The organism is Streptomyces griseochromogenes (assembly GCF_001542625.1).
In the GTDB taxonomy this organism is placed as follows: domain Bacteria; phylum Actinomycetota; class Actinomycetes; order Streptomycetales; family Streptomycetaceae; genus Streptomyces; species Streptomyces griseochromogenes.
On record NZ_CP016279.1, the window covers coordinates 2,104,616 to 2,162,286 of the forward strand.

A 57,671-nucleotide genomic window follows, 5' to 3' on the forward strand; every position below is an offset into this window, starting at 1 on the left:
CGCTCCCAAGCCGCTGAGTGCATTGGTGCCCGGCCTCGTCGTCGGCGCCGTGGTCCTCGCGGTGTTCGGCGCAGTCGGCATGTTCAGCCCGACGGCACCCAAGGGCTGGGACGAGCCGGAAGAGCACGTCATCGTCGCCAGCAAGTCCACGACTCGGTATGTCGTACTGAAGACGGGCAAGCAGACCCAACTGCACCCGGTTCTCAACATGGCCTCGGCCAAGCTCCTCCTGGACCCCAGCAAGGCCAGCGTCATCACCGTGGACGAGAAGGTTCTCGACAGCGGCAAGCCCCCGCACGGCGCGACCATCGGTATCCCCTACGCTCCCGACCGCCTGCCCTCCTCGGACGAGGCCTCGGCCGCCAAGCGCTGGGCGGTCTGCGAACGCCCCGGCGACGGTGGCCGGGCCATCCAGAAGGCGGCCTTCGTCCTCGCGAAGAAGGAATGGTCCAAGACGGAAGGGTCCGCCGAGCTCACCGGCGGCGACCTGATGTACGTCGTCGGCCCGGACGGCAAGACCCAGTACGTCGTGGACGCCCAGGGCACGGCGTACGAGATCCAGAAGTCGGCCGGCGCGGACAACCGGGAGCTGCTCAGAGCCCTCGACACCCAGGGCCGCGCCCCGCAGCGCGTCTCGCAGGAGTGGCTCGACACCCTGCACAAGGGCTCCCCGATCGCGATCCCGCCCATCCAGGGCACGCCGGGCCAGAAGGCGAACGCCTCCAGCCTGCTGGGCGAGTACGACAAGGTCGGCGAGGTCGTGAAGGCGTACGACGGCCAGACGATGCGCTACTACGTCGTGCTCCAGGGCAAGGTGGCCGGCATCTCCGAGTTCACGGCCACACTGCTCCTCAACAGCGGCGCCCTCGGCGGCACCGGCCAGGCCGGCGAGGCGCAGCAGGTCAGCCCCGCCTCGGTCGCCGACAGCACGCCGTTCTCGGAGCAGAAGAACTGGCCGACGGGCAAGCCGCGGATGGTGAACGACGGCTCGCACACCACCAGCGGCCGCAACACGGTCTGCAACGTCCTGAACTCCGTCGCCAACGACGGCAGCACCACCCTGTCGACCTGGGTGGGCACGGACTTCCCCGCCCAGCTGCCCACCGGCTCCTCCAGCGCATACGCCACGCCGGGCTCCGGCCAGCTCTACCGCCAGTTCCAGGGCACGGAGACCTCGGTCGGCGGCGTCTTCCTGGTCACCGACACGGGCCTGCGCTACGCCCTCCAGTCCAACAGCGACAGCGCCACCGACGACAAGGGCATCGGCACCTCCGCCCACCAGCGCAAGGATGAGCTGAGCGAGGCCAAGATCGCCCAGATCCGGCTCGGCTACGAGAAGGTGACCCCCGCTCCCATCCCCATGGCGTGGTCGACGTTCCTGCCGACGGGCCCGCGCTTGTCCGAGGCGGCGGCACGGCAGCCGCAGGGTTCGTGACGGCGGGGCGGCGGAGGAGAGCGGACTCATGCTGAAGGCAAGGATGTCGGGGACCGGGAGTCCTACGGCGACGGCCGGAGCGACGGTGCCCCGCGCGGTGCCGGCTGGTATGACGGTGGCCCGTACGGTGGCGGTTCGTACGGTGGTGACGGCCGCCGCGGTGGCGCTCACCACGACGACCACCGTGATCGCCCTCCCGGCCACCTCGGCCCGGGCGGACGACGGTCAGTGCACGTTCCCGTCGAAGAAATACTCCGGCCGACCGTGGGCGCTGCAACGCGTCAACCTGGACGAGCTGTGGGCGGTTTCGACGGGCAAGAACGTCAGGGTGGCCGTCATCGACACCGGGGTCGACGTCAAGAACCCACAGCTCAGCAAGGCCGTGGAAGTGTCCAAGGGTGAAAACCTGCTGCCGCCCAAGAACTCCAAGGGAGAGAAGATAGACCGCGGCAACGCCTCCGGCACCACGGACACCGTCGGCCACGGCACCCGCGTGGCGGGCATCATCGCGGCCCGCAAGGCGTCGGGCACGGGCTTCGTGGGCCTGGCCCCGGACGCGACGATCATCCCGATCAAGCAGAACGACGCGGACGGTGACGGCACGACGGCCACGCTGGCCAAGGCGATCACGGACGCGGTCAAAAAGGGCGCGGACGTCATCAACATCTCCCAGGACACGGCCAACGCAGTCGCGGGCGGCCAGACGCTGCTGAACGCCGTGAACTACGCCCTGCACAACAAGGTCGTCGTCGTGGCCTCGGCCGGCAACGACGGCCTGGGCGGCAACGTCAAGGTGACGTACCCGGCGTCGTACCCGGGCGTCCTGGCGGTGGCGGCATCCGACCGCAACAACGAACGGGCTCCCTTTTCACAGTCGGGAGATTTCGTGGGAGTCGCCGCTCCCGGTGTCGACATGATCTCCACCGTTCCCGGCGGCGGTCACTGCTCGGACAACGGCACGAGCTTCTCGGCGCCGTACGTGGCGGGTGTCGCAGCTCTGCTCAAGTCCAAGTACCCGAAATGGTCGGCCCAGCAGGTCGTCGCCCAGATCGAACAGACCGCGGAACGCTCCATCCCGGGGCACGACCGGCTGGTGGGCTGGGGCGTCGTGGACCCGGAGAAGGCGCTCACGGACGTCGACCCGGAGCACCCCGTGGCATCCCCCTCGCCCGAGGACGGCGTGGTCAGGGGCGAGGCGCCGTCCGTGACGCCCCTGCACATCGGCGAGACGGCCCAGGAGCGGGACACCCGTATGTCCACCTACGTGGTGGTCGGAAGCCTCGTCATGGTGGCGGGCCTGAGCGGCACGGCCGTCGCGGTCCGCGATGCGCGACGCCGCCGCGGGGGGCGGGCGAAGACCGGCTGAGCCGGTATCGGCTTCTTCGCGGCCATACAAGGCTTCGGCGTCTCCGATGGCATGTCATGGAACGACCACGAACCGACCGGTGCGGTACAGCAGGCCCGGGACGACCTGGAGGGCTACCGCCTCACGGCCGACGACTCCGGCACGTCCCACTACTTCGACGACTACGCGTCGCTGCTGGCCGAAGACCACGCCGCGCCAGGTCCAGCCGGCTTTGAGGACGGTGTCGCGCAACGGCCCGCGCAACTCCGCGCTGTCGAAGCGGAAAGTCTCCGTCGCCTCCGGCCGACCGCTCTCCCCCCCGTCCGATGGCCCACTCGCGACTGACGGTCCGGCTCGGCCCCCGCGTGTACTCCGATGTCACAACACACTCGCGATGTAGCCGTCGTTTGTAGGTCTGTGACACAGCCGTTGGGAGCCGGGTGAGGTTCTAGTGCCGGAGTCGTACTCGCCGTCGATGTCCTCGACGAAGTGGTCGAACTCGCCTGCCCGTACGCCGAGTACGAAGGCGTTCCACTTGTGGCGGGTGGTCGTGACCATGATGTCCGCCGAGCGGAGGCGGAACGGGGCATCGCCCTCGTCGCTCCGGTTGGCGGGGGCCGGTTCCTGCTTGAGGGCGGTGAGGAGGGAACGGAAGGCGGCCGGGGTGGTGGTGAGGACCGCTCCGGTGGGGTCGGTGGATTCGGTGAGGTGGATGGTGCCGGGGGTGGCGGCGATGTATATGCAGGCGTTGCCCTCGCTGCAATAAGAGGACTTCTGCCAGCTCGGGTTCATCGGTGGTCCCTCACAGCTCTCGCATCAGGTCATGGATGTGGTCGCGGGTCTTGTCCGGGCTGAGTGCGACGGCGTCGACCCGGTCGAAGAGCGTTCGGTACTTGTGTAGTTGGGCGTCGGCGTCGAGGAATGTCACGCCGTGGGACTGATCGAGCTGGACGGTGTCCAACTGCGGCACCGGGCCGTAGGCGTAGAAGATGGACTGACCGGAGCCCGGGTAGGCGCCGACACCGAACGTGATGGTGCGCAGGGTGATGTGGTCGCGTTCGCTCATGTCGAGGAGATGCTGCAGCTGCTGGCGGGCAACTCTGGAGCCGCCGACCTTCATGCGCAGTGCGGCCTCGTGGATGATCGCCTCGTACGGGGTCGGGTTGTCCCCTCGGAAGAGGATTGCCTGCCGCTTGATGCGAAAGGACAGCCGGTGCTCGATGTCGGGCGGCGGGAGTTCGGTGACTGCCTGACGGAAGATTTCGAGCGCGTACTCGCGGGTCTGGAGCAGGCCGGGGATACGGGCTGTGGTGGAGTCGCGCAGTGAGCGGGCGTGGTGCTCCAGCTCGGACAGATCGAGCAGTGCGCTCGGCAGGATCTCGCGGTACTCCTCCCACCAGCCGCGTTTCCGGTCGCCGGTCATGGCGGCGAGGGCCTCGACCAGGGCTGGGTCCGAGCAGCCGTAGTGACCGGCCAGCGCGCGGACCCGTTCGGGGCTCACTCCGGCACGGCCTGCCTCGATGTTGCTGACCAGCGTCTGTTTGGAGCCCAGCAGTTGACCGGCCTCGGTGGCCGTCAGACCGGCGTTCTCACGTAGTTTGCGCAGCTCGGTGCCCAAGCGGAGTTGGCGACCCGTCGGGTTGGATCTCACGGGCTTGTCCTCCTCGTTGCCCCGCCTGTCACTCACACGGGTGGATCGAAATGCATTTTCGCGAGACCGTGTAATGCATTACTCGATCGCCGCTACCTTACAACTGGGTCCCCGCCCAGAAGTGCCCCGCTCGACGGAGCGGCGACGGTCACTGGGCAATCGAACATCCGCACCCCAACCTCCTGGTCAGAACGGAGACTTTGATGTCCACCGTATCCAAGCCCTGGACCTACACCCTCCATCTCCCGCACGATCCACGCGCACCGGGGATCGCCCGCGCGACCCTCCGTACCGTCCTCGCCGCGCATGACCTCTCCCTGCTCACCCCGACCGCCGAACTCGTGGCCGCCGAGCTGCTCGCCAACGCGCATCTGCACACCGCAGGGCCCTACGCGCTCCGGCTCCTCGGCAGGGGGTCGGGACGGGTGACGGTGGCCGTATGGGACGCGGACCCGCGCGTGCCACCCGGGTTCGCGGCCGACGGCGTCGCACCCGTCGCCGTAACGGAGTCGGAGGGCGACGCGGAAAGCGGGCGTGGCCTGCAGCTCGTGCGGGCCTGTGCCGATGCGTGGGGTGTCTCCGTGCTGCGGGAGCTGGGGGCGTCCAGGGGCGGGAAGCTGCTGTGGGCGGACTGTCAGAGTAGTGACTTCTCGTAATCACGCCTGGTTGGCTTCCCGCCTTCGGCGAGCGTCTTCTCGTCGAGGCCATCCGCAGGATCGGCCTTGGCCGGGTGATATCCGCGGGCCGAGGCAGCCGTGTTCGCGCCGGTCACCTCCGACCCCACCGCCTCTCACCTGATCGACGCCCGGGCCGGCTTCGGTGACAAGGCGCTGTCGGTCATCCGCACCGCAAGATTCGAAGTCCACTGCCATGCCTGGATGTTGGCGGTCATGGACGCCCTGCACGCGCACCGAGAAGCGACGGTCGACCTCGACGGAGTCCTCGTGATCGCGCGCTCCGACAAGGCACCAGAATCCTGGGACTCACCAGCCGTATCTGTCCTGTGTGGAAGTTCTGCAAAGATCCGAACGATGCTGCCCGGGTGGGCGTGACCACGTCCGAATCGGTCGGTGCCGCAAGTGTGCATGGCTGGCTGGCCACCTTCTCCCGGCCATGCGCATGCAAATCGGGCAAATCATAGGGCCCGGCCCGGTGTCGTGACCGAGTCAATACATATGCCGGTTGGACCGGTTGGGCGGGTTGACTACAGTGGACAGGTGCGTTGAGACGCGGCTTGCGTTGCGGTCGTACGGCGGGTGGACGGTCCGCCGCGATCCGGTCGTGGGTCGATGGTGTACGGGGAAACGGGGAGGAATATGAGCGGGGGCGAGTCGGCGGCGAACCTCAAGGTCAGTGCTAACGCTCTGAGGCAGTTCGTCAAGACGGTGGATGGCGTTCTGCAGGATCTTGAGAAGTCGGCCGGCAATCCGACTCGAGTCGGAGACCAGGCGATCCGGCACACGTCGCTCCGCAGCGGGTCTGCAGGATTCCATGAGGCTGATGCCCTGTACGGGACGTTCAACGAGGTCCACCAGGCCCTCACGAACCTGTCCAAGACCCTGCATCTGCAGATCGAGGCGATCGGCATCGCCGTCACGGGGGCGCACGGCACCTTCAGCGACCTCGAGGAAGAGCAGCGGCGCAGGTTCTACGAGATCCAGAAGGAGATCCAACACCTCAATCCGCACAGCGACAAGAACACCGACGGTGGCGAGAAGGGAGCGCTCTGAGTATGACCGACAAGCACAAGGCGGACATGGAGCGGGTCTCCGCGGAGAACAATTTCACCGACGTCGCCCGGGGCCTCGGCGATCAGCCCAGCACTGGCGGTCTCTTCTTCAATCCTGTTGAAATCCTTCGTTCCTTTGCCAAGGCCACCCCGTACGGGCAGGCCATGGTCAAGCGTACGGAATTCGACGACTATGACCTCAACGCAATGATCGACCTGGTTGAGCAGACGAACCCGGAGGACCTGGAGTCATCCGGTCGGGCCCTCTGGGACGCGCGCGATGCCATCAAGGCGGCAGCTGACACGCTCAAGGGCAAGTTCGACACGGTTCCCTGGGTCGGCAAGGCAGGTGACGACTTCCGCACGTGGGGCGGCAATCTCGTTACACATGCACATGGGCTCGCCGACTTCGCGGGCGGGGCCGGTGACTCGATCGCTACTGCCGCTGAGGGGCTGGCGTCTGTTCGCAACGCAATGAAGATTCCCCGCGATACGAGAGCGGTTCCGGCGCGGCCCGAGAAATTCACGGCGGCCGAAAAGGTGTCGGACAAAGAGGGCTATGCCACTGCCGTAAAGGTGGAGAAGCACCGTCAAGAGGCGGTCAACCAGATGAACCGGTTGGCGTCGTACTACGCGGTGTCGACCCAGTCGCTGCAGGAATTGCACAAGAGCGCGCCTGACTTCGGCAACCTCCCGAACGTCGGGGTGCCCCATCCAAAGTCTGACGTTTCCGCTCCGCAGGAATCCGCTTCGCACGGTCATCAAAGCACCGGTACGAGCGCTGTCGTGGGGCATCATGCGACGGTGGAGCCGGTGCATCACGCTGTTCTGCCTGACGCAAGCGGCGTGCCGGCACCTGTACACCACGCCACGGCCACGGTTCCGGTCAGGCATCCAGAGGCGCCGGTCGGTACGCACATCGACAGCACCGGCACGCTGCCGCCACCCACGACCACCACACCCGGTCCCAGCCACACTCCGCCGGTCACCGGTACACCTCCCACAGGTGGCAGCCAGCCCAATGTGTTTGACGGCGGTGGCTTCAGGCTGCCCATGCCGAACCCCACCTCAGGCCGGAACGTGAGCGGCGCCGGCGGATTCCGTAACCCGCCGACGGCTCAGGGGCGCGCGGGTACGTCCGAGCTGACCAATCCGGGCTCCGGACGCTCCACAGGGCGAGGGCCCATGGACCAGATGGGGCGTGCCACATCGACTGGCCAGTCCGCTGTCAAGGGCACCGGTTCCGGACCGAGGACGACCTCTCCCATGGGCCGAGGAGTCACGGGCGGTACGCCGCGCCCCGCAGGCACGCCAGCATCGCACGCGACGAACGGGCCGACCACCGGCGCCGGCCGCACCAACGGCGTCGTCGGGGGACGGCCCTCCACGACGAATCCGTCGTCGAAGAACGGGTCGCGGATTCCGCGCGGCACGGTCGTCGGCGGTGAGGAAGAGGCCAACTCCCGTCCCACGACTGGCCGTCTCGGCCAGCGCGGTGTCTTCGGAACGCCCGAGTCCGAGTCCACGCCGCGGCCCGGCTCGGGTACGACTGGTTCCCGCGCCCGTGCGGGAACGTCCGAGGCCGTCACCGGACGGCCGAGCGAACGCACATCCGCGGCGGGAGCCGAGCGCAACGGCATGACCCGTGGTGGTGCCGGTCTCACACGCGGAGCAGGCCAGAACGGACGGCACGGCGGGGGGCGGAAGACGGACGGGACATCGCGGCCCGACTACCTGGTCGAAGACGAAGAGACACACCTGCCGAACAGCCCCCGGCGCGACGTGCCGCCGGTCATCAACTGAACGCGAGCGAGGATATTCAACGCCATGAAGTCAGGGATCAGCCGACGAGCCGAGCAGGCTGAGCTCCGCAGGGTGCACCGCGGAAGACGAGTGCGCGCGGTGGGTGCAGTTGTCGGCGCCCTGACCGTTGTGACCGTGGGCTTGGCCCCAGGTGCCGCTGCGTCCGACGAACAGTCGAAGCAGTGGTACCTGAGCCCCATGCAAGCCGAACAGATGTGGAAGGTAAGCACGGGGAAGGGAGTCAAGATCGCGCTCATCGACAGCGGGGTGAACGCGAACACACCGTCGCTCAAGGGGCAGGTTCTGACCGATGAGGTCCCCAAGGCGGTGGCTTATCACGCGACGGTCGACTACGCGGGCCATGGCACGAGCATGGCCGAGTTGATAGCAGGTACTGGGGCAGGCGGTGGGCTGAAGGGGCTGGCACCAGGAGCCAAGATCGTTCCCTACCGCACCAACCTCGAGGGGATCAAGGGGGCAAAGGAAGAGGCCAAGACGCCGGAGCCGGCGCAGGCACTGAGGGCCGCTGCCGATACTGACGCAAAGATCATCAGTTTCTCGTTCGGCGGCATGGGAAGTGACGAGGACGAGGCTGCGGTCAAATATGCGCTTTCGAAGGGCAAGCTACTGATCGCAGCAGTGGGTAATGACGGGAAGAACAGCCAGGCCGACTATCCCGCCTCCTACCCCTACGTCATCGGTGTTGCGTCGGTCGACAAGACCCTAACCGCGTCCAGCTTTTCCTCGGGCGGAGGCTATGCCGACCTGGCAGCTCCTGGCGAGGGTTATCCAGGCTATTGCGACGGCGGTACCGTCCGCTATTGCGACAACCGCCAAGGCACAAGCCCGGCCACCGCACTCACCTCAGCCGCTGCCGCTTTGATCTGGTCGGCACACCCCGACTGGACTCTGTATCAGGTTGAGCGGGCCCTTCTTGACACCGCTGGACGTACCTGGCCGAAGGACAAACCCAGCAAGTATCTCGGCTTCGGAGTCATCCGTCCCCGCGTGGTCCTGGCGGACAAGAATTACGACCCCGGTCCCGCCAATGTCGATCCGCTCCAGAAACAGGACGGTCACGAGTGGGCAAGCGTGGCCCCTGTGGCCCCCAAAGCCGCTCCTTCCTCCTCTGCATCAGCCACGTCACAACCCCAGCAAAAGGGTTCCACCGGCGCGACCTCGGCGGCAGGATCGAGTGCTGGGTCGTCAAATGGTGGTAGCAGCAACACCACTTGGATCGCACTGGGCGCCGCCGGTGCGGTCGTCGTGATCGGCGGCGGCGCATGGGCTCTCGCGCGGGCACGACGCGCCAGGTGACTTCCTCAGCCGTCGACAGCCATAGCAGCCCGATGCAGTTCGGACAGAGCAGGCACTGCGTGTTCCCCGCTCGGAGCAACAGCCAACAGCGGTGAGCCGAAACCATCAGATCAACAACGGACACACGAAAGGCAGGGACGATCATGGTCAGCGGAAAGCAGAAGCTCGAAGATGCCGCAGTAGTCACCCTCGAGAAGCAGATGGTGGAGAAGTACGAGAACATCCAGAAGAACGTGCACGCCCTCCAGGGCGTCATCGACGGCCTTGAGGGCCAGTGGCACGGCATCGGCCGCGCCGCGTTCGACAAGAAGCAGTACGAGATCAACCAGTCGCTGCGGAACATCGGCAACATTCTCGGTGACGTCATCGAGGCGATGACCACGACGCGCAAGATCAAGGACAGCAAGGAAGACGAAGTCCGCGCGGCGGTCAACAAGATCGACCTCCAGGACGGCGCTCCGACCGTTCCGACGTCCTCCCTCAGCTCCTACTAAGTCGAGCGAGACGGAAAACATCCGCCGGGAAGCCGGCGCACTCATCACGTACGCACCAGCGAGACGAGGTAACAGGCATGGCCAACAACGCTGATGGGCTGTCCGTCCATTATGACGGGCTCGACATTGCCGCAACCAGCATCGGTAACCAGGCGAAGCAGCTCGAGTCGGACCTGGCGGAGCTCCGCGGCCTGGTCGTGAAGAGCCAGCAGTACTGGGAGGGCCAGGCCCAGGGCACCTTCCACGAGAAGCTGCAGCGCTGGGACAAGGAAGCGAACGACATCCACGAGGCCCTGCGGGGTATCGGTCACGTCGTCGGCCAGTCCGGCGGTACGTACATGGAAGGCGACAAGAAGGCGGCCACCTACTTCCAGTAGGACGAGGCTCGCAGAATCAACTCCAGGGTGGGCGCGCGCGGGAGGCGCCCACCCTGCTGTTGTGCCGAGCCATGGAAGTGAGCCGGTAGCACGCCGGAGGGACGAAGAGGGAGCATGCGCGTGTCAGATGCCGAACCGGGTACCCGGGGGACGAAGCAGATCGGCCCGTACACGGTTGTGACCCGGCTCGACGCCGGTGTCCCGGTGCACACGCCGGTCTCCGAGCACCGCTTCATCGCCCGCAGCGCCGACGGCGACCGCACGGTGTTGCTCAGCAGGCCCTTGGCAGGCGTCGACCCACAGCGCTTCATGGCAGAGGCCGAGGCCTCTCGCTATCTTCTCGGGAACTGGGTCCTGCCCGCCGTCGAACTCTCCGCCCCCGGCGAACAGCCCTGGCATGCGCGTCCGTATCTGCCCGCCCTTCCGCTGCCCGTCGCCCTCGCCGTCCATGGCGGTCCGCTGCCCGAGCCGACGGTCAGGGCGCTGGCCGTCGCGCTGGCCGAGAACCTCGCCGTCATTCACGGGCAGAGCCTGACCCATGCCGGGCTCTGCCCGTCCGCCGTGCTGATCGCCGCGGACGGTCCCCGGCTCACCTGCTTCGGGGCCGTACGAGCCGCTGCGCCGGACGGTGTCGCGCGGCAGGAGGCGCCCGGGCTCGATCGCGGCAGCTTGCCGCCCGAGCAGGCGGCGGGCGGACAGCCGCGCCCGATGGGCGACGTATACGCACTCGGTGCGACCCTGGCCTATGCCGCCACGGGTTACGGCATGCCGGAACGGGAAGAGCTGCCGACCGGTCTTCGCTCGCTGATCACCCGTTGCCTGTCCCGCGATCCGGCTCATCGTCCCCAACTTGTCGAGATCGTCGATGAGTTGGCGGGAAGCCCGCAGTCGGACGCCCCCGCAGGCTTCGCCGCACCCACACGTGCGGACGCGCTGCTCGGACCAGGGTGGCTGCCGGCCCGGCTCGTCGCCGCCGTCGTCCATCAGTCGTCGTCCGTGCTCGCCGCGGAGGTGCGGTTCCCGGTGCAGGCGCAGGCACCGGTCCATGCGTCCTGGACGTCCGGCGGAGCGCCGTCCGGGTCCCCGGAATCCCATCGCGCTCACTGACCAACTGATCACAAGAATCGCCATGTCGACTCCTCTCACCCACGACGATCCCGTCGCACTCGGCCCGTACCGGCTCATCGCCCGGCTCGGCAGCGGAGGCATGGGCACCGTCTACGTCGCACGGTCCGCCGGTGGACGTACCGTTGCCCTGAAAACCATGCATGCCGCCATCGCCACCGATCCGGCGGCCCGCACCCGCTTCCGCCTCGAGGTGGACGCCGCCCGGGTCATCGGCGACCGGTTCGGGGCGCGGGTGATGGATGCGGATCCGCTGGCGGAGACGCCCTGGCTGGCCACGGAGTACGTACTCGGGCCCCCGCTCGACGAAGCCGTCGAGGCCGGAGGAACGCTGCCCGAACAGTCCGTGCGCGCCCTGGGCGCGGCCCTGTGCTCGGCGCTCGGCCAGCTGCACCGGTCGGACGTGGTGCACCGCGACCTCAAGCCGTCCAACATCCTCCTCACGGCCTACGGGCCCAAGGTCATCGACTTCGGCATCGCGCGGGCCATCGGCGACGAGCGGCTGACCCGGGCCGGTGCTGCCGTCGGTACGCCGGCCTTCATGTCCCCGGAGCAGGCAACCGGACAGGAGCACGACGCCGCCGGCGACGTGTTCGCGCTGGCCGGCGTGCTGGTGTATGCGGCCACCGGGCGCGCACCGTTCGGCAACGGGCAGGCGGCGGACCTTCTGTACCGGGTGCGGTATGCGGACGCGGACCTCACTGGTGTACCTGTTGCCCTCGCTCCGGTACTGGCCCGGTGCCTGGCCAAGGATCCGGGGCAACGGCCGACCACGGCGCTGCTCGCCGCCCAACTTCACGACGGCACCGGTGAGTTCGCCGATCATCTGCCGCACGAGCTGCTCGCGGAGATCGGGCGCCGGGCGGTCGATGTATGGCGACTCGCGCCACAGCGGCTGCCCGCGCCCGCGGCCGGGCCGGAGGCTGAGGCGGCCACCACGGCGGCCGCCAGGCGCCCGTCGCGCCGCAGGTTCCTCGCCGTCGGTGGCGCACTCGCCGTCGGTGCGGCGGTGGGCGGAGGCGCGTGGTGGCGGCAGGGGCACGCCGATGCGCGTGGCGGAGGGGGTACGACCGCGAAGGGCGGCGCACGCAAGACGCGTAACCTCGAGCCGCTGTGGACCTTTACGTTCGCCGTGGTCAAGCCTGACTTGGGCGGGGTCGTCCCTCAGGGGCTTGGCGGAATGATCGTCATACCCACGGGTGGTGGCTCCGAAGCCGTCCGTGCGGCGGACGGAGCCCGCGCGTGGGACGGCCTCTCGGAAGAGAGCAGTTGGCAGACGCTCGTGACGGGTGGCCGGCTCTACCGGCTCTGGATCGGGGAGGAGACCAGCGACGGGATCGGGTCCGCAGTCAGGCTCCAGACCGTCGATCCGAAGAACGGAAAAACGATCAAGACCCTGGTCCGGTTCGCGGGCACCAATGACGAGCTTCCCACACATCAACTCCTCTGCATCACGGACCGCGTCGCGTACGTCGTCGTAGGCAAGGGGAAGTACGAGGGAACCGGCACCTTCTCGGCCGGGGAGACCGCCACTCTGAGTGCCGCCGACATCGAGACCGGCAAGCTCCTGTGGTCGAAACCACTCCCTGCACGATTCGAGTTGAGTTCGAGGCTGCACTTCCTCGCCGCGAAGGCCGTGGGCAGCCGCCTGGTGACACTCCAGCAGACGGAGGACGGGAGCGTCCACATCGTTGTGCGGGCCGCCTCGAGCGGAGCCGTCCTGTGGGAGCGGCCGTACGGCATCGACGACCCGGACATCCTGAAGTGCGGGATCGCCGCGGACAGCGATCACCTGTATCTCGGCGGCAGCCGACTCTGGGCGCTGCGGCTGAGCGACGGGACAGTGACGTGGAAGACCTCGACGGAGCACGCGTACGGACCGCCGGTGCTCAGGGCGGGTATCTTGTACGCCGTGGGTGACGGCGCCGGTCTGACGGCGGTCGACGCACGCAGCGGGAAGGTGCTCTGGACCGAGCGAGGCGGGGAAGTGGGCGAGGCGTCCACCAGTGGGCCGCCCGTCCTCGGCACCCGCTACGCGTACTACAAGAACGGGAGCCTGCTGCGCGCGGTCAGCCTGTCGGACCACACGACCTCGCTGACGTACCAGACGAGTGGAAAACAGTTCTACGCGGACTCGGACGCGAAGCTGGTCCTCGGCGTGGACGGCGCGGAGATGGCTGCCTATCCCCTCCAGTGACGTGATCTCGAAGCGGCGGAACACCGGCCATGCAGCACGGCGCACGGCGACGGCCGGCCGCCTGGCTGTTCCCAGCTACCGCCCCGGGCAGAAGGACCCCCCATGAAACCCCTCGGTACCGGCGACCCGCTCCGTCTGGGTCCCTATCGTGTTCTCGGCGTTCTCGGCGAAGGCGGCATGGGCAAGGTCTACGTCGGCCAGGACGGCGCCGGCAGTCTGGCCGCCGTCAAGGTGCTCAGGCCTGAGCTCACCCACGACACCAACCTCGCCCAGCGGTTCGTGCGCGAGGCGCAGGCCGCGCAGGCGGTGCTGAGCAAGGGCATCGCGAACGTGCTCGGCGCGTGGACGGAGGGCGGACGGCCGTGGATCGCCACCGAGTTCCTCGCGGGGCTCACCCTGGACCAGGCTGTCGACGCCTACGGACCTCTCGACGAGCGGGCTCTGCGTGCCCTTGCCACCGCGCTTGCCCGGACCCTGGCCGACATCCATGCTGCCGGATTCATCCACCGCGACCTGAAGCCGCCCAACATCGTGCTCACCTCGGCCGGGCCGCGCATCATCGACTTCGGCATCGCCCGGCCCGAGCACGGGCTGACCCTGACCACGACCGGGCAGGTGCCCGTCACTCCGGGGTACGGCGCCCCCGAGCAGGTCCTCGGACAGCGTGTGGCACCGTCGGCGGACGTGTTCTCGCTCGGTGCGGTACTGGTCTACGCGGCCACCGGCAGGCGGGCCTACGAGGGCTCGCACGTCGCGGCCGTGCAGTACGCGGTGGTGCACGAGGAGCCCCGACTCGACGGCATTGATCCGGAGATACGGGCTCTGATCACGCCCTGTCTCGCCAAGGATGCCGCCGCACGTCCCGCCCCGTCCCAGATCGTCCAGGCCATGGCTGTGCCCAAGGGGGCCGACCGGGTGTGGCGGCGCGGACCGGTCGCCGACGCCATCAAAGAGCGGGAGGCCGGGGCCCGCCGGCTGACCGCGCCGGTCACGATCGAGACGGCTCCGCCCGTCACTCGCAGGCGTCTGCTCACCGGGCTCGCCGCCGGAGGCGTGGTCCTGGCGGGCGGGGGTGGCACCGCCGCCTGGTGGTTGACAACACACGGTGGATCGACGAGGACGCAGAGCGGGCCCTTCGACATTCCTCCGGCCGTGCGTGCTCCTGTGCAAAAGCTGGACCCCCACGGCATCGAGGACCCGATCAACCATGACGTCCAGCCGACGCCACTCTGGGAAGTGCGCGGGGAGGCGGACGCCTACTCCCAGACGCTGCTACCGATCGGGGACGTCATTGTCTTCGGAGTCGCGACCGGCGGCATCGCGGGATACGACATCACCAACGGTAAGCGCCGCTGGAGTGCCCCTCACCTCAGAACGAAGAGCGGCTATCTGCCTCTCTCCGACCGGCTGGTCGTCGGCGCCGACGACAAGGGCGTCCTCCGGGCCTTCGTACCTTCCACGGGCGAACCCAAGTGGACGTGCCCGGCAGCGGATACGGCGGCGCTGCTCGCGGCCGACGACGATGCGGTGTACCTCGTGACGAAGGACCACAGGCTGCGCAGCGTGAGCCGCTCCGACGCCAGGATCCGCTGGACGGCTGTCGTCCCCACGAAGTTCCGCGGCAATCTGCTCGCCCCTGCTGTCGTCGCCCAGGGCAGGCTGGTCATATCGGCCGTGGACGGCACCGTGCTCGTCGTGCACACCAGCGATGGCAGCACGGCATGGACCCGCCTCGACCAGGACGAGGACCTCACGGTCAGCCCGGCCGTCTACGACGACATGGTGTACATCAACGGCAAGTCCATGGACGCTCGTCGGCTCAGCGACGGAACGAGGATCTGGAACACCAAGCTCGACGACTATGAGACCGATGGGTACAAGTGGGGCCCTGCCGCGGTCTACGCGGACGCGGTCTACACGAACGCGGGTGACAGCACCAGGTGCCTGGGCAAGGACAGCGGCAAGGTGCGGTGGGAGGCGTCCCAGAACGCGAATTACGGGAGCCCTGTGGTTCGGCAGGGGCAGGGCGTCTGGACGTTCGGCAGCACCAGCAACGGGTATGGGCCCCAGCTGTTGATCAATGCTGTGCGGGCTACGGACGGAAAGGCCTCACGGAGCTACATGGTCACCGCTCCCGACTACGCCCGCCTGGCCGCCGCCGGAAACCGTGTCTTCGTCATGCACGACAGCTCCGTCATCGCCCTTTCGACGTTCTGAGCACGCTTGAAGCGTTTGATCCGGTGCACTGCTTGGACGCGGACACCGCATCGGTGAACTTGGTGATGGCCTTCTCCATGGCTGCCGCGTCGACGGCGCCCTGTTCCTTCCAGATCATGGTGAAGATCTCGTGGCCTTCCTTGATCCGGCGTCAAGGGTGTCGATGCTGCTCATCTGCCACTGGATGTATGCGTCGTCGCCCGCGTGGATCTTCTTGGTGGCCTACATGTGGTGGGAGATCTGAGCGCACGCGTCCATGGGGGAGTTGCGTCGTCAGGTCGCCGGCGGCCGAGTCCACGCTGGTGTCGGACAGATGCCGCGGACCGGCATGGTCCGCGGCATCCAGGTGGGGGGAGGAGCCGTTCGGGAGCGGCTCCGGAGAGCTAGGACTCCATGAGTCCGACCTGCACCATCGGCTTCCCCCTCTTCCGTGACACGAAGGTGCCCCGTCCCGCCGGCATCGGCCGCGGGCGGACGCCGCCCAGCAGGTCGCCCTCGGCCGGGTCGCCCGAGAGGACCACACCCTGGGCGCCGAGCTCCTTGATGCGCTGCATGAAGGACTCGTAACCGGCGCGGCTGGCGCCCGCCGTGGACCGGGCGATGATGAAGCGGACGCCGACGTCGCGGGCGAACGGGAGCATTTCCGTCAGACCCGCCAGCGGGTTGCCGCTCGACGTGGACACGAGGTCGTAGTCGTCGATGATGACGTACAGGGTGGGGCCCCGCCACCAGCTGCGGCTGCGCAGCTGCTCCGCGGTGACGTCGGCCGTCGGTGTGCGGCGCTGCATCAGGTCGGCCAGTGCGTCCATGTGGTGCTGCATCTGGTTCGACATCGGGATGTACTCCGCCAGGTGGGAGTCCGGGGTCACCCCGAGCAGTGAGCGGCGGTTGTCGACGACGAACAGCTTGCAGGTGTTGCCGTCGTAGCGCTCGGTGAGGTGCTTGATCAGCAGCTTCAGAAGGTTCGACTTGCCGGACTCGCTCTCGCCGAACACCAGGAAGAACGGGTCCTGTTCGAAGTCGACGAAGACCGGCTCGAGGTTGTCTTCGTCGAGTGCGAAGGAGATGCCGCGCTGCGGGAAGCGGTCGCCCGGGGGCAGCTGCGCCGCCGGGAACTCGCGGGGCAGCAGGCGTACCTCCGGTGCCCCGGGCTCCTGCCAGTGGCGGGTGACCTCGGCCGAGAGGGCGGTCGTCGCTTCCGCCAGGTCCGTGTCGGAGGTGAGGCCGTCGATGCGGGGGACCGCAGCCATGAAGTGCTGCTTCTGCGGGGTCTGGCCGCGCCCCGGCACGCCGGTGGGGACGTTGGCCGCGACCTTGCGGTCGATCTCGGAGTCCATGGGGTCACCCAGCCGCAGCTCGAGGCGGTTCATCAGGTGGTCCTTGAGGTTCGCCCGGACCTCCATCGAGCGCGACGCGCTGATGATCACGTGGATGCCGTAGCCGAGACCGCGCGCGGCGATGTCCAGGACCAACGGCTCCAGGGCCTCGTAGTCCGTCTTGAAGTTGCCCCAGCCGTCGATGACCAGGAAGACGTCGCCCCAGGGCTGGTCGGTCACCGAGATGTCGCCGCGCGCACGGCGGGAGCGGAACTCCGCGATGGAGGAGATGCCCGCGGAGCGGAAGTACTCCTCGCGACGAGTCATGACGCCGTACACCTCGGCCGCCGTGCGCCGGACCTTCTCGGGGTCCAGACGGGAGGCCACGCCGCCCACGTGCGGCAGTCCGGCCACTGCGGCCATACCGCCACCGCCGAAGTCCAGGCCGTAGAACTGGACTTCACGCGGGGTGTGGGTGAGCGCGAACGAGGCGATGATCGAACGCAGCAGCGTCGACTTGCCGGACTGCGGACCGCCGATGATCTGCATGTGGCCGGCCGCGCCGCCGAAGTCGAGCCACAGCGGGTCGCGCCGCTGCTCGTAGGGCTTGTCGATCAGACCCACCGGGATGACCAGCCGGCCCGCGCCCTCGTAACCGGGCTGGGTCATGCCGCGGCCGGGCACGGCGGCGAGCCCCGGCAGCAAGGCGTCGAGCGACGGCGGGCTGTCCAGCGGAGGCAGCCACACCTGGTGGGCGGCCGGCCCCTGCGCCTCCAGGCGTCGCACCACCACGTCGAGCACGGTGTCGGCGAGCGCCTCGTCCTGCTGCTCCTCGGGCGCCTCCTTGCGCTGCGGCGGGACCGGCGCGTACTGCACCGGGACCTCGGCCGCCGTGAAGAGGACGGGCCTGCGGTCGACCGGCAGCGGGCCGCCGAGCGCCGCGGCCTGCTGCGAGCTCGTGCGGTACACCCCGGAGACGTACGCCGCCTTGAAGCGCACCATTTCGTCGGTACCGAACTTCAGGAAGCCGGAACCCGGGATGTTCGGCAGCTCGTAGGCGTCCGGGACGCCGAGTGCGGCGCGCGACTCGGCCGCGGAGAACGTCCGCAGACCGATGCGGTACGACAGATACGTCTCGAGGCCCCTCAGACGGCCCTCTTCCAGGCGCTGCGAGGCCAGCAACAGGTGCACGCCGAGCGAACGGCCGATGCGGCCGATCTGCACGAACATCTCGATGAAGTCCGGCTTGGCGGTCAGCAGTTCGCTGAACTCGTCGATCACCAGGACCAGGGACGGGATCGGCTGGAGGGGCGCGCCTGCCGCGCGGGCTTTCTCGTAGTCGTGGATGTTCGCGTAGTTGCCCGCGTCGCGGAGCATCTCCTGGCGGCGGTTGAGCTCACCGCGGATCGAGTCGCCCATGCGGTCGACAAGGGTCAGGTCGTCCGCGAGGTTGGTGATCACAGCTGCCACGTGCGGCAGCTGGGCCATGCCCGCGAACGTGGCACCACCCTTGAAGTCCGCGAGGACGAAGTTCAGCGTCTCGGAGGAGTGGGTCACGGCGAGGCCGAGAACCAGGGTGCGCAGCAGCTCCGACTTACCGGAACCGGTCGCACCGACGCACAGGCCGTGCGGGCCCATGCCCTCCTGCGCCGCCTCCTTGAGGTCGAGCATGACGGGCCGGCCGTCTTCGCCCAGACCGATCGGCACGCGCAGCCGCTCCGACTGAGAGCGCGGCCGCCAGGTCCGCTTCGGGTCGACAGAGGCGGCATCGCCCAGGTTGAGCAGGTCCGTGAACTCGAGGTTGGCGAGCAGCGGTTCGTCGTCGTCCCCGCCCGACGCCATGCGCAGCGGTGCCATTTGACGGGCGAGCGCCTCCGCGGCCTCGTACGACAGAACGTCCGGCGTTCCCTCGTAGACCATGCCGTGTGCCGACTCCAGGCGCAGCTCCTTGGGCTGCACGACGACGGAGAGGTCGCCGCGGCCGATGGTGAGGTCGCCGGGCACGACCTCCAGGACCGACACACCCTGCAGGCCCTCGGGGGTGGCCAGCAACGATGAAGGCGGCAGGGAGATGCCGTCGAGCACGACCAACAGGTGCGGCTGCTCGGCCACCGGCTGTCCGCCGGGATGGAAGCGCGGGCGGCCCTGAAGTCGAGAGGCGAGCCGGTCCTCCAGCTCCACCGGGTCGGTGGTGATCAGGCGCATGCTGCCGGCGCCGTCGACGAGGCCCGGAGCCTGCACGTGCGGCAGCCACTTGGCCCACTCCCACTCGGGCACCGACTCGCGTCCGGTGACGACGGCGATGACCAGGTCCTCGGGGGAGTGCAGCGAGGCGAGGGAGGCGGCGACGGCACGGGCGGTGCCGCGCACGGTCCCCGGCTCGCCGCTGATCGTCACGTGATAGAAGGCGCGCAGCGAGACCGCCATCGGCAGGTCGTCAAGGGCGTTGTGCGTGGCCAGGAAGCGCTGCATGGCGCCCGCGGTCAGCGGCTCCAGCTCGTCGACCGGGGCGGTCTCCGGCGGGATCAGAGGAGTGGCCAGAGCCTGCGCGCCGAGGCCCACGCGCACCTGTCCGAAGTCCTCGTCGGAGGCACGCCGTTCCCATACCCGGCTGCCCTCGGCGACCAGTGCCCACAGCTGCTCGGGTGAAGGGTGCAGGTAGTACTGGGCATCGCGCTGGGCCTTCGCGGTGTCCACGGCGCCACGCCGGGTCTGTGACAGGTAGCGGAGGTAGTCACGGCGAAGGTCGGCCATCTGCCCCTGGCTGCCGCGGCGGTAGCGGACGAGCATCGAGATGCCCATGGCGATCGTCGAGGCCACCATCACCATGCCCATGATCTTCATGAAGGGCTGGGCCTGGGGGTTGAAGAAGAACACCACGGACCCGCCCATGCCGAGCATGGGCAGGAGCTGCATCAGAGCGCCTTCCTGCTGACCGCGCGGAAGTTCCGGCGGAGCCTGCAGCACGACCTCGTCCGTGGGCACTTCCTTCGGCAGCGCCCGCGGTGGGCGCTTGACGACGATGTGGCTCACTACGCACCAATTCCCTTGCCGGACCGAGATTTTTCGTCCGCCGCCCCGTGTCAGGCGGACGCCGATCGCGAAGCGCGATCCTACTGACAACCGCTGACAACGGTGGGCGGTAGGGTGCCCGTGAGACGCGTGAGCAGTTGCGAATCGCTCCAGGAAAACCTGGGCAATTCGCAACGGTTCGAAGGTGTGCCTCCCCTCAAACCCCGGATGTGACCGCTCGGTCGACCGGCGGAGCGGGTGGCACGGCGCGACCTACACAGGATCTTTACGGGCGGAAGGGTGCTCGGCGGCACCACAGGCCGCCCCACCACCGACGAGGGGGAACAGCAGGTGAGCATGACGGCCTCTGCGCCAGTCGGCGCGACCGGCGGACCGGGCACCGGAGCCCCTTCCGGGGCGGGCATGGGATTCGGCTTCTGCCGGGTCACCATCGTGGCGCCCGACAGCCGTATCGACGTGGCGTTGCCCGACGACGTACCGGTCGCCGACCTGTACCCGGAGATCCTGCGCCTGTCCCAGCAGAGCCCCGCCGAGGGCGCTCCGGTCGGCTACCACCTCGTACGGCGTGACGGCACCGTCCTCGACGGCGCCCGGTCCTTCACCGCGCAACGCATTCTCGACGGCGAATTGCTCACCCTGCGTCCGTTCGCCGAGTCGCTGCCCCCGGCCGTGGTCGACGACGTCTCCGAGGCGGTGGCCTCCGCCGTCACCCGCGACCGGACCCTGTGGAGTGGCGACCTCACCCGTGCCGCCGGTCTCGTCGCGGGTGGCATCTTGCCCGCGCTGCTCGCATTCGTGGCCTGGAGCTCTCAGATCCGCCACGACATGCACAGCCTGCAGGGCGTCATCGCGGGCGTCACGGGCATCCTGCTCATCACCCTCGCGTGCGTACGCGCGCGCGTGTACGACGACCGGGCCTCCGCGGTCGCGCTGGGACTCGGTGCCCTGCCGAACGCCGCCGTGGCCGGTTCCGGACTGCTGTCGCTCTCCGCCGGCCAGGGCATCGGGCGGCTTCAGTTCCTGCTCGCCTGTACGGCGGTCCTCATCGCCTCCGTCGTGCTGACACTGGTGTCGCCAGGCGGCGACGGCCCCTTCGTGGCCTTCGTCTTCGCCTCCGCCATCGGTCTGGTCACCAGCTTCATCGCGATGCTCACCGAACTGAAGCCCATCGAGACAGCCGCCGTCTGCGCCCCGCTCTCCGTGGTGGCGCTGGCCTTCCTGCCGGGGCTGTCCATGCGCTTCGCGCGACTTCCCATCGGGTTCGAGCCGCCCAACCCCTCTCGCGGCGGCTATGACACCGGCGAGCGCGCCCCGCAGGAGCCTGTGGACGTCGAACGTGTCGCCGCCCAGGCCCGGCGCGGCCACGAACTCCTCGTCGGCCTGGTCGGGGGCTGCGCGCTGGTCGCCGTGGGCGCGTCGATCGTCCTCGGCTTCTCCAGCAACACGTGGGCCCAGCTCCTGGCCCTCGCGACCGGCCTGGCGATGCTGATGCGGGCGCACCTGTTCCGTTACACCGCACAGGTCGGCGCGACGCTGGCCGCCGGCCTCGCCGCGATCGTATTCCTCGGTCTCGGGCTCGCGCTGAACCCACCTCGGGGGTATCTGATCGACGCCTTCCAGGGTGACACCACATCCCTCGACATCCGCAGCGTGTGGCTCGCCGCGGCCGTCGGGGCGGCCACCGCTCTCGTCACCGCGATCGCACTGATCACTCCGCGGCGCGGTGTCACGCCCTTCTGGGGACGCTTCCTGGAGATCGCCGAGAGCTTCGTACTGCTCACGCTGATCCCGTTGGCCCTGGCCGTGTTCGACGTGTACGCGCAGGCGCGGGCGATGACCAGCTAGCCGAGGGCTCCTGCGCACCCGTGAAGGTCCCTCGTCACGGAAAAGGGCGGTACGCATGCGTACCGCCCTTCTCGTGTTCCGCTCACTCCGCCGCGAGCCCCCCGTTGTGCGGCATCGGCTTCAGATCGAACTCCCCGTCCCGTGCGCCCAGCACGAACGCCCGCCACTCCGCCTCCGTATACCGCAGCACGGTCGCGTGGTCGAGGGAGGACCGCATCGCGACCGCCCCTTCGGGCAGGTACGCGATCTCGACCCGCTCCTCGTGCTCCTCGGTGCCCGGCGCGCAGTGCCACTCGACACCCGAGATGTCCAGCGCGTACAGCTCGTCGCGCTCGCGCTCCTTGCGCGCCTTGATCTCCGCTTCCGTCTCCGCCATCCCGAAGCGACCCCTTCCCGGCATACGTACGATCGGCACGTTCACCCTAGTGGCCGCCTCCCGCGGACCAGGTCCGTTCCGGAACGCGGGAGAGAGCGCCCGTCACGGCCTGCTACCCTGGTCGACGGCCGTTTGTGTACGCACCCCCGGAGCCCTCGGCTCTGGTGGCCGCGCTCAGCGGATCCCAGCCTCCCGAGTTACGGAAGCTCCCCCGAGATGCAGACCGGGGGCACTCGGCGGCAACCACAGACTATGAGGAGTACGCGTGTCGCTCGACGCCGCTACGAAGAAGCAGATCATCACCGAGTTCGGTCAGAAGGAGGGCGACACCGGCTCCCCCGAGGTCCAGGTCGCCATGCTCTCGCGCCGGATCTCCGACCTGACGGAGCACCTCAAGACCCACAAGCACGACCACCACTCCCGCCGTGGTCTGCTGATCCTGGTCGGTCAGCGTCGTCGCCTGCTGCAGTACCTGGCGAAGAAGGACATCCAGCGCTTCCGTACGCTGGTCGACCGCCTGGGCATCCGCCGCGGTGCGGCGGGCGCCAAGTAGGACGCCATGAAGGGGGCGGTTCCCGGAACGACTCGGGAGCCGCTCCCTTTGCCGTATGCGGGCTGTCGCCCTGCGTACGCAAGCCTTCGTCGTCCATGCGGAAACGTGCGGAGTGTCACTCACGCTTTGTAGTGTGGTAGCACAACGCATCACGGACGACACAGCACGACAAAGAAAGCGAGAAGCGCACCTCGCCGCCGCCGGTCCTCGGTAGTGGCCCCCGGGGGGAAGCGAGCCCCGGGTGCTTCGATCGAAGACCGGCCCGCACAGGACGGCGCGCTTCTCCGTGACCGTCCCCCTGCCACACGGGCAGCCAAGGGACGAAGACGAGGAGAAAACGCTAGTGGAGAACGAGACCCACTACGCCGAGGCCGTCATCGACAACGGCGCCTTCGGCACCCGTACCATCCGTTTCGAGACGGGCCGCCTGGCCAAGCAGGCCGCCGGTTCCGCCGTGGCGTACCTGGACGACGACACCATGGTGCTGTCGGCCACCACCGCCTCCAAGAACCCCAAGGACCAGCTCGACTTCTTCCCGCTGACGGTGGACGTCGAGGAGCGGATGTACGCCGCCGGCAAGATCCCCGGCAGCTTCTTCCGCCGTGAGGGCCGTCCCTCCGAGGACGCGATCCTCACCTGTCGTCTCATCGACCGCCCGCTGCGCCCGTCCTTCAAGAAGGGCCTGCGCAACGAGATCCAGGTCGTCGCGACGATCATGGCCCTCAACCCCGACCACCTGTACGACGTCGTCGCGATCAACGCCGCGTCCGCGTCCACGCAGCTGGCCGGCCTGCCCTTCTCCGGCCCGATCGGCGGCGTCCGCGTCGCGCTGATCCGCGGCCAGTGGGTCGCCTTCCCGACGCACACCGAGCTCGAGGACGCCGTCTTCGACATGGTGGTCGCCGGCCGCGTCCTGGAGGACGGCGACGTCGCGATCATGATGGTCGAGGCGGAGGCCACCGAGGGCACCATCAAGCTGGTCGAGGGCGGCGCCGAGGCGCCGACCGAAGAGGTCGTCGCCGCCGGTCTGGAAGCCGCGAAGCCCTTCATCAAGGTCCTCTGCCGGGCCCAGGCCGACCTGGCGTCCAAGGCCGCCAAGCCGACCGGCGAGTTCCCGATCTTCCTCGACTACCAGGACGACGTCCTGGAGGCCCTCACGGCCGCCGTCCGCCCCGAGCTGGCCCAGGCGCTCACCATCGCCGGCAAGCAGGAGCGCGAGGCCGAGCTGGACCGGGTCAAGGGTCTGGCCGCCGAGAAGCTCCTGCCGGAGTTCGAGGGCCGCGAGAAGGAGATCTCCGCCGCGTACCGCTCGCTCACCAAGCAGCTGGTCCGCGAGCGCGTGATCAAGGAGAAGAAGCGCATCGACGGCCGCGGTGTCACCGACATCCGCACGCTGGCCGCCGAGGTCGAGGCCATCCCGCGGGTGCACGGTTCCGCGGTGTTCGAGCGTGGCGAGACCCAGATCCTGGGCGTCACCACCCTCAACATGCTCCGCATGGAGCAGCAGCTGGACACCCTCTCCCCGGTGACCCGCAAGCGCTACATGCACAACTACAACTTCCCGCCGTACTCCACCGGTGAGACCGGCCGCGTCGGCTCCCCGAAGCGCCGCGAGATCGGCCACGGCGCCCTGGCCGAGCGTGCCCTGGTGCCGGTCCTGCCGACGCGCGAGGAGTTCCCCTACGCGATCCGCCAGGTCTCCGAGGCCCTGAGCTCCAACGGCTCGACGTCCATGGGCTCGGTCTGCGCCTCCACCATGTCGCTGCTGAACGCCGGTGTGCCGCTGAAGGCCCCGGTCGCCGGTATCGCCATGGGCCTGATCTCCCAGGAGATCGAGGGCGAGACGCACTACGTCACCCTCACCGACATCCTCGGTGCGGAGGACGCCTTCGGCGACATGGACTTCAAGGTCGCCGGCACCAAGGAGTTCGTGACCGCCCTCCAGCTCGACACCAAGCTGGACGGCATCCCGGCCTCCGTCCTGGCCGCGGCCCTCAAGCAGGCCCGCGACGCCCGCCTCCACATCCTCGACGTGATGATGGAAGCGATCGACACGCCGGACGAGATGTCCCCGAACGCCCCGCGGATCATCACCGTCAAGATCCCCGTGGACAAGATCGGTGAGGTCATCGGCCCCAAGGGCAAGATGATCAACCAGATCCAGGAGGACACCGGCGCCGAGATCACGATCGAGGACGACGGCACCATCTACATCGGTGCCGCCGACGGCCCGGCCGCCGAGGCCGCCCGCGCCACGATCAACGGCATCGCCAACCCGACGATGCCCGAGGTCGGCGAGCGCTACCTGGGTACGGTCGTGAAGACGACCACCTTCGGTGCGTTCGTCTCCCTGCTGCCCGGCAAGGACGGTCTGCTGCACATCTCGCAGATCCGCAAGCTCGCCGGCGGCAAGCGCGTGGAGAACGTCGAGGACGTCGTCGGCGTGGGCCAGAAGGTCCAGGTCGAGATCGCCGAGATCGACTCCCGCGGCAAGCTCTCCCTCATCCCCGTGATCGAGGGCGAGGAAAGCGACGAGAACAAGAAGGACGACGCCGAGCAGTGACGTCCCGTAGCTCCAAGGCGACGGCCCGCACCTCTTCGGAGGCGCGGGCCGTCGCCCGTACCCAAACGCTCATCAAGGGCATGAACGGCATCGGCACGGTCCGCAAGACCACCCTCCCGGGCGGCCTGCGCATCGTCACCGAGACCCTGCCCTCCGTGCGCTCGGCCACCTTCGGCATCTGGGCGCACGTAGGCTCGCGCGACGAGACGCCGGCTCTGAACGGCGCCACGCACTACCTGGAGCACCTGCTCTTCAAGGGCACCGGCCGCAGGTCCGCCCTGGACATCTCGTCCGCCGTCGACGCGGTCGGCGGCGAGATGAACGCGTTCACGGCGAAGGAGTACACGTGCTACTACGCGCGCGTGCTCGACACCGACCTGCCGCTCGCCATCGACGTCGTCTGCGACATGCTGACCGGCTCGCTCATCCTCGAAGAGGACGTCAACGTCGAGCGCGGCGCGATCCTCGAAGAGATCGCGATGACCGAGGACGACCCGGGCGACTGCGTGCACGACCTGTTCGCGCACACCATGTTCGGCGACAACGCTCTCGGCCGCCCCGTCCTCGGCACCGTCGACACGGTCAACGCCCTCACCGCCGACCGCATCCGCCGCTTCTACAGGAAGCACTACGACCCGACCCATCTGGTCGTCGCCTGCGCCGGCAACATCGACCACAACAAGGTCGTACGACAGGTCCGCGCGGCCTTCGAGAAGGCGGGCGCCTTCAAGAACCTGGACGCGCAGCCCATCGCCCCGCGCGACGGCCGCCGTACGATCCGCACGACGGGCAAGATGGAGCTCATCGGCCGCAAGACCGAGCAGGCGCACGTCGTCCTCGGCATGCCGGGCCTGGCCCGCACGGACGACCGCCGCTGGGCCATGGGCGTGCTCAACACCGCCCTCGGCGGCGGCATGTCCTCCCGCCTCTTCCAGGAGGTCCGGGAGAAGCGCGGCCTGGCCTACAGCGTGTACTCGTACACCTCCGGCTTCGCCGACTGCGGCCTGTTCGGCGTGTACGCCGGCTGCCGCCCCAGCCAGGTGCACGACGTGCTGAGGATCTGCCGCGACGAACTCGACCACGTCGCCCACAACGGCCTCTCCGACGACGAGATCAGCCGCGCGATCGGCCAGCTCCAGGGCTCCACCGTCCTGGGCCTGGAGGACACGGGCGCGCTGATGAACCGTATCGGCAAGAGCGAGCTGTGCTGGGGCGAGCAGATGTCCGTCGACGACATGCTGGCCCGGATAGCGGCGGTCACCCCGGACGAGATCCGCTCGGTCGCCCGCGACATCCTGGGACAGCGCCCGTCGCTGTCGGTCATCGGCCCGCTGAAGGACAAGCAGGCCGCACGGCTGCACGACGCCGTCGCCTGATCACCTCCGCCCTAATCACCTCCGTAAGGAAGCAACAGATGAGCAAGCTGCGCGTGGCGGTCCTCGGCGCCAAGGGCCGGATCGGGGCCGAGGCGGTACGGGCGGTCGAGGCCGCCGAGGACATGGAGCTGGTGGCCGCCCTCGGGCGAGGAGACAAGCTGGAGACGCTGGCCGACACCGGCGCCCAGGTCGCCGTCGAGCTGACCACCCCCGCCTCCGTGATGGGCAACCTCGACTTCTGCGTCCGCCACGGCATCCACGCGGTCGTCGGCACGACGGGCTGGACCGACGATCGCCTCGCGCAGCTGACGGGCTGGCTCGCCCAGTCCCCCGCGACGGGCGTGCTCATCGCGCCGAACTTCTCCATCGGCGCCGTGCTGACCATGAAGTTCGCGCAGATCGCCGCGCCGTACTTCGAGTCGGTCGAGGTCGTCGAGCTGCACCACCCGAACAAGGTGGACGCCCCTTCCGGGACCGCCACGCGCACCGCCCAGCTCATCGCCGAGGCCCGCCGCAAGGCCGGTACGGCCCCGGCACCGGACGCCACGGTCACCGCCCTGGACGGCGCCCGCGGGGCGGACGTGGACGGCGTCCCCGTCCACGCCGTGCGTCTGCGCGGCCTCCTGGCCCACCAGGAGGTGCTGCTCGGCGGGGAGGGCGAGACCCTCACCATCCGCCACGACTCCCTGCACCACAGCAGCTTCATGCCGGGCATCCTGCTCGGCGCCCGCCGCGTGGTGTCGACTCCGGGCCTGACCTTCGGCCTGGAACACTTCCTGGACCTGAGCTGAGACCTGAGGCAAGCCCGAAGACGTCATGCGCGCGAAGATCACCTACCTCGTCACGGCCGCCGTCCTGCTGTTCTACTTCGTCCTGGTCGGCAGCCGCGGCGTCATGCTCATCCAGTCCGGCACGGTCCTCACCGTCACCTTCGGGGTCGCGGTGCTCATCCTGCCGGTCATCGGCCTGTGGTTCCTGTGGAAGAACACCCAGTTCGTCCGCAAGGCCAACCAGCTCGCCACCGAACTCGACGCCGAGGGCGGCCTGCCCGTCGACGAGCTGAAGCGCACCCCGGGCGGCCGTATCGACCGTGACTCGGCCGACGAGGTCTTCGCCAGGCGCAAGGCCGAGACGGAGGCGGCCCCGGACGACTGGCGCAGCTGGTTCCGGCTCGCCGTCGCCTACCACGACGCCCGTGACACCCCGCGCGCCCGCAAGGCCATGCAGCGGGCCATCGCGCTGCACGAGGGCAAACCCGTCCAGGCCTGAGCCGCGCCCCGGCCGGTACGACGAAGGGGCCGGTCCGCACCCGGGCGGACCGGCCCCTTCGGCTTGCCCACACAGGTCAGCCGCGCCGGTACTCCCCGGCCCACGCCTCCACCGTGTCGGCGGCCAGATCGAAGGCCGCCGGACGGTTCAGAAAGTCAAGGTTGTGCGTGGTCAGCAGCGGCGCTGCGCCGTCGGCGGCACGGTCCTTGCGTACGAGCGTCAGGGCCTGCCCCTGAACCGTGCGCGGCAGGCCCAGCCAGCGCACCGGCTGCTGAGCCGTCCGCACCGCGACCACGCGCTGCCAGGGCACCGTACGCGTCGCCAGGAAGCCCACCTGGCGCAGCCCGTGTGCACTCACCCAGACACCCATGCGCAGTATCCGCAGCGCGGCCGTGATGACCGCCAGCGCCACGGCGAGGATCACGCCGGCTGAGGACACCGAGCCGGTCAGGGCGATGAGGACCGCCGCGAACAGCACGAAGGAGGAGAACAGCAGCCACAGGGCCGCCCCGCCCACGCGCCAGGGCCCGGGCCGGTAGGGGCGCCGCCAGCGGTCCCGGTCGTCATGAGGCAGCGGGCTCTCGGATGCCGCCTCGAAGGAGCGGTCGGCCGTCAGGAAGGGCAGGGGCACGGCTGGTCCTCACTGATTCCTTGCGTGGGCTGTGCCCGGTGAGGCTATCCGGCCGGAATCTCGCCCACCACCCTAGGGCGGCCGGAAGAGTCAGCGCCCCTGCGAGGCCTGGGACTGCGGGGCCGGCGTACCGGTCGGCGTGGACATCGCGGGCATGCCGAGGATCACCGAGCCGACCAGCCCGGCAACGATGGTGAGGCCCAGCAGCCAGCGCCCGGCTATCTGGCCGGTGGACGCCCGCCGACGGGGCGGGGGAGCGACATTGCTGCGGAACCTGTCGGCCTCGGCCACAAAGGCGAAGGGCACGGGCTCACGCCTACGGATCATGGGGGTACGTCTCCTTTCGGGAGCGAACATGCGGTCCTCACCGGTACAGACGCTCGAGGGACACAAAAGGTGCCCTTGTCCGAAAAAATCCTCGACAAGGTCACAGGTTCGGGTCTGTCGGAGGGGCCCCGTACAGTGGGCGCGAACCTGAAGAAGTGATGGGAAGGACCCCCGTGACCACCCCCGAGTCACTCACCCTGCGCAGTGACGTCACCGTCGAGCTCGTGAAGTCCAGCGCGTCGGACGCAGATGTCCTCTTCGCCGCCCGCGTCTCGACGCTCGGCGAGCAGTCCCTGGACGAGCTGAAGAAGGACCCCGAGCGCTCCAAGGGCCTGATCAACTACCTGATGCGCGACCGGCACGGCAGCCCGTTCGAGCACAACTCGATGACCTTCTTCATCAGTGCCCCGATCTTCGTCTTCCGCGAGTTCATGCGGCACCGGGTCGGCTGGTCGTACAACGAGGAGTCGGGCCGCTACCGGGAGCTCGAGCCGGTCTTCTACGTCCCCGACGCGTCCCGCAAGCTCGTGCAGGAGGGCCGCCCGGGCAAGTACGTCTTCGTCGAGGGCACCCCGGCCCAGCACGAGACGGTGCGCACCACCCTGGAGGAGTCCTACGCGCAGGCGTACGCGGCCTACCAGAAGCTGCTCGCCGAGGGCGTCGCCCGCGAGGTGGCCCGCGCCGCCCTCCCCGTCGGCCTGTACTCCTCGATGTACGCCACCTGCAACGCCCGCTCCCTGATGCACTTCCTCGGCCTGCGCACCCAGCACGAGCTGGCCAAGGTGCCGTCCTTCCCGCAGCGGGAGATCGAGATGGTGGGCGAGAAGATGGAGGCGGAGTGGGCCAGGCTCATGCCGCTGACCTACGCCGCCTTCAATGCGAACGGCCGTGTGGCCCCGTAACGAAGCCCTGTTCCCCCGCGCGGAACGGATGTGCGCATCGGCCGGGCGAAGTGTCCGTATTGCGGCATTTATGGAAGTTCATCTAGCCTGATCAAACGGACCCGGCACTGCTTGAACCCCCGAGCAGGCAGTGCCGGGCTCCGCATTTGTCCTGACTTTCCGGGCACCCCGAGGGCAGACCACGTATGGAGCACCGAGTAGCGTGTTACCCATGGCTCCGACCTCGACTCCGCAGACCCCCTTCGGGCGGGTCCTCACCGCCATGGTCACGCCCTTCACGGCGGACGGCGCACTCGATCTCGACGGCGCGCAGCGACTCGCCACCCACCTGGTGGACGCGGGCAACGACGGCCTGATCATCAACGGCACCACCGGCGAGTCCCCCACCACCAGTGACGCGGAGAAGTCGGATCTGGTGCGAGCCGTGGTGGAGGCGGTCGGCGACCGCGCCCACGTCGTGGCCGGCGTCGGCACCAACGACACCCACCACAGCATCGGGCTGGCCCGCGAGGCCGAACGCGTCGGAGCCCACGGCCTCCTGGTCGTCACGCCGTACTACAACAAGCCCCCGCAGGAGGGCCTGTACCGGCACTTCACGGCCGTCGCGGACGCCACCGGGCTGCCGGTCATGCTCTACGACATCCCCGGCCGCAGCGGCGTCCCGATCAACACCGAGACGCTCGTCCGCCTCGCCGAGCACCCCCGGATCGTCGCCAACAAGGACGCCAAGGGCGACCTCGGCCGCGCCAGCTGGGCCATCGCCCAGTCCGGCCTCGCCTGGTACTCCGGCGACGACATGCTGAACCTGCCCCTGCTCTCGGTGGGCGCGGTCGGCTTCGTCTCGGTCGTCGGTCACGTCGTCACCCCCGACCTGCGCGCCCTCGTCGACGCGTACACCGCGGGCGACGTCGTCAAGGCCACCGAGATCCACCAGAAGCTGCTCCCGGTCTACACCGGCATGTTCCGCACCCAGGGCGTCATGACCACCAAGGCCGCGCTCGCCCTCCAGGGCCTGCCCGCCGGACCCTTGCGCGCCCCCATGGTCGAGTGCTCGCCCGAGGAGATCTCCCAGCTCAAGATCGATCTTGCCGCCGGCGGGGTACAGCTCTGACAACAGACTTGGCACCACCCGAGCTTCACAACTGAATCGACAACCGCATACGCAGGCCACCGGTGCCTGAACCCCACAACGACAACTGCTTCTGCACGAACGTCATGCGCGCCACGTGCCCGACCGGTACGTGGCGCGCATGGTGAGGAGAGTCTTTTGAGTCATCCGCATCCTGAACTCGGCTCGCCGCCGCCGCTGCCCGCGGGAGGCCTGCGGGTCACCCCGCTCGGCGGTCTCGGCGAAATCGGCCGGAACATGACGGTCTTCGAGTACGGCGGCCGCCTGCTGATCGTCGACTGCGGAGTGCTCTTCCCCGAGGAGGAGCAGCCTGGAATCGACCTGATCCTGCCGGACTTCTCGTCCATCCGGGACCGCCTCGACGACATCGAGGGCATCGTCCTCACCCATGGCCACGAGGACCACATCGGCGGTGTCCCCTTCCTGCTCCGCGAGAAGCCGGACATCCCGCTGATCGGCTCCAAGCTGACCCTGGCCCTCATCGAGGCCAAGCTCCAGGAGCACCGGATCCGCCCGTACACCCTGGAGGTGGCGGAGGGGAACCGCGAGCGCATCGGCCCCTTCGACTGCGAGTTCATCGCGGTCAACCACTCCATCCCGGACGCCCTGGCGGTCGCCATCCGCACCCCCGCCGGCATGGTGGTGCACACCGGCGACTTCAAGATGGACCAGCTCCCGCTGGACAACCGCCTCACCGACCTGCACGCGTTCGCCCGGCTGAGCGAGGAGGGCATCGACCTCCTGCTCACCGACTCCACGAACGCCGAGGTCCCGGGCTTCACCCCGCACGAGCGGGACATCTCCAACGTGCTGCGCCAGGTCTTCGCCGGCGCCCGCAAGCGGATCATCGTGGCGAGCTTCGCCAGCCACGTCCACCGCATCCAGCAGATCCTGGACGCGGCCCACGAGTACGGCCGCCGCGTCGCCTTCGTCGGCCGTTCCATGGTCCGCAACATGGGCATCGCCCGCGACCTCGGCTATCTGAAGGTCCCGCCGGGCCTGGTGGTCGACGTCAAGACGCTCGACGACCTGCCGGACCACGAGGTGGTCCTGGTCTGCACGGGCTCCCAGGGCGAGCCGATGGCGGCCCTGTCCCGCATGGCCAACCGCGACCACCAGATCCGGATCGTCGAGGGCGACACGGTCATCCTGGCCTCGTCGCTCATCCCCGGAAACGAGAACGCGGTCTACCGCGTGATCAACGGCCTCACCCGCTGGGGCGCCAACGTCGTCCACAAGGGCAACGCCAAGGTGCACGTTTCCGGCCACGCCTCCGCGGGCGAGCTGCTGTACTTCTACAACATCTGCCGCCCGAGGAACCTGATGCCGGTCCACGGCGAATGGCGTCACCTGCGCGCCAACGCCGAGCTGGGCGCGCTGACGGGCGTCCCGCACGACCGGATCGTCATCGCCGAGGACGGCGTGGCGGTGGACCTGATCGAGGGCAAGGCGAAGATCTCCGGCAAGGTCCAGGCCGGTTACGTCTACGTCGACGGCCTCTCCGTCGGCGGTGTCGGCGAGCCGGCCCTGAAGGACCGCAAGATCCTCGGTGACGAGGGCATCATCTCGGTCTTCGTCGTGGTGGACGCCTCCACCGGCAAGATCACGGGTGGCCCGCACATCCAGGCGCGCGGTTCCGGCATCGAGGACTCGGCCTTCGCCGACGTCATCCCGAAGATCACGGAGTCCCTGGAGCGGTCCGCCCAGGACGGCGTCGTGGAGCCCCACCAACTCCAGCAGCTGGTGCGCCGCACCCTCGGCAAGTGGGTCTCGGACACGTATCGCCGCAGGCCGATGATCCTGCCGGTCGTGGTGGAGGTCTGACACCTCGTCCGGGTGAACCAGGAGCGGGGCGTCTCGATTTGCATCGGGGCGCCCCGCTCCAGTACGTTTACGACTCCGCCCAGTTGGGAACCCCAGTCCTTCATGTGATGGACACACGGGTGCCCTGGACCGGGTGGAAATTCCGACTCAGAACTTCTGATAAAGTCGGAGACGCCGGAAAGGGAAACGCGAGAGCGGGAACCTGGAAAGCACCGAGGAAATCGGATCGAGAAAAGATCTGATAGAGTCGGAAACACCGAAGGGAAGCCCGGAGGAAAGCCCGAGAGGGTGAGTACAAAGGAAGCGACCGTTCCTTGAGAACTCAACAGCGTGCCAAAAATCAACGCCAGATTAGTTGATACCCCGTCTCCAGCATCTGCTGGGACGAGGTTCCTTTGAAATAACACAGCGAGGACGCTGTGTGCGAGGGGATCATTCCTCCTCTCGCACCGCTCTCGTGGTGTTCATCCCGATTACGGGAAAACATTCACGGAGAGTTTGATCCTGGCTCAGGACGAACGCTGGCGGCGTGCTTAACACATGCAAGTCGAACGATGAAGCCCTTCGGGGTGGATTAGTGGCGAACGGGTGAGTAACACGTGGGCAATCTGCCCTTCACTCTGGGACAAGCCCTGGAAACGGGGTCTAATACCGGATATCACTTTCGCAGGCATCTGTGAGAGTTGAAAGCTCCGGCGGTGAAGGATGAGCCCGCGGCCTATCAGCTTGTTGGTGAGGTAATGGCTCACCAAGGCGACGACGGGTAGCCGGCCTGAGAGGGCGACCGGCCACACTGGGACTGAGACACGGCCCAGACTCCTACGGGAGGCAGCAGTGGGGAATATTGCACAATGGGCGAAAGCCTGATGCAGCGACGCCGCGTGAGGGATGACGGCCTTCGGGTTGTAAACCTCTTTCAGCAGGGAAGAAGCGAAAGTGACGGTACCTGCAGAAGAAGCGCCGGCTAACTACGTGCCAGCAGCCGCGGTAATACGTAGGGCGCAAGCGTTGTCCGGAATTATTGGGCGTAAAGAGCTCGTAGGCGGCTTGTCACGTCGGGTGTGAAAGCCCGGGGCTTAACCCCGGGTCTGCATTCGATACGGGCTAGCTAGAGTGTGGTAGGGGAGATCGGAATTCCTGGTGTAGCGGTGAAATGCGCAGATATCAGGAGGAACACCGGTGGCGAAGGCGGATCTCTGGGCCATTACTGACGCTGAGGAGCGAAAGCGTGGGGAGCGAACAGGATTAGATACCCTGGTAGTCCACGCCGTAAACGGTGGGAACTAGGTGTTGGCGACATTCCACGTCGTCGGTGCCGCAGCTAACGCATTAAGTTCCCCGCCTGGGGAGTACGGCCGCAAGGCTAAAACTCAAAGGAATTGACGGGGGCCCGCACAAGCAGCGGAGCATGTGGCTTAATTCGACGCAACGCGAAGAACCTTACCAAGGCTTGACATACACCGGAAAGCATTAGAGATAGTGCCCCCCTTGTGGTCGGTGTACAGGTGGTGCATGGCTGTCGTCAGCTCGTGTCGTGAGATGTTGGGTTAAGTCCCGCAACGAGCGCAACCCTTGTTCTGTGTTGCCAGCATGCCCTTCGGGGTGATGGGGACTCACAGGAGACCGCCGGGGTCAACTCGGAGGAAGGTGGGGACGACGTCAAGTCATCATGCCCCTTATGTCTTGGGCTGCACACGTGCTACAATGGCCGGTACAATGAGCTGCGATACCGTGAGGTGGAGCGAATCTCAAAAAGCCGGTCTCAGTTCGGATTGGGGTCTGCAACTCGACCCCATGAAGTCGGAGTTGCTAGTAATCGCAGATCAGCATTGCTGCGGTGAATACGTTCCCGGGCCTTGTACACACCGCCCGTCACGTCACGAAAGTTGGTAACACCCGAAGCCGGTGGCCCAACCCCTTGTGGGAGGGAGCTGTCGAAGGTGGGACTAGCGATTGGGACGAAGTCGTAACAAGGTAGCCGTACCGGAAGGTGCGGCTGGATCACCTCCTTTCTAAGGAGCACTTCTTACCGGGTTCGCTCGGTCAGAGGCCAGTACATCGGCGAATGTCCGGTGCTGGTTGCTCATGGGTGGAACGTTGATTATTCGGCGCTTCTCGGATTGCTTCTCCTCCTAGTACTGCTTCGGCGTGGAACGGATGAGGGAAGAGGCGAGGGTGTCGGGCACGCTGTTGGGTGTCTGAGGGAATGGATTTTTCCTCAGTCGCCGGCCCCAGTGAACTCGGACCTGATTGGTTCGGGGTGATGGGTGGCTGGTCGTTGTTTGAGAACTGCACAGTGAACGCGAGCATCTGTGGCCAAGTTTTTAAGGGCGCACGGTGGATGCCTTGGCACCAGGAACCGATGAAGGACGTGGGAGGCCACGATAGTCCCCGGGGAGTCGTCAACCAGGCTTTGATCCGGGGGTTTCCGAATGGGGAAACCCGGCAGTCGTCATGGGCTGTCACCCGCTGCTGAACACATAGGCAGTGTGGAGGGAACGAGGGGAAGTGAAACATCTCAGTACCCTCAGGAAGAGAAAACAACCGTGATTCCGGGAGTAGTGGCGAGCGAAACTGGATGAGGCCAAACCGTATGCGTGTGAGACCCGGCAGGGGTTGCGCATGCGGGGTTGTGGGATCTCTCTTCTGTTGTCTGCCGGCAACAGGACGAGTCAGAAACCGTTGATGTAGGCGAAGGACATGCGAAAGGTCCGGCGTAGAGGGTAAGACCCCCGTAGTCGAAACGTCAGCGGCTCGTTTGAGAGACACCCAAGTAGCACGGGGCCCGAGAAATCCCGTGTGAATCTGGCGGGACCACCCGCTAAGCCTAAATATTCCCTGGTGACCGATAGCGGATAGTACCGTGAGGGAATGGTGAAAAGTACCCCGGGAGGGGAGTGAAATAGTACCTGAAACCGTGTGCCTACAAGCCGTGGGAGCGTCGGATGCAGCTTGCTGCATCTCGTGACTGCGTGCCTTTTGAAGAATGAGCCTGCGAGTTTGCGGTGTGTTGCGAGGTTAACCCGGGTGGGGAAGCCGTAGCGAAAGCGAGTCCGAATAGGGCGTTTTAGTAGCACGCTCAAGACCCGAAGCGGAGTGATCTAGCCATGGGCAGGTTGAAGCGGAGGTAAGACTTCGTGGAGGACCGAACCCACCAGGGTTGAAAACCTGGGGGATGACCTGTGGTTAGGGGTGAAAGGCCAATCAAACTCCGTGATAGCTGGTTCTCCCCGAAATGCATTTAGGTGCAGCGTCGTGTGTTTCTTGCCGGAGGTAGAGCACTGGATAGGCGATGGGCCCTACCGGGTTACTGACCTTAGCCAAACTCCGAATGCCGGTAAGTGAGAGCGCGGCAGTGAGACTGTGGGGGATAAGCTCCATGGTCGAGAGGGAAACAGCCCAGAGCATCGACTAAGGCCCCTAAGCGTACGCTAAGTGGGAAAGGATGTGGAGTCGCACAGACAACCAGGAGGTTGGCTTAGAAGCAGCCACCCTTGAAAGAGTGCGTAATAGCTCACTGGTCTAGTGATTCCGCGCCGACAATGTAGCGGGGCTCAAGCGTACCGCCGAAGTCGTGTCATTGCAGCGTATAGCCCCAACGGGTGCTGTGATGGGTAGGGGAGCGTCGTCTGCCGGGTGAAGCGGCACTGGAAGGTAGTCGTGGACGGTTGACGAGTGAGAATGCAGGCATGAGTAGCGATACAAACGTGAGAAACGTTTGCGCCGATTGACTAAGGGTTCCTGGGTCAAGCTGATCTGCCCAGGGTAAGTCGGGACCTAAGGCGAGGCCGACAGGCGTAGTCGATGGATAACCGGTTGATATTCCGGTACCCGCTGTGAAGCGTCAAACATTGAATCAGGCGATGCTAAGTCCGTGAAGCCGTTCCGGACCCTTCGGGGAAAGGAAAGTGGTGGAGCCGACGAACCAGACTTGTAGTAGGTGAGTGATGGGGTGACGCAGGAAGGTAGTCCAGCCCGGGCGGTGGTTGTCCCGGGGTAAGGGTGTAGCCCGAGTGGTAGGCAAATCCGCCACTCATGCAGGGTGAGACCTGATGCCGAGCCGATTGTGGTGAAGTGGATGATCCTATGCTGTCGAGAAAAGCCTCTAGCGAGTTTCATGGCGGCCCGTACCCTAAACCGACTCAGGTGGTCAGGTAGAGAATACCGAGGCGTTCGGGTGAACTATGGTTAAGGAACTCGGCAAAATGCCCCCGTAACTTCGGGAGAAGGGGGGCCATTCCTGGTGAGGGGACTTGCTCCTCGAGCTGGGGGTGGCCGCAGAGACCAGCGAGAAGCGACTGTTTACTAAAAACACAGGTCCGTGCGAAGCCGTAAGGCGATGTATACGGACTGACGCCTGCCCGGTGCTGGAACGTTAAGGGGACCGGTTAGCTCCATTTCGGTGGGGCGAAGCTGAGAACTTAAGCGCCAGTAAACGGCGGTGGTAACTATAACCATCCTAAGGTAGCGAAATTCCTTGTCGGGTAAGTTCCGACCTGCACGAATGGCGTAACGACTTCTCGACTGTCTCAACCATAGGCCCGGTGAAATTGCACTACGAGTAAAGATGCTCGTTTCGCGCAGCAGGACGGAAAGACCCCGGGACCTTTACTACAGTTTGATATTGGTGTTCGGTTCGGCTTGTGTAGGATAGCTGGGAGACTTTGAAGCAGGCACGCCAGTGTTTGTGGAGTCGTCGTTGAAATACCAGTCTGGTCGTGCTGGATGTCTAACCTGGGTCCGTGATCCGGATCAGGGACAGTGTCTGATGGGTAGTTTAACTGGGGCGGTTGCCTCCTAAAGGGTAACGGAGGCGCCCAAAGGTTCCCTCAGCCTGGTTGGCAATCAGGTGTTGAGTGTAAGTGCACAAGGGAGCTTGACTGTGAGACCGACGGGTCGAGCAGGGACGAAAGTCGGGACTAGTGATCCGGCGGTGGCTTGTGGAAGCGCCGTCGCTCAACGGATAAAAGGTACCCCGGGGATAACAGGCTGATCTTCCCCAAGAGTCCATATCGACGGGATGGTTTGGCACCTCGATGTCGGCTCGTCGCATCCTGGGGCTGGAGTCGGTCCCAAGGGTTGGGCTGTTCGCCCATTAAAGCGGTACGCGAGCTGGGTTTAGAACGTCGTGAGACAGTTCGGTCCCTATCCGCTGTGCGCGTAGGAATATTGAGAAGGGCTGTCCCTAGTACGAGAGGACCGGGACGGACGAACCTCTGGTGTGCCAGTTGTTCTGCCAAGGGCATGGCTGGTTGGCTACGTTCGGGAGGGATAACCGCTGAAAGCATCTAAGCGGGAAGCCTGCTTCGAGATGAGTATTCCCACCTCCTTGAGAGGGTAAGGCTCCCAGTAGACGACTGGGTTGATAGGCCAGATATGGAAGCCCGGTAACGGGTGGAGTTGACTGGTACTAATAGGCCGAGGGCTTGTCCATTGATGCTCGCGTTCACTGTGTTGGTTCTGAAACCACGAACAGCCCCGCCTTAAATAGGCGGTGCGGCGTTCACAGTTTCATAGTGTTTCGGTGGTCATAGCGTGAGGGAAACGCCCGGTTACATTCCGAACCCGGAAGCTAAGCCTCACAGCGCCGATGGTACTGCAGGGGGGACCCTGTGGGAGAGTAGGACGCCGCCGAACAATTCTTTAAAAAGGTCGGATCCTGAACTTCGGTTCGGGGTCCGGCTTTTTTACGTTTTGCTTAACGTGTCGTTCACGTTGCGCCCGCAGCATCCAGCACATGGGTACTGCTGCAATGCTCAGGGCCGCCGGCGTCGGAGTCGGTGACGAGGTCGTCGTACCGGCCTTCGGTAACGTCGAGGTCGCGGAGGCCGTGGCCCTGACGGGTGCGCTCCCGGTGTTCGCGGACATAGATCCGGTGACCTACTGCCTCGACGTGTCCGCCGTGGAAGCGGCCGTAACGTCCCGCACGGCGGCCGTCGTTGTCGTCCACCGCTTCGGACGACGGGCCGACATCGCCCGGTTGCACGAGGTCGGACAGCGGCACGAACTGTTTGTGCTGGAGCAGGGCGAGTCCGAGGCGCCGTACGACGAGATGGCGCAGCGCAGGGAGCGGGCCGCCTATCTCGACGCCAAGCTCAAGGGTGTACAGACGCCCGACGGCGGTGACGGGCACACCTACCAGCAGTACGTGGTGCGGGTTCCGGGCAACGGCAGGCCGGACCGCGACGCCTTCGCCCGAGCCCTGCGGGCCAAGGGAGTTGATTGCCGGGTGCCGGTGAAGACGCCCGTGCACCGGCTGCCCGAATTCCGGCGCTGTGTGGCGTTGCCGCAGACCGAACGAGCCTCGGACGAGACCCTCGCGCTGCCCGTGGACGCTTCGCTGACGAAGCGTGAGATGCAGCGGATCGTCTCCGCCTGCAACGCCCTTGGCGGACTGCTGCAGCCTGCCTTCTGAACAGGCACCGAACGAATTTGGGAACTCGGGCGTGTTCGGGGTACTCTTTTCTTGTCGCCGCGAGGGAAACCTCGGAAATGACAGGCCCCCATAGCTCAGTCGGCAGAGCGTCTCCATGGTAAGGAGAAGGTCAACGGTTCGATTCCGTTTGGGGGCTCCACAGAAAAGGCCTCGCCCATCAGGGCGAGGCCTTTTGCGTGTCTCCGTGTGCCCGGGCGGGCCCGGGAGCCTCAGTCCTTGTGAAGCCCCGGGACCCGCATCGCCAGAATCGCCATGTCGTCGGACGGCGCGTCGGACGCGAAGCGTTCCACCGCGCGCATGATGCGTGCCGCCACCGCGCCCGCCGTGAGGCCCGTGCAGGTGGTGAGGACATCGGCGAGGCCGTCGTCGCCCAGCATGCGGGTGCCTTCGCGGCGCTCGGTGACACCGTCCGTCACGCACAGGAGGACGTCACCGGGGTCGAGGGTGACCGTCTCCTCGTACAGCTCCAGGTCCTCGATGACACCGAGCAGCGGCTGGGGTTCTGCCGATGCCACCACCGTGCCGTCCTGGCGCAGGCGCAGCGGGAGCGGGTGACCGGCGCAGACCACCTTCAGCTCGGCGCTGCCGTCCTCCTGCGGCCGCAGCTCGCCGTACAGCAGCGTCAGGAATCGGCTGCGGTCGCCCTCGTCGAGGATCGCGGAGTTCAGGCGCTCGAGGACCGCCGGGCCGGACAGGCCCTCACGGGCGAGCAGGCGCAGCGCGTGCCGGGCCAGCCCGGTGACCGCCGCGGCGTTGGGGCCCGTACCGCAGACGTCGCCGATGGCGAAGCCGTAGGCGCCGTTGCCGATGGGGAAGAGGTCGTAGAAGTCACCGCCGACCTCGTTGCCCTCGCCGGCCGCGCGGTAGATGACCTCCACCTCGACGCCCTCGATGTGGGGCAGGCCGGGCGGGAGAAGGCTGCGCTGGAGGGACTGGCTGATGGCCGTGCGCTCCGAGTAGAGGCGGGCGTTGTCCAGGGCGAGGGCGGCCCGGCGGCTGAGGTCCTCGGCCAGTTCGAGGATCTCCTGGCGGAAGTGCTCGTCGGTGGGCTTGCCGAGCGTCAGCATGCCGATGACGCGGTTGCGCGCGACGAGCGGCAGGACGACCGTCTCGCCGCCGACCGCGGAGGCCGTGGCGAGCGTGGGGCCGATGCCCGCGGTGACCTGGTGGGTCGGGCCGCCGGCCAGGCCGAGACTGCGCATCGAGGTGCGCAGGGCCGCCTGGTGGGCGACCTCGGCGGGGGTGGTCCAGACGCGGGCGCCGGGCGTGGGTACCGGGTCGGGCGGGGGGATCTTCGACAACAACGACTTGATGCCGTCGATGAGTTCCTCGTCCTCGTGTAGGACGTACGACAGGTACGGCTCCGAGGCCTGGTCGGCGATCGTGTAGACGGCGCACCAGGTCGCCAGGGTCGGGACGGTCATCTGGGCCATGAGGGCCAGGGTCTGGTCCCGGTCCAGGGTTCCGGCCAGCAGGTCGGAGGCCTCGACGAGGAAGCTGAGGGAGCCGCGGCGCAGCCGCTCCAGCTCGCCCAGGCGGGCCGATTCGACGGCCAGGGCGATGCGGTCGGCGGCGAACTGCAGGCGCAGCGCCTCCTCGTTGGAGTACCGGCCCGGGGCCTCGGCCCCGACGCCGAGGGAGCCGGTGAGGCGGCCCTCGACCTTCAGCGGGACCGTGACCACCGAGCGCATCCCGGTGCCGGAGAGCAGCGGTACGGCGCCGGGGACGGCGGTGAGGTCGTCGTGGACGGCGGGCATACGTGCGGAGCCGTAGCGTCCGGGGCCCGCCTCGACGGGGACGCGGGCGAACCGCTGGCGGGCGGAGGGCAGGCCGGTGGAGGCGCGGACCTCCAGTTCCGTCTCGTCGTCGGTCGCGAGGAGCAGGAACGCCGAATCGCCGTCGAGCATGTCGCGGGCCCGCTCCACCGTGCGCTGCAGCAGGCCGTCGAGATCGTCCGGGGCGGGGGAGCCGATGAACACCTCGAAGGGGTCGGTGTTCTGGCCGTCGGACGTCGGTGACGGGTCGGTGGACGGGACGCGCGACGGCGACTGGAGGACGGCGCGTTCGTGGTCGCGGACCAGCAGGCAGACGGTGGAGGGTTCGCCGCCGGTGTCGCGGACCCGGAGGTGGGAGGCGTACACCGGGGCCACCCGGCCGTCGGCGCCGCGGACGCCGTAGCTGCCCTCCCAGCGCGAGAGCTGGAGGGCCTCGGCGATGCCCGTGCCGGTGCCCGGGGTGTGCGGCCAGGCCGCCAGGTCGGTCAGGGGTTTGCCGATGACATCGTTCGCCGGGTAGCCGAAGAGTTCCTCCGCGTCCTCGTTCCAGGCGCTGATGGAACCTTTTCGGTCGATCTGGAGAACTGCGACGCGGACCCGGCCGTCGGCCAGCGGGAGCAGCTCCGCGGGGAGGGCGGGGCCGGCGGCACGAGTGCCGACCGGACGCTCGGGAAGGTCGAGATGGAACCAGACGTTCTTGTGCGTGGGCGTGTAGTCCACGCCCCAGCGGGCGGCCAGGGCCGCGCACAGCTGGAGGCCGCGGCCGCCCTCGCGGTCGGGGCTGCCCATGGTGGCGGGGGAGCTGTGGAGGGGGACCTCGCGCTCCGGGTAGCGATCGGCGACCTCGACGCGCACTCCGTCCTCGGAGCGCAGGCACAGGACGTCCGCGTGTGTGCCCGCGTGCACCACCGCGTTGGTCACCAGTTCGCTGGTGAGGACCACGGCATCGTCGACGATGTCGGCGAAGCCCCAGCCCTGGAGGGTGTCGCGGACGAAGGAACGGGCGGTCGCCACCGACCGCCCGACGGGCTCGAAGCTGGCGGCCGCGCGCGCGGTGATCACAGAACTCCTCGGCCGGTTGTCGACGTGCAGGGCTGCGTGGCCGACCGGCGCGCGCCGCTGCTGCGGCATCCGCTCGCCCGTCGGCCGTGGCTCCGGGGGAGTTCCCCCGGGGATCAGTCCGGTGGTCATGGTCTGCGGCCGCCCCTCCGATGCCCGCTCGTTCTCGTGCCACCGCCCAGGCCGGTCGGAGCCGGTGCGGCTGGACAGCCGGATGCAAGGTTACTTACCTTCGCCGTCCGAGCGGATGCCGGTCGCCGGTGTTTACCCCCCAGGGTGTGCGGACGATGTGCGAAGCTGCCGAACTGTTATGGCCTGGTTCGGGCGGGGTGAAACACTGGGCAAGCTTCTGATGAAGGTCGGACCAGACTGCGTGTGTTCCGTGTACGGCGGGCAGCAGCCTCTGGTGTGGCCGGATCTGGTCTGGCAGAAATACCGAGCAGTAACGAGTACGCGGATGCAATCGGTGGGCCGGAGGGCCGGCGCGCCGGGGTGACGCGGCAGGGCACGGCAGTAGCGGTCTACCCCTTCGGGAGGGACACAGTGGAGTCTGGCGCAGCGACGCGGGGCACGAAGACGCGCGCGAAGGGCGGACCGTCCCGCGGCAGGAGCGGGACCACCGCCGTGGACACGGCTGCCCTGGACCGGCTGTTGGCGGCCCTCGTGGCGATGCGCGACGGCAACTTCCGCAAGCGGCTCACGGTTTCCGGCGACGGCGTGATGTCCGAGATCGCGGCGGTTTTCAATGAAGTGGCCGACCGCAATCTGCATCTGACCGGTGAACTGTCACGGGTGCGGCGCATGGTGGGGCGTGAGGGAAAACTCACGGAACGGCTGGAGGCGGGCGCCTGCGAGGGCTCCTGGGCGGCCGCCATCGACAACTCCAACGCGCTGGTCGACGATCTCGTATGGCCCGTTTCCGAGGTCAGCCGGGTGCTGACGGCGGTGGCCGAGGGTGATCTGTCGCCGCGGATGGATTTGCGAACGCAGGCGCCGGACGGCACCGGGCACCCGCTGCGGGGCGAGTTCCTGAAAGTGGGCCGTACCGTCAACAATCTGGTCGACCAGCTCTCGACGTTCACCGACGAGGTCACGCGCGTGGCCAGCGAGGTCGGCACCGAGGGCAAGCTCGGCGGGCAGGCCCGGGTGCGGGGGCTCTCGGGTTCGTGGAAGGACTTGACGGACTCCGTCAACACGATGGCTTCCCGGCTGACGGCTCAGGTGCGGGACATCGCGCTGGTGACCACCGCCGTGGCCAAGGGTGACCTGTCACGGAAGGTCACCGTGCATGTCGCCGGTGAGATGCTCGAACTGAAGAACACCGTCAACACGATGGTGGACCAGCTCTCGGCGTTCTCCTCGGAGGTGACGCGGGTCGCGCGCGAGGTCGGCACCGACGGCATCCTCGGCGGACAGGCGCACGTTCCGGGTGTGGACGGCACCTGGAAGGAACTCACCGACTCCGTGAATCTGATGGCCGGAAATCTGACGGCTCAGGTGCGGGGCATCGCCCAGGTCACCACGGCCGTGGCCAACGGTGACCTCTCGCAGAAGGTGACGGTGCCGGCGCGTGGCGAGGTGGCGCAGCTGGCCGACACGATCAACCAGATGACCGAGACGCTGCGGATCTTCGCGGACGAGGTCACGCGTGTGGCCAACGAGGTCGGTGCCGAAGGCAGGCTGGGCGGTCAGGCGACCGTGCCCGGTGTCGCCGGGACCTGGAAGGACCTCACCGACTCCGTCAACACGGTGTTCCGGAACCTCACCACGCAGGTGCGGGACATCGCCGCGGTGACGACCGCCGTGGCCAGTGGTGACCTGTCGCAGAAGGTCACCGTGGACGTGGCCGGCGAGATGCTGGAGCTGAAGAACACCGTCAACGGCATGGTGGACCAGCTGTCGGCGTTCGGCGCCGAGGTGACCCGGGTCGCGCGGGAGATCGGCGTCGAGGGCGAGCTGGGCGGCCAGGCGGAGGTGACGGGAGCGGCCGGTACCTGGAAGGACCTGACGGACTCCGTCAACACCGCGTTCCGCAACCTGACCGGTCAGGTGCGCAACATCGCCCAGGTGACCACGGCGGTGGCGAACGGCGACCTCTCCCAGAAGGTCACCGTCGACGTCTCCGGTGAGATGCTCCAGCTGAAGAACACCGTGAACACGATGGTGGACCAGCTGTCGAGCTTCGCCGACCAGGTCACGCGGATGGCCCGGGACGTGGGTACGGAGGGCCGCCTGGGCGGCCAGGCCCGCGTGGACGGGGTGTCGGGCACATGGAAGGAGTTGACGGACTCCGTCAACTTCATGGCCGGCAACCTCACCTCCCAGGTGCGGCAGATCGCTCAGGTGACGACGGCCGTCGCGCGCGGTGATCTCTCGCAGAAGATCGACGTCGACGCGCGCGGGGAGATCCTGGAGCTCAAGAACACCATCAACACGATGGTCGACCAGCTCTCGGCCTTCGCCGACCAGGTGACCCGGGTGGCCCGGGACGTGGGTACGGAGGGCCGCCTCGGCGGTCAGGCGCAGGTGCCGGGCGTGGCCGGTGTGTGGCGGGATCTCACCGACTCCGTGAACGGCATGGCCGGCAACCTCACCGCGCAGGTGCGCAACATCGCCCAGGTGGCCACCGCCGTGGCCCGCGGTGACCTCTCCCAGAAGATCACCGTGGACGCGCGCGGGGAGATCCTGGAGCTGAAGAACACCCTCAACACGATGGTCGACCAGCTGTCGTCCTTCGCCCAGGAGGTCACCCGGGTGGCCCGTGAGGTGGGCACCGAGGGCATGCTGGGCGGCCAGGCCGAGGTCCAGGGCGTCTCCGGCACCTGGAAGGACCTCACGCAGTCCGTGAACTTCATGGCGAACAACCTGACCATCCAGGTCCGCAACATCGCCGAGGTCACGACCGCGGTCGCCAAGGGCGACCTGTCCAAGAAGATCACCGTTGACGCGAAGGGCGAGATCCTCGAGCTCGTCACGACGGTCAACACCATGGTCGATCAGCTGTCCAGCTTCGCCGAGCAGGTGACCCGGGTGGCCCGTGAGGTGGGCACCGAGGGCATCCTGGGCGGCCAGGCGCACGTACCGGGTGTCACGGGCATCTGGAAGGACCTGAGCAACAACGTCAACCTGATGGCCAACAACCTGACCATGCAGGTGCGGAACATCTCCCAGGTGGCGGCGGCGGTCGCCAACGGTGACCTGACGCGGCAGGTGACCATCGAGGCGCGCGGCGAGGTCGCGCAGCTCGCCGACACCATCAACACCATGGTCAAGACGCTGAGTTCGTTCGCCGACCAGGTCACCAAGGTGGCCCGTGAGGTGGGCACGGACGGCATCCTGGGCGGCCAGGCGCACGTACCCGGTGTGGCTGGCACCTGGAAGGACCTCACCGAGTCCGTGAACCAGATGGCGTCCAACCTGACCGGCCAGGTGCGCAACATCGCCATGGTGACCACGGCCATCGCCAAGGGCGACTTGACGAAGAAGATCGACATTGACGCCCGGGGTGAGATCCTTGAGCTGAAGACGACGATCAACACGATGGTTGACCAGCTGTCCAGCTTCGCCGAGGAGGTCACCCGGGTCGCCCGCGAGGTGGGCACCGAGGGACAACTCGGCGGCCAGGCACGCGTGCGGGACGTCGACGGCACCTGGCGGGACCTGACCGAGTCGGTGAACGAGATGGCCGGGAACCTGACCCGGCAGGTGCGCGCCATCGCGCGCGTGGCGACCGCGGTGACCCGCGGCGACCTGAACCTGAAGATCGACGTCGACGCGTCCGGCGAGATCCAGGAACTGCAGGACTACATCAACAAGATGATCGCCAACCTGCGCGACACCACGATCGCCAACAAGGAGCAGGACTGGCTCAAGGGCAACCTCGCCCGGATCTCCGCGCTGATGCAGGGCCGCCGGGACCTGGAGGACGTCGCCTCGCTGATCATGAGCGAGCTGACGCCGGTGGTCTCCGCGCAGCACGGCGCGTTCTTCGTGGCGATGCCCCTCATGGAGGGCCAGGACCTCGGCGGCGCCGCCGAGGACCAGTACGAACTGCACATGCTCGGCTCGTACGGCTACTCGATGGGGTCCATGCCGACGTCGTTCCGGCCCGGTGAGGCGCTGATCGGCACGGCCGCCCAGGAGAAGCGCACGATCCTGGTGGAGAACGCGCCCAGCGGCTATCTGAAGATCTCCTCCGGGCTGGGCGAGGCCCCGCCGGCGCAGGTGATCGTGCTGCCGGTGCTCTTCGAGGGCAAGGTGCTCGGGGTGATCGAGCTGGCGTCCTTCACGCCGTTCACGCAGATCCAGAAGGACTTCCTCAACCAGATCGCCGAGATGATCGCGACCAGCGTCAACACCATCTCGGTCAACACCAAGACCGAGCAGCTGCTGAAGCAGTCGCAGGAGCTGACCGAGCAACTGCGCGAACGGTCGGCCGAGTTGGAGAACCGGCAGAAGGCGCTGCAGGCCTCCAACGCCGAACTGGAGGAGAAGGCCGAGCTGCTGGCCCGGCAGAACCGCGACATCGAGGTGAAGAACACCGAGATCGAGGAGGCCCGGCAGGTCCTGGAAGAGCGTGCCGAGCAGCTCGCGGTGTCGATGCGCTACAAGAGCGAGTTCCTCGCCAACATGTCGCACGAGCTGCGCACGCCGCTCAACTCCCTGCTGATCCTGGCCAAGCTGCTCGCCGACAACGCCGAGGGCAACCTCTCCCCGAAGCAGGTCGAGTTCGCCGAGACCATCCACGGCGCGGGATCCGACCTGCTCCAGCTGATCAACGACATCCTCGACCTGTCGAAGGTCGAGGCGGGCAAGATGGACGTCTCCCCGACGCGCATCGCGCTCGTCCAGCTCGTGGACTACGTGGAGGCGACCTTCCGGCCGCTGACCGCGGAGAAGGGCCTGGATCTGTCCGTGCGGGTCTCCCCGGAGCTGCCCGCGACCCTGCACACCGACGAGCAGCGGCTGCTGCAGGTGCTGCGGAACCTGCTGTCCAACGCGGTGAAGTTCACCGACTCGGGGTCCGTGGAGCTGGTGATCCGGCCCGCCGGCGCGGATGTTCCGCAGAAGATCCGGGAGCAGCTGCTGGAGGCCGGCGCGCTCACCGATCCGCACGCCGACCTGATCGCGTTCTCGGTGACCGACACCGGCATCGGCATCGCGGCGAGCAAGATGCGGGTGATCTTCGAAGCGTTCAAGCAGGCGGACGGCACGACCAGCCGCAAGTACGGCGGCACCGGCCTCGGCCTGTCGATCTCGCGGGAGATCGCGCAGCTGCTCGGCGGTGAGATCCACGCGCAGAGCGAACCGGGCCGCGGCTCCACGTTCACGCTGTACCTGCCGCTGCACCCGAGCGAGCTCCCGCCGCAGGGCTACCAGCAGTCCGTGGCCCCCCTGGAGGCCGTCGATCTGGTCGCCTCCGAGGCCCACCTGTCCTCGGAGCTGTCCGCCGTGGAGATCGTGACGCCGGCCGAGGTCAAGTCGTACCAGGAGACGCAGAACGGCGCGGCCGCGCTCTTCAGGCGTCGCCGCCGCAGCCTGCCGCCGCCCGAGCAGTGGACGACCCTCGCGGAGCAGGAGAGCGGCCCTCAGCAGGCCCGCCCGGTGCGGTTCGGCGGCGAGAAGGTGCTGATCGTCGACGACGACATCCGCAATGTGTTCGCGCTCACCAGCGTCCTGGAACAGCACGGCCTGTCGGTGCTGTACGCCGAGAACGGCCGCGAGGGCATCGAGGTGCTGGAGCAGCACGACGACGTGGCGGTCGTGCTGATGGACATCATGATGCCCGAGATGGACGGGTATGCGACGACCACGGCGATCCGTCGGATGCCGCAGTTCGCCGGGTTGCCGATCATCGCGCTGACCGCGAAGGCGATGAAGGGCGACCGGGAGAAGGCGATCGAGTCGGGCGCCTCCGACTATGTGACGAAGCCGGTCGACCCCGACCATCTGCTGGCGGTCATGCGGCAGTGGATGCGTGAGGAGTGACGCGAGGGCCGGGGCGCGATGTGAACGGCACGGGAACCTCGGGTGTGCGCTTGGAGTTGTTGTACCGAGGAGACCGAGCAGGTGTGGGAATCCCGAATTCCGGGAACCTTCCCGTCTCCTGCGCCGTTTCCCTTACGTGCACAGTGACATCGCGGTGACAGGGTGTGGCGACAGGCGGGGTGCGGCTACGATGACCGGCACAAGGACGGGCGGCGAAAGGGAGTCGTCCCCTGGGGCGGCGCCCGGTGTACCGCCGGGGCGAGGAGGGCGGGCCATGGTGCAGAAGGCCAAGATCCTCCTGGTCGATGACCGGCCGGAGAATCTGCTGGCGCTGGAGGCCATCCTCTCTGCGCTCGATCAGACGCTGGTGCGGGCATCGTCCGGGGAGGAAGCGCTCAAGGCACTGCTCACGGACGATTTCGCGGTCATTCTGCTGGATGTCCAGATGCCGGGCATGGACGGATTCGAGACCGCCGCGCACATCAAGCGGCGTGAGCGGACCCGGGACATCCCGATCATCTTCCTCACCGCGATCAATCACGGCCCCCACCACACATTCCGGGGCTACGCGGCGGGTGCGGTCGACTACATCTCCAAGCCGTTCGACCCGTGGGTGCTGCGCGCCAAGGTCTCCGTGTTCGTCGAGCTGTACATGAAGAACTGCCAGCTGCGGGAGCAGGCGGCGCTGCTGCGACTCCAGTTGGAGGGCGGCGGCAAGGGCACGGTCGGCGGCAAGGAGTCCGCCGGGCTGCTCGCCGAGCTGTCCGCGCGGCTCGCGGCCGTGGAGGAGCAGGCCGAGGCGCTGTCCAAGCAGCTGGACGACGAGTCGGCGGACGCGGCCGCGGTGGCCACGGCCGCCCATCTCGAGCGCAAACTCACCGGGTTGCGCCGTGCGCTCGACGCCCTGGAGCCGGGCGCGGGCACCGGCAGCGCATCGGTGCCGTCGCAGAACTGACGTCCGCGGGGAGCGCAGTTGCCCATGAGCGTGCGTCAGTTCCCCGCCCCGGCGGGGGCGACACGTACGGGTGAAGCAGTGGGCACGCGTGTCCGCTGTCGTCTCCCCCGGTAACCTCACCTCCATGGCCTCACGTCCCTCCGCCGCCAAGAAGCAGCCCGCGAAGAAGGCGGCCGCTCCGGCGAAGGCTGCGGCGGGGAAGGCGGTCGCGAAGAAGAAGCCGGCCAAGAAGGCGCCCGCCAAGAAGGCCCCGGCGAAGAAGGCCGCCCCGCCGCCCAAGCCGGCACCCAACCCCACCGGGGGCGTCTACCGGTTGGTGCGCGCACTCTGGCTCGGTCTCGCGCACGCGGTCGGTGCCGTCTTCCGGGGCATAGGGCGGGGCGCCAAGAACCTCGACCCGGCCCACCGCAAGGACGGCATCGCGCTGCTGCTGTTCGCCATCGCGCTGATCGTGGCCGCCGGCACCTGGGCCGATCTGCGCGGCCCCGTCGGCGACCTGGTGGAGATCCTGGTCACCGGCGCCTTCGGACGGCTCGACCTGCTGGTGCCGATACTGCTCGCGGTGATCGCCGTACGGTTCATCCGGCACCCGGAGAAGCCGGATGCCAACGGCCGGATCGTGATCGGCCTGTCCGCGCTCGTCATCGGCGTGCTCGGGCAGGTCCACATCGCCTGCGGCTCACCCGCCCGCAGCGACGGCATGCAGGGCATCAGGGACGCCGGCGGCCTCATCGGCTGGTCGGCGGCGACCCCGCTGACGCGTGCCATGACCGAGGCGCTCGCCGTGCCGATGCTGGTGCTGCTGACGATCTTCGGCCTGCTCGTGGTGACCGCGACCCCGGTCAACGCGATTCCGCAGCGGCTGCGCGCGCTCGGTGTGCGCCTGGGCGTGGTGCACGATCGCGAGGCGGAGGAACGCACCGAGGACGACGAGCGCTACGACGAGCAGTGGCGCGAGGCACTGCCCCCGCGCCCCCGCAAGCGCCGGAGCGCCTCCCCGGCGTACGACCCCGGGGACGCCGAGGAGGAGGCCCTCTCGCAGCGCCGCGGCCGCCCCAGGCGCTCCGCGGTGCCACAGCCGGATCTGCAGCGGCAGATGGACGCCGTGGACGTCGCGGCGGCCGCCGCGGCCGCGCTCGACGGTGCCGTCCTGCACGGCATGCCGCCGTCCCCGCTCGTCGCCGACCTCACCCAGGGCGTGAGCGTGGGCGACCGCGAGGAGACCACGCCGGTACCCACGCCGTCGCCGGTTCCGGCCGCCCGTCCCCAGCAGGAGAAGCTGAAGGTCGAGAACGTCCCCGACCTCACGAAGGCCGCGCCGGACGCGCCCCGCGACCTGCCCGCGCGCGCGGAGCAGCTCCAGCTGTCCGGAGACATCACCTATGCGCTGCCGTCGCTGGACCTCCTCGCCCGCGGCGGCCCCGGAAAGGCGCGCAGCGCGGCCAACGACGCGGTCGTCGACTCCCTGCGCAACGTCTTCGGCGAGTTCAAGGTGGACGCCGACGTCACGGGCTTCACGCGCGGACCGACGGTCACCCGCTACGAGGTCACGCTCGGCCCGGCCGTGAAGGTCGAGCGGATCACCGCGCTGACCAAGAACATCGCGTACGCCGTCGCCAGCCCCGACGTCCGGATCATCAGCCCCATCCCCGGCAAGTCCGCGGTGGGCATCGAGATCCCGAACACCGACCGGGAGATGGTCAACCTCGGCGACGTGCTGCGCCTCGCGGACGCCTCCGAGGACGCCCATCCCATGCTGGTGGCGCTCGGCAAGGACGTCGAGGGCGGCTACGTCACGGCCAACCTCGCGAAGATGCCGCACATCCTCGTCGCCGGAGCCACCGGTTCCGGTAAGTCGTCGTGCATCAACTGCCTGATCACGTCGGTCATGGTCCGCGCGACCCCCGAAGACGTGCGGATGGTCCTGGTCGACCCCAAGCGCGTCGAGCTGACCGCCTACGAGGGCATCCCGCACCTGATCACGCCGATCATCACCAACCCCAAGCGGGCCGCCGAGGCGCTCCAGTGGGTCGTACGCGAGATGGACCTGCGCTACGACGACCTGGCCGCCTTCGGATACCGGCACATCGACGACTTCAACCAGGCCATCCGCGAGGGCAAGGTGAAGCTGCCGGAGGGCAGCGAGCGGGAACTCCAGCCGTATCCGTACCTGCTGGTGATCGTGGACGAGCTGGCCGACCTCATGATGGTCGCCCCGCGCGACGTCGAGGACGCGATCGTGCGCATCACCCAGCTCGCGCGCGCGGCCGGCATCCACCTGGTGCTGGCCACCCAACGCCCGTCGGTCGACGTGGTCACCGGCCTCATCAAGGCCAACGTGCCCTCCCGGCTGGCCTTCGCCACCTCCTCGCTCGCCGACTCCCGGGTCATCCTCGACCAGCCCGGCGCCGAGAAGCTGATCGGCAAGGGCGACGGTCTGTTCCTGCCGATGGGGGCCAACAAACCGACCCGCATGCAGGGCGCGTTCGTGACCGAGGAGGAGGTCGCGACGATCGTCCGGCACTGCAAGGAGCAGATGACGCCCGTCTTCCGAGACGACGTCACGGTGGGCAGCAAGCAGAAGAAGGAGATCGACGAGGACATCGGCGACGACCTCGATCTGCTGTGCCAGGCGGCCGAACTGGTGGTCTCCACGCAGTTCGGGTCGACGTCCATGCTCCAGCGCAAGCTGCGCGTCGGCTTCGCCAAGGCCGGGCGGCTCATGGACCTCATGGAGTCGCGGAACATCGTCGGGCCCAGCGAGGGTTCGAAGGCGCGTGACGTTCTTGTGAAACCTGACGAGCTGGACGGCGTACTCGCGCTGATCCGCGGGGAGTCTGGCGGGTAGGGCTGCGAGTTGCCCGGCGTGTCGTGCTTACGCCGGGTGGCGGCACGGCCGTGATCCACCCGTTAGAGAGCTGCGGGCAACCGTTTCCCTTTGCCGTACGTCAAGTTGAGCGAGAGGACAGATAAGGATCCCATCCTGGGGTACATGTCTGTCCCACCATCGGATTGTCCGGTCATTCCGATGGCGTACAAAGTCCTACCGCCCAGTCGCACCACCCTTTCGCACCCCCCTAGACTGAACCTCCAGCACAGGTGGCTTAAACGCTCGAAAGGCGCCCCCGTGTCCATCGGCAACTCCCCTGAAGACGAGCGTCCGTCCCAAGACGTGTCCGAGGAAGCCCGTCCCTCCGTGGGCCGCGCCCTGAAGCAGGCGCGGATCGCGGCCGGGCTCACCGTCGACGACGTCAGCAGCGCCACTCGTGTCCGTATCGCCATCGTGCACGCCATCGAGGCGGACGACTACGCCGTCTGCGGCGGTGATGTGTACGCCCGCGGACACATCCGCACGCTGGCCAGGGCTGTACACCTCGACCCCGCGCCGCTGATCGAGCAGTACGGGGCCGAGCACGGCGGGCGGCCCGCGCCCACCCCCGCCGCGCCCCTGTTCGAAGCGGAACGCATCCGTCCCGAGCGCCGCGGGCCCAACTGGACCGCGGCCATGGTCGCCGCGATCGTCGTCGTCATCGGATTCGTCGGGTTCACCGCGGTCAAGGGCGGCGACAGCGGGAACGACGCCAAGTCGCAGATCGCCGAGGGCGCCACCGCCACCCCCAGCAAGTCCGCCCCTGCCACGCCGAAGAAGGACAAGCCCGCCGCTCCGACGTCCGAGGCGTCCGACAGTGCCATCGCGGCCGCCCCGCAGGACAAGGTGACCGTCAAGGTCAGCGCCGCCAACGGACGCAGTTGGATCTCCGCCAAGGACCACAACGGCCGGATGCTCTTCGACGGACTGCTGAAGAAGGGCGAGTCCAAGACCTTCCAGGACAGCTCCAAGATCAACCTGATCCTCGGCGACGCCGGCGCGATCCAGCTGTACGTCAACGGCAAGAAGATCGAGGACAACTTCCAGAAGGGCGCGGTGGAGCGCCTCACGTACACGAAGGGTGACCCCGAGGCCGGATGAGCCGCCCTTGGGGGAGCTGATGTGAAGGGGTTGGCCAAGATCGGCCAACCCCTTCGACGTGGGGTGTCGGACAGACGAAGTAGTCTTGAGCCCATGCCTGAACGCCGTACCGTCGCACTTGTCACTCTCGGCTGCGCCCGTAACGAGGTGGACTCGGAGGAGCTCGCAGGCCGTTTGGAGGCGGACGGCTGGCAGCTCGTCGAGGACGCCGCGGACGCCGATGTCGCCGTGGTCAACACCTGTGGTTTCGTCGAAGCCGCCAAGAAGGACTCCGTCGACGCCCTCCTGGAGGCCAACGACCTCAAGGATCACGGCAGAACCCAGGCCGTCGTGGCGGTGGGCTGCATGGCCGAGCGGTACGGCAAGGAGCTGGCCGAGGCGCTGCCCGAGGCCGACGGCGTGCTCGGCTTCGACGATTACGCCGACATCTCCGACCGCCTGCAGACCATCCTGTCCGGCGGCATCCACGCCTCCCACACCCCGCGCGACCGCCGCAAGCTGCTGCCGATCAGTCCTGCCGAGCGCCAGGAGTCGGCCGCCGCCGTCGCGCTGCCCGGCCACGGCCCGGCCGACCTCCCGGAGGGGCTCGCGCCCGCCTCCGGCCCACGCGCGCCCCTGCGCCGCCGGCTGGACGGCTCCCCGGTCGCCTCGGTCAAGCTCGCCTCCGGCTGTGACCGGCGCTGCTCCTTCTGCGCCATCCCGTCGTTCCGCGGCTCCTTCATCTCGCGCCGCCCGAGCGACGTGCTGAACGAGACGCGATGGCTGGCCGAGGAGGGTGTGAAGGAGATCATGCTGGTCTCCGAGAACAACACCTCCTACGGCAAGGACCTGGGCGACATCCGCCTCCTCGAGTCACTGCTGCCGGAGCTGGCCGAGGTCGACGGCATCGAGCGCGTGCGCGTGAGCTACCTGCAGCCGGCCGAGATGCGCCCGGGCCTGATCGACGTGCTGACCTCCACCCCGAAGGTCGTCCCTTACTTCGACCTGTCCTTCCAGCACTCCGCGCCCGACGTGCTGCGTGCCATGCGCCGCTTCGGTGACACCGACCGCTTCCTGGAGCTGCTGGACACCATCCGCTCCAAGGCTCCCGAGGCCGGCGTGCGCTCCAACTTCATCGTCGGCTTCCCCGGCGAGAGCGAGTCGGACCTGGCCGAACTGGAGCGCTTCCTGAACGGAGCCCGTCTGGACGCCATCGGTGTCTTCGGCTACTCCGACGAGGAGGGCACGGAGGCGGCGACGTACGACAACAAGCTCGACGAGGACGTCGTCGCCGAGCGCCTCGCCCACATCTCCCGGCTCGCCGAGGAACTCGTTTCGCAACGCAGCGAGGAGCGCGTCGGCGAGACCGTGCGCGTCCTCGTGGAGTCCGTGGACGAGGAGGAAGGCGTGTACGGCCGCGCCGCGCACCAGGCGCCGGAGACGGACGGCCAGGTGCTGCTCACGAGCGGCGAAGGCCTGAGTGTCGGACGTATGGTCGAGGCGAAGGTGGTCGGCACGGAAGGTGTCGACCTGGTGGCCGAGCCGCTGACGGGCTCGTTCGGGTGTAGTGAGGAGGCGGGCAGATGACCGGAGTCCCGGCATCCGCCGCGGGCGGCTCCTCCGGCGCGCAGGGCGCTGGGTCCGCCGCCGCTGCCGACGGCGCTGCTTCCAAGGCCTCCGATGCTGCATCTGGTCCCGCTGCCGGCTCCGAGGAGAGCCTTCAGGAAGGTGCGAGGCCCGCGCGCGGCGGGAAGCTGGCGGCCGCGGCCGTCAACCAGGCCAGCGTGTGGAACGTCGCCAATCTGCTGACGATGCTCCGGCTGGTGCTCGTCCCCGGCTTCGTGGCCCTGATGCTGACGAACGGCGGCTACGACCCGGCCTGGCGCTCGCTGGCCTGGGCGGCGTTCGCAGTCGCCATGATCACCGACCTGTTCGACGGGCATCTGGCGCGCACCTACAACCTGGTCACCGACTTCGGGAAGATCGCCGATCCCATCGCCGACAAGGCGATCATGGGGGCGGCGCTCATCTGTCTGTCCGCCCTCGGTGATCTGCCGTGGTGGGTGACGGCCGTGATCCTCGGCCGGGAACTCGGCATCACGCTGCTGCGTTTTCTGGTCATTCGCTACGGCGTGATCCCGGCGAGCCGGGGCGGCAAGCTCAAGACACTCACCCAGGGCGTCGCGGTCGGGATGTACGTCCTGCCGCTGACGGGGTGGCTGGCCACCCTGAGGTTCTGGGTGATGGCCGCGGCGGTCGTCCTCACCGTCGTCACCGGCCTCGACTATGTGAGACAAGCCATTGTGCTGCGCCGGCAGGGAATCGCCGAGCGCGCGGCAGCGTTGGAGGAGAAGGAAGCGTGAGTTCGCCGGCCACCGAACTGGTGCGACTACTGACCGTGAGGGGCGAGACCCTCGCCGTCGCAGAGTCGCTGACCGGTGGTCTGGTGGCGGCGGAGATCACCGCCGTCCCCGGGGCGTCCAAGGTCTTCCGGGGATCGGTCACCGCCTACGCCACCGAGCTGAAGCACGAACTGCTGGGCGTCGACGCCACCCTGCTGGCTCAGCGTGGAGCCGTGGATCCGCAGGTCGCGGCCCAGATGGCGGCCGGGGTGCGCAAGACCCTGGGAGCCGACTGGGGCATCGCCACGACCGGAGTCGCCGGGCCCGAACCGCAGGACGGCCGGCCCGTCGGGACGGTCTTCGTCGCGGTGGACGGGCCGCTCACGGACGGCTCGGGTTCTGCCGGTGGCGGAAAAGTCGAGGCCCTGCGGTTGAACGGTGACCGTGCGGAAATTCGTATGGAGAGTGTACGGAGCGTACTCGCACTGCTCCTGAGGGAGCTTGCGGGCGAACAGACCGGGAATGAGCGGGCACAGGATACGGAACGGAACGGGGGGTTTTGATGTTTGCAGCCCTGAGTGAACACGACATCGCTCCCCGCACGGCCGCGGCGCAAGGCGGTACGGTGGGGCGAGAAGGATGCGGCTACGCGGTCCGAGGAGGGAGCCACCGATGATTCTGCTCCGTCGCCTGCTGGGTGACGTGCTGCGTCGGCAGCGCCAACGCCAGGGCCGTACTCTGCGCGAAGTCTCCTCGTCCGCCCGAGTCTCACTCGGCTATCTCTCCGAGGTGGAGCGGGGGCAGAAGGAGGCTTCCTCCGAGCTGCTCGCCGCCATCTGCGACGCGCTGGACGTACGGATGTCGGAACTCATGCGAGAGGTGAGCGACGAGCTCGCGCTCGCCGAGCTGGCCCAGTCCGCCAGGGCCACCGATCCCGTGCCCGCGCCGGTCCGTCCGGTGCTGGGTTCTGTGTCGGTGACCGGCGTGCCACCGGAACGGGTGACCATCAAGGCGCCCGCCGGGGCGGTGGACGTGGTCGCCGCGTGACGTCCGCGTGCGCGGCTTAGCGACCCGATACGTGTGAAGCCCCGGCCGGGCTTTCCAGGGAGACCTGGACAGCCCGGCCGGGGCTTTCATGTTGCCCGCACACGTGATCTGTGTCTCTTTTACGTCCATTTGCCGGTATGTGGCGAGGCCGTCATGGTGGGAAGGACGTGATGGCGCCGAACCATCGGAGGAAGCGGATGTACGTCGTGAAGAGCCCGTTGCCCGACGACGATCTCAAGACCGTCTCCGAGGCGCTGCAGGGTGCTCTCGTGGACCTGGTGGACCTCGCGCTGGTCGCCAAGCAGATCCACTGGAACATCGTCGGACCCCGCTTCCGGTCCATCCACCTCCAGCTCGACGAGGTCGTCGCCTCCGCGCGTGCCCACTCCGACACGGTCGCCGAGCGGGCGTCGGCACTGGGCGTCCCGCCCGACGGGCGCGCGGCCACGGTGGCCTCCAGCAGCGGCATCGGCACCACCCCGGCGGGCTGGATCAAGGACACGGACGCGGTCCGGGCCATGGTGGACGCGCTCGGGGCGGTGATCGTCCGGATGCGGGACCGGGTGAACGCGACGGGGGAGCCGGACCCCGTGTCGCAGGACATCTTCATCGGGGTCACAGCGGATCTGGAGAAGCATCACTGGATGTTCCAGGCGGAGAACGCGTAGGGGGTCGGCCGGGCTCCTCGAACGCCGGCCGGGCTGTTTCCGTGCGTTGCATCTGTGAGCCCTCGGTGCGCCTCCCGCGCGGGTCACGTGGCGTTCTAGCGTCCGGCTGGAGGTGGCGGCCATGGTGAGGCGGGCGGTGCGCTGGGGGGCTGCGCTCGGACTGGGGGCGGTGTGGTGGTGGGCCGTGCTGCGGATCGCGTTCGCGGACGACGCCGGTGTGCTCGAAGGGGCCGTCGCGGCCGGAGGGTGGGGGCTGAGCCTGCTGCCGGTGCACTGTGTGCCCAAGGGGCGGGCGGAGGGAGCCGTGGAAACGGGGCGGTGGTCGGCCGCCTGGCGGGCCGGCGACGCTACCAGGGCATCGCCACACCCCCGTTCGGGCGCAGGATCTGACCCGTCGTGAACGCCGACGCGTCCGACGCCAGGTACAGCACCGTGTGCGCGACGTCGTCCGGTTCGCCGACCCGGCCCAGCGGCGACATCCGGGCCATCCGGGACTCGGTGTGCGCCTGCGCCTCCCGGTCGTGACGGTCGGTCATGGCGGTGCGGACCCAGCCCGGCGCGACCGCGTTGACCCGGATTCCGTACCGGCCGACCTCGGTGGCCAGCGTCTTCGTCAGC

At 67.9% G+C, this 57,671-nt stretch carries 39 protein-coding genes, 1 tRNA gene, 3 rRNA genes and 1 pseudogene (2 of these 44 running past the window's edge); 35 read left to right on the forward strand and 9 right to left on the reverse strand.

The window, feature by feature from the left end; all coding sequences use genetic code 11:
- Together eccB and mycP are read left to right on the forward strand one after the other, a co-directional pair.
- A protein-coding gene (gene eccB, locus AVL59_RS09635; RefSeq protein ID WP_067301577.1) for a type VII secretion protein EccB crosses the window boundary here: on the forward strand, positions 1-1,435 show its 3' portion. Its footprint begins 98 nt before the window's first position; only the last 1,435 of its 1,533 coding nucleotides appear in the window; its start codon lies beyond the left edge, outside the window; its stop codon occupies positions 1,433-1,435.
- A 28-nt stretch (positions 1,436-1,463) separates the two neighbouring features.
- The gene (mycP, locus tag AVL59_RS09640) at positions 1,464-2,801 is read left to right on the forward strand and encodes a type VII secretion-associated serine protease mycosin (RefSeq protein ID WP_372450385.1); all 1,338 of its coding nucleotides are present in this window, start codon (positions 1,464-1,466) and stop codon (positions 2,799-2,801) included.
- A gap of 174 nt (positions 2,802-2,975) precedes the next feature.
- Here the strand turns inward: mycP and AVL59_RS47630 are convergent.
- The 3 genes and pseudogenes from AVL59_RS47630 to AVL59_RS09655 form a co-directional block, all read right to left on the reverse strand.
- Positions 2,976-3,162: pseudogene (locus AVL59_RS47630) on the reverse strand (hypothetical protein); the annotation flags it as partial.
- Positions 3,159-3,572: a DUF397 domain-containing protein gene (locus AVL59_RS09650; protein ID WP_067301587.1), complete on the reverse strand. Its 414-nt coding sequence runs from the start codon at positions 3,570-3,572 to the stop codon at positions 3,159-3,161. The pseudogene AVL59_RS47630 and the gene AVL59_RS09650, both read right to left, overlap by 4 nt.
- A 10-nt stretch (positions 3,573-3,582) precedes the next feature.
- Positions 3,583-4,431, reverse strand: a complete 849-nt coding sequence (locus tag AVL59_RS09655; RefSeq protein WP_067301589.1) for a helix-turn-helix domain-containing protein — start codon at positions 4,429-4,431, stop codon at positions 3,583-3,585.
- A 203-nt stretch (positions 4,432-4,634) separates the two neighbouring features.
- Between AVL59_RS09655 and AVL59_RS09660 the strand changes: the two genes are divergently transcribed.
- The 10 genes from AVL59_RS09660 to AVL59_RS09700 all read left to right on the forward strand — a co-directional run bounded on the left by AVL59_RS09660 (position 4,635) and on the right by AVL59_RS09700 (position 15,690).
- On the forward strand, positions 4,635-5,087 hold the full coding sequence (locus AVL59_RS09660; RefSeq protein WP_067301592.1) for an ATP-binding protein: 453 nt from the start codon (positions 4,635-4,637) through the stop codon (positions 5,085-5,087).
- A 99-nt stretch (positions 5,088-5,186) separates the two neighbouring features.
- The gene (locus AVL59_RS09665) at positions 5,187-5,483 is read left to right on the forward strand and encodes a hypothetical protein (RefSeq protein WP_067301594.1); all 297 of its coding nucleotides are present in this window, start codon (positions 5,187-5,189) and stop codon (positions 5,481-5,483) included.
- Between the two features lie 264 nt (positions 5,484-5,747).
- Positions 5,748-6,161, forward strand: a complete 414-nt coding sequence (locus AVL59_RS09670) for a hypothetical protein (RefSeq protein WP_237281465.1) — start codon at positions 5,748-5,750, stop codon at positions 6,159-6,161.
- A gap of 2 nt (positions 6,162-6,163) precedes the next feature.
- On the forward strand, positions 6,164-7,963 hold the full coding sequence (locus AVL59_RS09675) for a hypothetical protein (RefSeq protein WP_067301599.1): 1,800 nt from the start codon (positions 6,164-6,166) through the stop codon (positions 7,961-7,963).
- 90 nt (positions 7,964-8,053) lie between these two features.
- Complete coding sequence (locus AVL59_RS47635; RefSeq protein ID WP_308281851.1) at positions 8,054-9,280, forward strand: S8 family serine peptidase; 1,227 nt, start codon at positions 8,054-8,056, stop codon at positions 9,278-9,280.
- 143 nt (positions 9,281-9,423) lie between these two features.
- A complete protein-coding gene (locus AVL59_RS09680) occupies positions 9,424-9,774 on the forward strand; it encodes a WXG100 family type VII secretion target (protein ID WP_067301602.1) in 351 nt (116 codons plus the stop codon).
- A gap of 77 nt (positions 9,775-9,851) precedes the next feature.
- On the forward strand, positions 9,852-10,151 hold the full coding sequence (locus AVL59_RS09685) for a WXG100 family type VII secretion target (protein ID WP_067301605.1): 300 nt from the start codon (positions 9,852-9,854) through the stop codon (positions 10,149-10,151).
- A 114-nt stretch (positions 10,152-10,265) separates the two neighbouring features.
- Positions 10,266-11,258 (forward strand): serine/threonine-protein kinase, encoded by a 993-nt coding sequence (locus AVL59_RS09690; RefSeq protein ID WP_237281466.1) that lies wholly within the window; start codon positions 10,266-10,268, stop codon positions 11,256-11,258.
- 22 nt (positions 11,259-11,280) lie between these two features.
- Positions 11,281-13,473, forward strand: a complete 2,193-nt coding sequence (locus AVL59_RS09695) for a protein kinase domain-containing protein (protein WP_079146603.1) — start codon at positions 11,281-11,283, stop codon at positions 13,471-13,473.
- Positions 13,474-13,575: 102 nt separating this feature from the next.
- Positions 13,576-15,690, forward strand: coding sequence for a protein kinase domain-containing protein (locus tag AVL59_RS09700; protein WP_067301608.1), 2,115 nt, complete (start codon positions 13,576-13,578; stop codon positions 15,688-15,690).
- A gap of 383 nt (positions 15,691-16,073) precedes the next feature.
- Here the strand turns inward: AVL59_RS09700 and eccCa are convergent, their stop codons facing one another.
- The gene (gene eccCa / locus AVL59_RS09705) at positions 16,074-20,039 is read right to left on the reverse strand and encodes a type VII secretion protein EccCa (RefSeq protein WP_067301611.1); all 3,966 of its coding nucleotides are present in this window, start codon (positions 20,037-20,039) and stop codon (positions 16,074-16,076) included.
- Between the two features lie 336 nt (positions 20,040-20,375).
- On the opposite strand from eccCa, the gene eccD reads away from it, so the two are divergent.
- On the forward strand, positions 20,376-21,884 hold the full coding sequence (gene eccD / locus AVL59_RS09710; RefSeq protein ID WP_067317071.1) for a type VII secretion integral membrane protein EccD: 1,509 nt from the start codon (positions 20,376-20,378) through the stop codon (positions 21,882-21,884).
- An 82-nt stretch (positions 21,885-21,966) separates the two neighbouring features.
- On the opposite strand, the gene AVL59_RS09715 is transcribed toward eccD, so the two are convergent.
- Entirely contained in the window at positions 21,967-22,260 is a 294-nt protein-coding gene (locus AVL59_RS09715; protein ID WP_067301613.1) for a DUF397 domain-containing protein, read from the reverse strand.
- Positions 22,261-22,525: 265 nt separating this feature from the next.
- Here AVL59_RS09715 and rpsO point away from each other — a divergent pair, with 265 nt between their 5' ends.
- From rpsO to AVL59_RS09740, 5 genes are all read left to right on the forward strand, one after another.
- Positions 22,526-22,813 carry a 30S ribosomal protein S15 gene (rpsO, locus tag AVL59_RS09720; protein ID WP_067301615.1) on the forward strand — a complete coding sequence of 96 codons (288 nt, stop codon included), beginning with the start codon at positions 22,526-22,528 and terminating at the stop codon, positions 22,811-22,813.
- A gap of 343 nt (positions 22,814-23,156) precedes the next feature.
- On the forward strand, positions 23,157-25,376 hold the full coding sequence (locus AVL59_RS09725; RefSeq protein WP_067301617.1) for a polyribonucleotide nucleotidyltransferase: 2,220 nt from the start codon (positions 23,157-23,159) through the stop codon (positions 25,374-25,376).
- On the forward strand, positions 25,373-26,752 hold the full coding sequence (locus AVL59_RS09730; protein WP_067301620.1) for a M16 family metallopeptidase: 1,380 nt from the start codon (positions 25,373-25,375) through the stop codon (positions 26,750-26,752). The genes AVL59_RS09725 and AVL59_RS09730 overlap by 4 nt, the downstream gene beginning before the upstream one ends.
- 38 nt (positions 26,753-26,790) lie before the next feature.
- Positions 26,791-27,543, forward strand: a complete 753-nt coding sequence (gene dapB / locus AVL59_RS09735) for a 4-hydroxy-tetrahydrodipicolinate reductase (protein WP_067301622.1) — start codon at positions 26,791-26,793, stop codon at positions 27,541-27,543.
- 25 nt (positions 27,544-27,568) lie between these two features.
- On the forward strand, positions 27,569-28,021 hold the full coding sequence (locus tag AVL59_RS09740; protein WP_067301625.1) for a tetratricopeptide repeat protein: 453 nt from the start codon (positions 27,569-27,571) through the stop codon (positions 28,019-28,021).
- 76 nt (positions 28,022-28,097) lie between these two features.
- On the opposite strand, the gene AVL59_RS09745 is transcribed toward AVL59_RS09740, so the two are convergent.
- Both AVL59_RS09745 and AVL59_RS09750 read right to left on the reverse strand, forming a co-directional pair.
- On the reverse strand, positions 28,098-28,652 hold the full coding sequence (locus AVL59_RS09745; RefSeq protein ID WP_067301627.1) for a hypothetical protein: 555 nt from the start codon (positions 28,650-28,652) through the stop codon (positions 28,098-28,100).
- Between the two features lie 90 nt (positions 28,653-28,742).
- Positions 28,743-28,979 carry a hypothetical protein gene (locus AVL59_RS09750; RefSeq protein ID WP_067301629.1) on the reverse strand — a complete coding sequence of 79 codons (237 nt, stop codon included), beginning with the start codon at positions 28,977-28,979 and terminating at the stop codon, positions 28,743-28,745.
- A 158-nt stretch (positions 28,980-29,137) separates the two neighbouring features.
- On the opposite strand from AVL59_RS09750, the gene thyX reads away from it, so the two are divergent.
- The 8 genes from thyX to AVL59_RS09790 all read left to right on the forward strand — a co-directional run bounded on the left by thyX (position 29,138) and on the right by AVL59_RS09790 (position 39,409).
- Positions 29,138-29,881, forward strand: a complete 744-nt coding sequence (gene thyX / locus AVL59_RS09755; protein WP_067301631.1) for an FAD-dependent thymidylate synthase — start codon at positions 29,138-29,140, stop codon at positions 29,879-29,881.
- A gap of 211 nt (positions 29,882-30,092) precedes the next feature.
- Positions 30,093-30,992 carry a 4-hydroxy-tetrahydrodipicolinate synthase gene (dapA, locus tag AVL59_RS09760; protein WP_067301634.1) on the forward strand — a complete coding sequence of 300 codons (900 nt, stop codon included), beginning with the start codon at positions 30,093-30,095 and terminating at the stop codon, positions 30,990-30,992.
- 156 nt (positions 30,993-31,148) lie between these two features.
- Positions 31,149-32,834, forward strand: coding sequence for a ribonuclease J (locus AVL59_RS09765; RefSeq protein ID WP_067301637.1), 1,686 nt, complete (start codon positions 31,149-31,151; stop codon positions 32,832-32,834).
- Between the two features lie 486 nt (positions 32,835-33,320).
- Positions 33,321-34,846, forward strand: a 16S ribosomal RNA gene (locus AVL59_RS09770).
- Between the two features lie 302 nt (positions 34,847-35,148).
- Positions 35,149-38,268 (forward strand): 23S ribosomal RNA (locus AVL59_RS09775).
- An 86-nt stretch (positions 38,269-38,354) separates the two neighbouring features.
- A 5S ribosomal RNA gene (rrf, locus tag AVL59_RS09780) occupies positions 38,355-38,471 on the forward strand.
- The 16S, 23S and 5S rRNA genes sit together here, the layout of an rRNA operon.
- Positions 38,472-38,586: 115 nt before the next feature.
- Complete coding sequence (locus tag AVL59_RS09785; protein ID WP_067301640.1) at positions 38,587-39,249, forward strand: DegT/DnrJ/EryC1/StrS family aminotransferase; 663 nt, start codon at positions 38,587-38,589, stop codon at positions 39,247-39,249.
- 84 nt (positions 39,250-39,333) lie between these two features.
- Positions 39,334-39,409, forward strand: a tRNA-Thr gene (locus AVL59_RS09790).
- A 70-nt stretch (positions 39,410-39,479) separates the two neighbouring features.
- Here the strand turns inward: AVL59_RS09790 and AVL59_RS09795 are convergent.
- On the reverse strand, positions 39,480-42,236 hold the full coding sequence (locus AVL59_RS09795) for a SpoIIE family protein phosphatase (protein WP_067301643.1): 2,757 nt from the start codon (positions 42,234-42,236) through the stop codon (positions 39,480-39,482).
- Between the two features lie 411 nt (positions 42,237-42,647).
- Between AVL59_RS09795 and AVL59_RS09800 the strand changes: the two genes are divergently transcribed.
- The 9 genes from AVL59_RS09800 (at position 42,648) to AVL59_RS09840 (ending at position 57,053) form a co-directional block, all read left to right on the forward strand.
- Positions 42,648-48,092 carry a HAMP domain-containing protein gene (locus AVL59_RS09800; protein WP_099053035.1) on the forward strand — a complete coding sequence of 1,815 codons (5,445 nt, stop codon included), beginning with the start codon at positions 42,648-42,650 and terminating at the stop codon, positions 48,090-48,092.
- Between the two features lie 274 nt (positions 48,093-48,366).
- Positions 48,367-49,047 carry a response regulator gene (locus AVL59_RS09805; RefSeq protein ID WP_067301648.1) on the forward strand — a complete coding sequence of 227 codons (681 nt, stop codon included), beginning with the start codon at positions 48,367-48,369 and terminating at the stop codon, positions 49,045-49,047.
- 124 nt (positions 49,048-49,171) lie between these two features.
- Positions 49,172-51,895: a DNA translocase FtsK gene (locus AVL59_RS09810; RefSeq protein WP_208870340.1), complete on the forward strand. Its 2,724-nt coding sequence runs from the start codon at positions 49,172-49,174 to the stop codon at positions 51,893-51,895.
- Positions 51,896-52,174: 279 nt separating this feature from the next.
- Positions 52,175-53,017: a helix-turn-helix domain-containing protein gene (locus AVL59_RS09815; RefSeq protein WP_067301653.1), complete on the forward strand. Its 843-nt coding sequence runs from the start codon at positions 52,175-52,177 to the stop codon at positions 53,015-53,017.
- A 93-nt stretch (positions 53,018-53,110) separates the two neighbouring features.
- Complete coding sequence (rimO, locus tag AVL59_RS09820; protein WP_079146604.1) at positions 53,111-54,583, forward strand: 30S ribosomal protein S12 methylthiotransferase RimO; 1,473 nt, start codon at positions 53,111-53,113, stop codon at positions 54,581-54,583.
- Entirely contained in the window at positions 54,580-55,359 is a 780-nt protein-coding gene (pgsA, locus tag AVL59_RS09825; protein WP_067301658.1) for a CDP-diacylglycerol--glycerol-3-phosphate 3-phosphatidyltransferase, read from the forward strand. The genes rimO and pgsA overlap by 4 nt, the downstream gene beginning before the upstream one ends.
- Positions 55,356-55,901 carry a CinA family protein gene (locus AVL59_RS09830; protein WP_067301661.1) on the forward strand — a complete coding sequence of 182 codons (546 nt, stop codon included), beginning with the start codon at positions 55,356-55,358 and terminating at the stop codon, positions 55,899-55,901. Before pgsA ends, AVL59_RS09830 begins: the two co-directional genes overlap by 4 nt.
- Positions 55,902-56,010: 109 nt before the next feature.
- Positions 56,011-56,385 carry a helix-turn-helix domain-containing protein gene (locus AVL59_RS09835; protein WP_067301664.1) on the forward strand — a complete coding sequence of 125 codons (375 nt, stop codon included), beginning with the start codon at positions 56,011-56,013 and terminating at the stop codon, positions 56,383-56,385.
- 197 nt (positions 56,386-56,582) lie between these two features.
- The gene (locus AVL59_RS09840; protein WP_067301667.1) at positions 56,583-57,053 is read left to right on the forward strand and encodes a Dps family protein; all 471 of its coding nucleotides are present in this window, start codon (positions 56,583-56,585) and stop codon (positions 57,051-57,053) included.
- Between the two features lie 347 nt (positions 57,054-57,400).
- Here the strand turns inward: AVL59_RS09840 and AVL59_RS09845 are convergent, their stop codons facing one another.
- Positions 57,401-57,671, reverse strand: partial view of an SDR family NAD(P)-dependent oxidoreductase gene (locus tag AVL59_RS09845; RefSeq protein ID WP_067301670.1) — the end only. The gene runs 494 nt beyond the window's last position; only the last 271 of its 765 coding nucleotides appear in the window; the start codon falls outside the window, past its right edge; it ends in the stop codon at positions 57,401-57,403.

Excerpts from the sequence above, each read along its gene's own strand:
- AVL59_RS09670 (WP_237281465.1), top strand. The coding sequence starts at position 5,748 with ATGAGCGGGGGCGAGTCGGCGGCGAACCTCAAGGTCAGTGCTAACGCT.
- rimO (WP_079146604.1), top strand. The coding sequence starts at position 53,111 with ATGCCTGAACGCCGTACCGTCGCACTTGTCACTCTCGGCTGCGCCCGT.
- eccD (WP_067317071.1), top strand. The coding sequence starts at position 20,376 with ATGACGGCCTCTGCGCCAGTCGGCGCGACCGGCGGACCGGGCACCGGA.
- AVL59_RS09805 (WP_067301648.1), top strand. The coding sequence starts at position 48,367 with ATGGTGCAGAAGGCCAAGATCCTCCTGGTCGATGACCGGCCGGAGAAT.
- AVL59_RS09715 (WP_067301613.1), bottom strand. The coding sequence starts at position 22,260 with ATGGCGGAGACGGAAGCGGAGATCAAGGCGCGCAAGGAGCGCGAGCGC.
- AVL59_RS09690 (WP_237281466.1), top strand. The coding sequence starts at position 10,266 with ATGCGCGTGTCAGATGCCGAACCGGGTACCCGGGGGACGAAGCAGATC.
- AVL59_RS09750 (WP_067301629.1), bottom strand. The coding sequence starts at position 28,979 with ATGATCCGTAGGCGTGAGCCCGTGCCCTTCGCCTTTGTGGCCGAGGCC.
- AVL59_RS09695 (WP_079146603.1), top strand. The coding sequence starts at position 11,281 with ATGTCGACTCCTCTCACCCACGACGATCCCGTCGCACTCGGCCCGTAC.
- AVL59_RS09660 (WP_067301592.1), top strand. The coding sequence starts at position 4,635 with ATGTCCACCGTATCCAAGCCCTGGACCTACACCCTCCATCTCCCGCAC.
- AVL59_RS09810 (WP_208870340.1), top strand. The coding sequence starts at position 49,172 with ATGGCCTCACGTCCCTCCGCCGCCAAGAAGCAGCCCGCGAAGAAGGCG.
- AVL59_RS09680 (WP_067301602.1), top strand. The coding sequence starts at position 9,424 with ATGGTCAGCGGAAAGCAGAAGCTCGAAGATGCCGCAGTAGTCACCCTC.
- AVL59_RS09795 (WP_067301643.1), bottom strand. The coding sequence starts at position 42,236 with ATGACCACCGGACTGATCCCCGGGGGAACTCCCCCGGAGCCACGGCCG.
- thyX (WP_067301631.1), top strand. The coding sequence starts at position 29,138 with ATGGGAAGGACCCCCGTGACCACCCCCGAGTCACTCACCCTGCGCAGT.
- AVL59_RS09685 (WP_067301605.1), top strand. The coding sequence starts at position 9,852 with ATGGCCAACAACGCTGATGGGCTGTCCGTCCATTATGACGGGCTCGAC.
- AVL59_RS09650 (WP_067301587.1), bottom strand. The coding sequence starts at position 3,572 with ATGAACCCGAGCTGGCAGAAGTCCTCTTATTGCAGCGAGGGCAACGCC.
- pgsA (WP_067301658.1), top strand. The coding sequence starts at position 54,580 with ATGACCGGAGTCCCGGCATCCGCCGCGGGCGGCTCCTCCGGCGCGCAG.
- AVL59_RS09840 (WP_067301667.1), top strand. The coding sequence starts at position 56,583 with ATGTACGTCGTGAAGAGCCCGTTGCCCGACGACGATCTCAAGACCGTC.
- AVL59_RS09740 (WP_067301625.1), top strand. The coding sequence starts at position 27,569 with ATGCGCGCGAAGATCACCTACCTCGTCACGGCCGCCGTCCTGCTGTTC.
- mycP (WP_372450385.1), top strand. The coding sequence starts at position 1,464 with ATGCTGAAGGCAAGGATGTCGGGGACCGGGAGTCCTACGGCGACGGCC.
- AVL59_RS09700 (WP_067301608.1), top strand. The coding sequence starts at position 13,576 with ATGAAACCCCTCGGTACCGGCGACCCGCTCCGTCTGGGTCCCTATCGT.
- AVL59_RS09675 (WP_067301599.1), top strand. The coding sequence starts at position 6,164 with ATGACCGACAAGCACAAGGCGGACATGGAGCGGGTCTCCGCGGAGAAC.
- AVL59_RS09835 (WP_067301664.1), top strand. The coding sequence starts at position 56,011 with ATGATTCTGCTCCGTCGCCTGCTGGGTGACGTGCTGCGTCGGCAGCGC.
- dapB (WP_067301622.1), top strand. The coding sequence starts at position 26,791 with ATGAGCAAGCTGCGCGTGGCGGTCCTCGGCGCCAAGGGCCGGATCGGG.
- AVL59_RS09785 (WP_067301640.1), top strand. The coding sequence starts at position 38,587 with ATGCTCAGGGCCGCCGGCGTCGGAGTCGGTGACGAGGTCGTCGTACCG.
- dapA (WP_067301634.1), top strand. The coding sequence starts at position 30,093 with ATGGCTCCGACCTCGACTCCGCAGACCCCCTTCGGGCGGGTCCTCACC.